The organism is Bradyrhizobium sp. 192, from assembly GCF_023100965.1.
Taxonomy (GTDB): domain Bacteria; phylum Pseudomonadota; class Alphaproteobacteria; order Rhizobiales; family Xanthobacteraceae; genus Bradyrhizobium; species Bradyrhizobium symbiodeficiens.
Map to the genome: position 1 here is coordinate 4,744,351 of NZ_CP064690.1, position 57,671 is coordinate 4,802,021.

Consider the following 57,671-nt stretch of genomic DNA (forward strand, 5'->3'; position numbering starts at 1 on the left):
TCAATGCGCGCGATGCGATGCCGCAGGGTGGCAAGCTGACGATCGAGACGGCCAACGTCGATCTCTCGGACGATTATGCCGCGCACAACTTGGAGGTTAATCCAGGGCAGTACGTCATGATGGCCTTGTCCGACACGGGCAGCGGCATCGCCCCGGAGATGCGTGACCGCATCTTCGAGCCGTTCTTCACGACCAAGCCGGTCGGCAAGGGGACGGGACTCGGACTCAGCATGGTCTACGGCTTCGTCAAGCAGACCGGCGGGCACATCCAGGTCTACAGCGAAGTCGGGCACGGCACGTGCATCAAGATCTATTTGCCGCGTGCCGAGGCCGGCTCGACGACCGCTGTCCCGTCTTCACAGGCTCCGGCACCCGCCGCGACCGGCGCTGAATCCATCCTTGTCGTCGAGGACGACCCTCATGTGCGGATGTTTGCCGTCCAGCAATTGCGCCGCCTGGGTTATCGGGTGACGGAGGCCGGCGACGGACCGTCCGCGCTCCTGGAAGTTTCGCGTTCCGGAGCGCCCGATCTGTTGTTCACGGACGTCGTGATGCCTGGCGGCATGACCGGACGTGAACTCGCGGAGCGGATCGGACAGAGCGTCCCAGGCATTCGAGTTCTGTTCACCTCGGGCTATACCGAGAACTCGATCGTCCATCATGGTCGGCTCGATGCCGGGGTGCATTTGCTGCAAAAACCCTACAGGAGCGACAAGCTGGCGCAGAAGGTGCGCGAGGTGCTGGACCTCTGATCCTGACCGCCGACGGCGCTTGGCCGCGCAGGAACCGGCCGGGGCGCGAAATCGGCGGTCCGGTTGACGTCTCCTCACACTACCCCTACCTGTGAGCTGAGGCCCCCGTCGACAGCCATCCAGCACCGTCGAAGGTCGGGACCGCGGACGGCCGACCTCTGGTTTGGAAAGCGACGCTCGATAATGCTTGTCGACAGCCACTGCCATTTGGATTTCCCCGACTTTGCGGAAGATCTCGACGGAATCGTGTCGCGAGCGCGCGCGGCCGGCATCGGCCGCATGGTCACGATCTCGACTCGGGTGCGAAAGCTCGATCAGATTCTGGCCATCGCTGAGCGCTACGACGACGTCTACTGCTCGGTCGGCACTCATCCGCACAATGCGGATGAGGAGGACGGCATTTCGCCGGACGAGCTGGTTGCGTTCACGGAGCACCCCAAGGTCGTCGCGCTCGGCGAAGCCGGGCTCGATTATTTCTACGACAACGGCTCGCCGGAGGCGCAGGCGAGGGGCTTTCGCGCCCACATTGCAGCCGCGCGCGCCACCGGCCTGCCGTTGGTGATCCACACCCGCGAAGCCGACGCGGACTGCGCGCGCATCCTGGAAGAGGAGGCGGCCAAGGGATCGTTTCGCGCCGTGCTGCATTGCTATACGGGCGGGCGCGAATTGGCGCTGAAGGCGGTGTCGCTGGGCCTCTACATCGGCTTCACGGGCATCCTGACCTTCAAGAAATCGGAGACCTTGCGGGCGCTGGCGGCCGAACTTCCATCCGATCGCATCCTGGTCGAAACGGACTCGCCTTATCTTGCGCCCGGCAAATTCCGGGGTAAACGCAACGAGCCCGCTTATGTGATCGAGGTGGCGAAAGTGCTGGCCGAGACGCGCGGCGTATCGTTTGACGAGATCTCGCGCCAGACCAGCGAAAACTTCTTCCGCCTGTTTTCCAAGGTGAAGGCATAGCACTGGGAGCCGCATGACGCTGACGCTGACGATCCTGGGCTGCGGCTCTTCCGCCGGCGTGCCGCGCCCGGCACTGGGCTGGGGTGCCTGCGATCCCAGCAATCCCAAGAACCGCCGTCGCCGCTGCTCGCTGCTGGTCGAACGGATCTCCGAGCACGGCACCACGCGCATCGTGATCGACACCTCGCCGGACCTGCGCGAGCAATTGCTCGCGACCAATGTCGATCACATCGACGCGGTGTTTCTGACCCATGAGCACGCCGACCAGACCCACGGCATGGATGATCTGCGTTCGGTCGTGATGCACATGCGCCGTCGTATCCCGACCTATTTCAACCAGTCGACGGCCAAGGACATCCTGTCGCGGTTCTCCTATTGCTTCATCTCGCCGGAGGGCAGCGACTATCCGCCGATCCTGACCCGGCATTCGATCGAGGCGGGGGAAAGCCAGACCGTTCTGGGGAAAGGCGGCGCCGTCACGATGACGGCGTTTCTGGTGCAACACGGCAACATCCCCGCGCTCGGCTACCGCATCGGGGATGCGGCCTACACACCCGATCTCAACGACATCCCGCGCGAGAGCTGGGGGGCGCTGGAAAACCTCGATCTCTGGATCGTCGACGGCCTGCGCTACACCAACCATGTCAGCCATTTCAGCATCAACGACGCGCTGTCCTGGATCGAGCGGTTCAAGCCGAAGCGCGCGGTCATCACCAACATGACGGCCGACGTCGATTACGAGGTCATCCGGCAATCGCTGCCCGCAGGCGTCGTGCCCGCTTTTGACGGGCTGCGGCTGGAGACGCACTGAACCTGCGGTAGAAATTCCGCCGCCGGCAGGCATAGTCCTTGCTTGCATCGGCTGCATCATGTTGATCTAACGTCTGAAAGACAGGCGTTGGGCAAGGGCGGTAGGCAGGATCGGTGACGAGCGATATTGATCGCCGGGTCGGCTGATCGCCTCGTATGAGGATGGGGATTGCGTGGCAGGGGACGACGTAACGACGGGGGGACCGCTGCGCCGCGCGCTGGATCTGCTTTATCTCGGGGCAGGCTACGCCGCCGGGGTCTTCATGGTTGCGATCTTTGCAATCATGATGGCGATGTCGGTCGGACGCCAATTTGCGATCAACATTCCCGCCGGCGACGATTTCGCGTCCTGGTGCATGGCCGCGATGGCTTTCCTCGGCCTTGCACACACCTTCAAGCGCGGAGAGATGATCCGCGTCGGCCTGCTGCTGGAGCGTCTGCACGGGCGAACCAAGCAGACTGCGGAGATCGTGGCGCTCGGTATTGCCACCGCCTTCATCCTCTATTTCACCCGCTACGCGGTGCAGATGACCTACGATTCCTGGCGCTTCAACGATGTGGCGCAGGGCGTCGTCCCGCTTCCGCTCTGGATCCCGCAGCTCGGCTTCGCGGGCGGTCTTGCGATCCTGTCGATCGCCCTCATCGATGAAATGGTCGGGGTCGTCTGCGGCAAGCGGCCGACCTACGAAAAGGGCTCGCCGGACGAGACCCCGGAAGAGTTCGTCGAGCGCATCTCGCAGGGCGGCGGAGGTTGACCATGGCCAATCTCGGCATGATCGAGCTGGCGTTCGTACTGCTCGGCGTCATGATCCTGCTGCTGGGAAGCGGCGTCTGGATCGCTGTCTCGCTCGGCCTCGTCGGTTTCGTGGCGATGGCGCTGACGACCAGCCTGCCGCTCGGCGCCGTGCTCGCGACGACGACCTGGAGCGCCAGTTCGTCATGGACGCTGGCTGCGCTGCCGCTGTTCATCTGGATGGGCGAGATCCTCTTCCGCACCAAATTGTCGGAGGAAATGTTCCGGGGCCTGTCGCCCTGGGTTCAGTGGCTGCCCGGGCGCCTGACCCATGTGAACGTGATCGGTTGCGGCATCTTCGCGGCGGTGTCGGGCTCTTCGGCCGCGACCTGTGCGACCATCGGCAAGATCGCGCTGCCCGAGCTCGACAAGCGCGGCTACGACAAGGGCTTGAGCCTCGGTTCGCTCGCCGGCTCCGGCACGCTCGGCCTTCTGATCCCGCCCTCGATCCCGATGGTGGTCTACGCCGTCACGGCGAACGTCTCCGTGCTCCAGGTGTTCCTCGGCGGCTTCCTGCCGGGCGTGCTCGTGATGGTGCTCTATTCGGGCTACATCATCATCTGGTCGCTGCTCAATCCCAAGAAGGTTCCGCCGCGCGATCCGCCGATGCCATTCCGACAGAAGCTGCAGGAGTCGGCGAAGCTCGCACCCTGTCTGCTGCTGATCATGGCAGTCTTCTTATCGCTGGTGCTGGGCTTCGCGACAGCCACGGAATGCGCGGCATGGGGTGTTACGGGCGCGCTGCTGCTGGCGTGGTGGAGCGGCACGCTCACGCGCAAGAACCTCCTCGAAAGCATCATGAGCGCGACGCGCCTGACCTGCATGATCATGCTGATCCTGGCAGGCGCGGCCTACACTACGGCTGCGATGGCCTATACGGGCATTCCGGCCGCGCTCGCCACCTGGGTCCAGGGGCAGCAGCTCACGCCGGGCATGCTCGCGCTGTATCTGAGCATCATGTACATCATCCTCGGCTGCCTGATCGACGGCATCTCGATGATCGTCCTGACCGCCGTCATCGTTCTGCCGATGGTCAGGCAGGCCGGTCTCGACCTGGTCTGGTTCGGCGTCTACCTCATCATCCATGTCGAGATGGCGCAGATCACGCCGCCGGTCGGATTCAATCTGTTCGTGCTGCAGAACATGAGTGGACGCGACACGTTCACGGTTGCGCGGGCGGCGTTTCCGTTCTTCGTCCTGCTGCTGGCTGCCGTGTTCATCATCACGGAGTATCCGCAGATCGTGATGTTCCTGCCCAAGCTCGCTTTCCCAGACTGAGCCTATTCAAATCGAAGTGAGGAGAAGTCCGATGATGTCTCGTTTATTCCGCGCGTCCTTGATCGCCGGCGTTATGGCGATTGCGACCCCCGCCTTGGCCCAAACCAAATGGAATCTGCCGGCGGCGTACCCGGCGGACAATCCGCACTCCGAAAACCTGGTCGCCTTCGCCAAGGATGTCGATGCAGCGACGTCCGGCAAGCTCCAGATCACGGTTCATCCCGGCGCCTCGCTGTTCAAGGCGCCGGACATCAAGCGCGCGGTGATGACCGGGCAGGCGCAGATGGGCGAGGTGCTGCTCTCGATCCACGAGAACGAGGATCCGCTGTTCGGCATCGACGTCGTCCCGTTCCTGGCGACTAGCTTCCCGGACGCGATGAAGCTGTATCAGGCCTCCAAGCCCGCGATCGCCAAGAAGCTCGATGCGCAGGGCCTCAAGCTGCTGTTCGTGGTGCCGTGGGCGCCGCAGGGGGTGTATGTCAACAAGCCGCTCGCCACGATCGAAGACATGAAGGGCCTGAAATGGCGGGCCTACAATGTCGGTACCGCGCGTATCGGCGAGCTGGTCGGCGCGCAGTCGGTCACGATCCAGGCCGCGGAATTGCCGCAGGCGCTCGCGACCGGTGTGGTGAATTCCTTCATGTCGTCGGGCGGCACGGGCTACGACGCGAAGGCGTGGGAGTCGCTGAAATATTTCTATGACGTGCAGGCCTGGATTCCCAAGGACTACACCTTCGTCAACAAGGCCGCGTTCGACGCGCTCGACAAGCCGACACAGGAGGCCATTCTCAAGGCGGCGGCAACGGCGGAAACCCGCGGCTGGAAGGCCTGGCAGGACAAGAGCACCTGGTACATCGATCAGCTCAAGGCCAAAGGCATGACCGTCGAGCCGCCGAGCCCGGCGTTGAAGGCGGGCTTCCAGAAGATCGGCGAGCAGCTCACGACCGACTGGCTCAAGAAGGCGGGGGCCGACGGTCAGGCCATCGTCGACGCCTACAAGAAGATGTGAGGACGGAGACATCCTCCGCCCGCCGCTCTCCAGCGTGCGGGCGGAGGAGTTTGCGGCATTCCCTCAAGCCGAGATCGCATTCGCCGATCCCACCGCATTACGCAGCAGGAATTTCTGGATCTTGCCCGTGGACGTTTTCGGGATGGGCCCGAACACGACAGCCTTCGGCGTCTTGAAGCCCGACATGTGGCTGCGGCAGAACGCGATGATGTCGGCTTCGCTGGCGGTCGCGCCGTCCTTCAGCTCGACGAAGGCGCAGGGGACTTCACCCCATTTCGGATCGGGCTTTGCCACCACGGCGGCGAACAGCACGGCCGGGTGCTTGTAGAGGATGTCCTCGACCTCGACGGAGGAAATGTTCTCGCCGCCGGAGATGATGATGTCCTTGGAGCGGTCCTTGATGATGACGTAGCCGTGCTCGTCGAGCACGCCGAGGTCGCCGGTGTGAAACCAGCCGCCTTCGAAAGCTTCCTTCGTCGCTTTCTCGTTCTTGAGATAGCCCTTCATCACGATGTTGCCGCGGAACATGACCTCGCCGATGGTCTCGCCGTCGCGCGGCACCTGCCGCATGGTCTGCGGATCGATGACGGTGACACCTTCCTCGAGCGGGTAGGGTACGCCCTGCCGGCGCTTCATGCGCGCGCGCTCGGCCGGCGGAAGCTCGTCCCAGCCGGGCTGCTCGGCGCAGACGGAGGCGGGGCCGTAGACCTCGGTCAGGCCGTACACGTGGGTCAGCTTGATGCCGATGCTCTCGGCGCCTTCCAGCACGGCGACCGGCGGCGCGGCGCCGGCGATCAGGCCGACGACGCGGCGCGCGGCGTTGCCCTTGGGCGCATCGGGGGCGTTGATCAGCACATTATACACGATCGGCGCGCCGCACATGTGGGTGACGCCGTGTTGCTTGATCAGTTCGAATATCCTGGTCGGCTCGACCTTGCGCAGGCAGACATTGATGCCGGCTGCGGCCGCGATGGTCCAGGGAAAGCACCAGCCGTTGCAATGGAACATCGGCAGCGTCCAGAGATAGACCGGATGCTGGCCGAGTTGGCCTGCGAGGATGTTGCTGACCGCGTTGAGATAGGCGCCGCGATGATGGGTAACGACGCCCTTGGGGTTTCCGGTCGTGCCCGAGGTGTAGCTCAGCGCGATCGCGTCCCATTCGTCGCTCGGCGTGATCGCCGCGAAATCGGGGTCGCCTTGCGCAACCGCCGCCTCATATTCGATCTCGCCGATGCGGCTGCCACCCTTGAACGATGCATCGTCAACATCGACCACCAAAGGCTTCGCGCCCGTCATCTGCGCCAGCGCATCGGTGATCACGCCCGAAAACTCGGGATCGACCAGGATGATCTTCGCGCCGCCATGATCGAGCTGAAACGCGATCGAGGCGGCATCGAGGCGGATGTTGAGCGCGTTGAGCACGGCGCCGGTCATGGGCACGGCAAAATGCGCCTCGTTCATCGCCGGGATGTTCGGCAGCATCGCCGCCACGGTATCGCCGACGCCGATGCCCTTGCGCGCGAGCCAGGACGCAAAGCGCTTGCAGCGCTCATGGGTCTGCGCCCAGGTAAAGCTGCGGCCCTCATAGACCGTGCTGACGTGATCGGGATAGACGGCCGCGCTGCGCGCGAGGAAGCTCAAGGGACTGAGCGGAACGTAATTGGCGGGCGTCTTGTCGAGACCGATATGGTACTGGTTCTGCCGCTCACTCATCGACATCCTCCGTCAAACGCCTCAAAGAAATCCGATCGAGATCCAGGGGAAGATCGCGACGATGATCAATCCCACCAGCAGCGCCAGCAGATAGCCCCAGATCGGGCGGATGCCCTCGGCCGGATCGACGCGTCCGATGGCGCAAGCCGCATAATAGCCGACGCCGAACGGCGGGGCGAATAGCCCGATACCCATGGCGAGAATGATCACCATGGCGTAGTGCACCTCGTGCACGCCGACGGCCCGGGCGATCGGAAACAGCAACGGCCCGAACAGCACGATCGCCGGGATGCCCTCCAGCACGCTGCCGAGGATGGTGAAGGCCAGGATCGACACCGCGATGAAGGTCGCTGCTCCCCCCGGCAATCCGGTCATGGCCGCGGCCAGCGAGCGCGAGAAGCCTGATTGGGTCAGGCCCCAGGCCATGCCGGTCGCCGTGCCGATGATCAGCAGGATGGCGCCGGACAGCGCGGCGGTCTCGACCAGCATCGGAAACAGCCGCGACCAGTCGAAGCGGCGGTAGACGAGGAGACCGACCAGGGCGCCATAGACGATGCCGATGGTGGAGACCTCGGTCGCCGTCGCGATGCCCTCGACCACGGCATAGCGGATCACGAAGGGCAGGGCGAGCGCGGGCAGGGCGATGACGAAGGTCTTGCCGATCTCGCCGCCCGTGGCGCGGCGGACGTGGCTCATGTCTTCGTGGCGGTAGCGCCACCACACCAGCATGCAGAGCGTAATCGCGAGCACGACGCCGGGCAGGAGGCCGCCGGTGAACAGGGCGGCGATCGAGACGCCGGTGACCGAGCCGATCGTGATCAGCACGAGGCTCGGCGGAATGGTCTCGGTCTGGGCTCCGGTCGCCGCCAGAAGCGCGACGAGATCGCCGGGCTTGGCGCCGCGCTGTTTCATCTCCGGAAACAGCACGGGCGCGACGGCCGCCATGTCGGCGGCCTTGGCGCCGGATATGCCCGAGACCAGGTACATGGCGCCGACCAGGACGTAATGCAGGCCGCCGCGGACATGGCCGAGCAGGCTCGCGAGAAACGCCACCATGGCCCGCGCCATGCCGGTCATCTCGATCAAGAGCCCCAGAAACACGAACAGCGGCACCGAGAGCAGGATGAGATGGCTCATGCCCTCGTCCATCCGACCGACCAGAACCATGACCGGCGTCCGTGTCGTCAGCGCGAGATAGCCGAAGATCGCAAGGCCGAAGCCGAACGCAATGGGAACGCCGGCGAAAACGCAGAAGCCGGCGACGCCGACGAAGAAGATGACGAGGTTGAGATTGCCGAGCGGCCGCAGCGACGGCTCCGCCAGCCAGAACAGACCGATAATGACGGCAACCGTGGCTATGGCCGCGGCGACCGTCCGCCAATCGGCCGTGCGCAGCAGCCGCAGCAAGGCGAACGCCGCCATCAGGCCGATGCCGACCGGCAGCGCGGCGGCGCGCCACATGTTCGAGATCTGCAGCGCCGGCGTGGTGATGTAGCTTTCTTCATAGGCGTAGTCGCAGGCCGGCCAGACGATCAGGACCAGGAATGCCAGCGCCGCAGAGGTCGCGACCAGATCCAGATAGGCCCGCATGGACGGCTTGGCGCTGGCCACGATCGCGGTCATGCGCATGTGCTCGGAGCGGCGGAACGCAACCGCCGCGCCCAGCATGGCGAGCCACAGGAACAGGATCGAGGCGAGCTCGTCCGACCAGATCAGCGGCCGGTGCAGGCCGTAGCGCGCGACCACGCCGGCAAACAGGATCACGATCTCGGCGACGACCAGGGTCGCCGCCGGGATCTCGACGACGAGACCAAGCACGCGCTCGAGCGAAGCCAGCACGGAAGGTCGGCGAGGGGACTGAAACGCCACCTCGCCCGCCACTGCGGTCACCTCGACCTCGACATGAGCCATGACGGCCCCAACGGGTTACGACAGCTTGCCGACTGCCTTTTCCAGCAGGTCCCAGGCCTGGTCGCCATACTTGCCCTTCCACTCGGCGTAGAAGCCGGCGGTCCGCAGCTTGTCACGGAACGGCGCCACCGTGGGCTGATTGAAGGTCAAGCCCTTGGTCGCGAGCTCCTGCTGCAGGTTGGCATTGAGCTTGGCGGTGTCCTCGCGTTCCTTGACCGCGGCGGCGTTGATGTTCTTGGCAACGATCGTGCGCACGTCCTGCGGCAGCTTTTCCCACGCGCGGCGGTTGGCCAGGAACCAGAAGCCGTCCCACATGTGGTTGGTCAGCGAGCAGTATTTCTGCACCTCGTAGAGCTTGGCGGTCGAAATGATCGCCAGCGGATTCTCCTGGCCCTCGACGATCTTGGTCTGCAGCGCCGAATAGACCTCGCTGAAATTGATCGAGGCGGGCGCCGCGTCGAACGCCTTGAACATCGAGGTCCACAGCGGCGACACCGGCACGCGGATCTTGAAGCCCTTGAGGTCGTCGGGGCCTGTGATCGGCTTGCTCGACGAGGTGGTCTGGCGGAAGCCGTTGTCCCAGATCTTGTCCATGACCTCGAGGCCGGCCTTCTTGATCTCGCCGCGGACATGGGCGCCGAGGTCGCCGTCCATCGCCTTCCACACCGTGTCGTAGTCCGGGAACGCGAAGCCGATGCCGTTGATGGAGGCCGCCGGCACCAGCGTCGACAGGATCAGGCCGGACAGCGTGAAGAACTCGACGCCGCCGGAGCGGATCTGGCTCAGCATGTCGGTGTCGGACCCGAGCTGGTTGTTCGGGAAGATCTGGAGGTCGAACTTGCCGTTGGTCTCGGTCTTGATCGCCGCCGCCATCTCCTTGGCGCGGATGTTCAGCGGATGGGTGTCCGGCAGGTTGTTGGCGTACTTATAGGTGAACTCGGCGCTCTGGGCGCGGGCCACATGGGGCGCACCGATGCCGCCCAGGACCGCGGTCGCGGCGGAGGCCTTGAGAAGCGTGCGGCGGGAAAAGCGCGTTGAAAAGACCATGGGTCTGCTTCCTCGGAAGTTTGTTGTTGTTCTGAGTCGCAAACCTATACGGACGGAAGCCCTGAAGGTCATCTGCGATCTCGCGAGGTCTCGCTTATTGCAGCCGGACAAGGTCACGGCAATATCGGCTTTCGGCGAGATGGATCCTGATGCAAAATCTGAAAAACAACCCCATGCACAGTAGCCGTCAAGCATCGGGGCGGCGTTTGAGGCCCGGACTGAAAATCACGCCTGGGCGAAGGTGCGGTGATAGGAGTTCGGTCTAAATAACTGATCGGATTGCACATAAAGATATTCCATAATATACCTTATGCGAATTACGGATATGGGCGTGCAGGTCAGCCAGCTGCAAAATCCAATTGAATCTGCGCGCCGTCCAACTGAATTTGCGCCTTCCCTAAGACGCTGTCGCACTGAGCGGATTGCCTTCTGGGTACTGGCGCGGCGAGCCACCGCTTGGCCCCGAGTAGGTTGACCCATATCTGCTCTTTCCCTGTTCGAATTGGAACCGCTGGCCTTCGTCATCGCAGATCTGAGGACGAAAACTATGGGAAGTTAAGTCCGCTGGATCGCACGGTCAGTTACCGTGCGATCGGAGCTTTGGACCCCTGCTCTGGGCCGCCCATCCCGCTCCACCGCCTAACGAGCAAGGTCCCGGCGGCGCGGCGGTGTGATGGGTGGATTTCTCATGGGCCTTCCGCTCGCGTCCTGGGGTCCGAGAGCTTCAGGTAGCGCTCGCCGACCGGATATCCCGAGGTCGTCCCGTACCGCCACCTGACCGTTCCTTGCGGCGGCGCGCGCGAGTTGAAATCATGCAGGGCCATCGCATCGACCATTTGCAAGGTCCCTGGCTTGGGATCAGGGGCTGACCAAGGGCGGCCGCATTTGAGCGGCTTTCGTCCAAGGGATGACCGCGAGCCAATGTCGCGGTTCCTGCGGAGCCTCAGCCGTTAGACCGCGGCGCCATGCGCGGCGAAGTTCCGACGCCGGAGGGACGCCCCTACAATCTCGGCAACACCTCCGCCGACATGGCTTCGCTCAATGCGACGTCGGAAATGCGGGCGTCGCCGCCGCACTCAGCATTCGGCACGTTGAACGCCATTGGACCGGTTTCAGCCGCTTCGCGCATCGAGCGCCCTACGTGTCCGCTACGTTGATCGTCCTGGTCGGCCTCTACACGGGCTGGTCGGGCCTGCACGAATTGATGATCTGAACCGGCGGCCGCGTCGATTTGCCGTGCCCTCATGCGCCACAGGGCATTGCCTGAACGGCCGGCGCGGACTATCCCCTCCCAGGGGATAGGATATCGGATCATGAGCAAGAATCACGTCCACGAAAGCCACCCGGAGATCGTCAAGCGGCTGAAGCGGGCCGACGGGCATCTCCAAAAGGTCATCACGATGCTCGCCGAAGGCCGACCGTGTCTCGACCTAGCGCAGCAATTGCACGCCGTCGAGAAGGCGATCTCCGAGGCGAAGAAGACCCTGATTCACGATCACGTCGACCACTGCCTAGACGCGGCCGCCAACGGCGGAGCGGGCAAGTCGCCCAAGAGCGTCCTCGCCGAATTCAAGGCGATCTCGCGCTACCTGTAGCGGAGCAAAAGATGGACCCGCGTTTTCGGACGGCATCCATCATCGCCGCGACGCTCGCGGCGATGGCGGGCACCATCGTGCCGGCAACCGCGCAGTCGAAGTCCGCGAAGCCGGCGGCCGTCGTCATGGACGACGATCGCATCAAGCTCGCAGGCATCGAACTCCGCCGGGCGGGACCTGCCCCGATCGCCAAGCGGCTGACCGTGCCGGGCACGATCGTTCCCGACGCAGGCCGGGTCGCGCACGTCTCCATCAAGGTTTCCGGAACGGTCGCAGATCTGCGGAAGAACATAGGCGACGACGTCGCGAAAGACGAAATTCTGGGCGTTCTGGAGAGCCGCGAGGTCGCCGACGCCAAGAGCGAGTACCTCTCCGCCAAACTCTCGAACGAACTGCAGCAGGACCTCACCGCGCGCGACAAGTCGCTATTGGAAGGCCGCGCGGTTCCCGAGCAGCAGTACATCAAGTCCCGCAACGCGGCGGCTCAGACCGAAATGCGGTTCGGCATCGCTCGCCAGAAGCTGATGGCGCTCGGCGTCAGCGAGGCGGAGATCTCCGGACTGCCGCAGGCTCCGGACGGGACGCTGCGCAGCCAGAACGTCCGCGCCCCCATCTCCGGCCGTATCGTAGAGCGAAAGGTGGAGCTCGGCACCGCGGTCGGAAGGGACAGCCTGGAGACCGAGCTCTTCGTCATCGTCGACCTCAGCCGCGTCTGGGTGGAACTGGCGGTCTCGTCGACCGACCTGCCCCTGGTCAGGGAGGGCCAAGATGTCGCCTTGGCCGTCCGTGGAATCGCCGAGACCGGCTCGGGCAAGATCACGTTCGTCAGCCCCCTGCTCGACAAGGACACGCGCACGGCCCGCGTCGTGGTCTCGCTCGACAACGCCGGCGGCCGATGGCGCCCCGGCTCCTTCGTCACGGCGAACATCGCGGTCGAAAAGCATGATGTGGCGGTCACGGTCCCCTTCGCCGCAGTCCAGACCGTCGATGGACGAAAAGCGGTCTTCGTAAGGACCAAGGACGGGTTCGAAGCGCGCAACGTCGTGCTCGGCGAACGGGACGGACCGGTCGTCGAGATCGTCTCCGGCCTCGCTGCCGGCGAGACCGTCGCCGCCTCGAACACGTTCCCGCTCAAAGCCGAGGTATCAAAGCCCGGCGACGAGGACTGATCGATGATCGAACGCATCGTAGAGTTCACAGTTCGCCGAAGATGGCTCGTCGTGCTGATCGCCCTAGCCGCGGCTGCATCCGGCGTCTGGTCGCTGACGAAGCTTCCCATCGACGCCGTGCCCGACGTCACGAACGTCCAGGTGCAGGTCAACGCCGTGGCGCCGGCCATGACGCCGGTCGAGATCGAAAAGCAGGTCACCGTGACGCTGGAGACGGCGCTTGCCGGCATACCCGGTCTGGAATCGACGCGCTCCTTCTCGCGCAACGGTTTCGCGCAGATCACCGCGGTATTCGGCGACCGGACCAACATCTATTTCGCGCGGCAACTCGTCGCCGAGCGTCTCAACGAAGCCACGTCCAGTATGCCCCCCGGCGTCGACATCCGGATGGGGCCGGTCTCGACGGGCCTTGGCGAGATCTATTGGTGGGCGGTGGAATACGAAAAACCCGGTGCCTCCGCACCGATCCGCGACGGGAAGCCCGGCTGGCAGACCGACGGGAGCTACCTCACTCCGGAAGGCGAGCGGCTCACCGACGACTTCCAGCGTACCGTCTACCTCCGGACGGTGCAGGATTGGATCGTGCGACCGCAGATGAAGACCGTGCCCGGTGTCGCCGGGGCGGACGCCATCGGCGGTTTCGTCAAGCAATACCAGGTGCAGCCCGATCCGGCGAAGCTCGTCGGCTACGGGTTGTCGTTGAAACAGGTGGTCGAGGCGATCGAGGCCAACAATGCCAGCCGCGGTGCGAACTATATCGAGCAGAACGGCGAAGGATACGTGGTACGCGCCGCCGGCCGCGTCGAGAACCTCGGAGACATCGAGAACATAGTCGTCGCGACGCGTGGCGGCGTGCCGGTCCGCATCAGGGACGTGGCCGACGTAGCGATCGGGAAGGAGCTCCGGACCGGCAGCGCGAGCGTCGACGGACGCGAGGTCGTGCTTGGAACCGCGCTGATGCTTATCGGTGGCAACAGCCGGACGGTGGCCGCCGCGGCGGACGCCAAGATCAAGGAGATCGGCAGAACGCTACCGCCGGGAATCTACGCCCACACGGTCCTCAACCGCACCCAACTGGTCGACGCCACCATCCAGACGGTCGCGAAGAATCTCGCCGAAGGCGCCCTTTTGGTGATCGCCGTGCTCTTCGTCCTGCTCGGAAATTTCCGCGCCGCCCTCGTCACCGCCCTCGTCATCCCGGTCACGATGCTCGTCACGGCGAGCGGGATGCTGCAGGGGCGGATCAGCGCGAACCTCATGAGCCTCGGTGCGCTGGACTTCGGCCTCATCGTCGATGGCGCCGTCATCATCGCGGAGAACAGTCTCCGGCACTTGGCGGAACGCCAGCGCGAGTTCGGCCGCGCTCTGTCGCTGCAGGAGCGTCTGGACACCGTGACGGCGTCCACCGTCGAGATGATCCGCCCCTCCGTGTTCGGCCAGATCATCATCATATTGGTCTACACCCCCCTGCTGGCCTTCTCCGGCGTCGAGGGTAAGACTTTCGAACCGATGGCGCTCACCGTGATGATCGCTCTTGCGGTCGCCTTCGTAGTGTCCCTGACGTTCGTCCCGGCGGCCATCGCCATCGCGATACGCGGGCGCGTCAGCGAGCGCGAGAACGTCATCGTCAGGACCCTGAAGCGCTGGTACGCCCCGCTCCTCGCTGGCTCGATCGCGAGACCCCTTCCCGTCGTCACCGCGGCCGGCCTTCTCTTCATCGGCGCAGCGCTCCTGTTCACGCGTCTGGGCCAGGAATTCACCCCGACCCTCGACGAGAAGAACATCGTCATGGAGGTGAAGCGCGTGCCGTCGACCGCGCTCGCGCAGTCGCAGCGGATGCAGCTTCTCATCGAAAAACAGATCAGCACCCTGGAGGAGGTCTCGTTCGTCTTCTCGCGCACCGGCACGCCCGATCTCGCCGCCGACCCGATGCCGCCGTCGGCGTCCGACACCTACATCATCGTCAAGCCGCAGGAGGAATGGCCCGATCCTTCGATGACGAAGGAGGATCTGATCAAGAAGATCGAGGGGGTGACCGCAAAGCTGCCTGGCAACAAGATCGGCTTCTCGCAGCCGATCGAGATGCGGTTCAACGAGCTGATCGCCGGCGTGCGCGAGGATCTCGCCGTCAAGGTCTTCGGCGACGACTTCGAGCGGATGCAGAAGACCGCCGGCCAGATCGCCGACGTCATCCGGAAGATCGACGGCGCCGAGAGCGTGAAGACGGAGGAGACGACCGGTCTCCCGTTCCTCGACATCAATATCGACAAGGGGGAGATTGCGCGGCGGGGCCTGAGCCTGGCCGCGGTGCAGGACTTGATCGCCACCGCCATCGGAGGCACCGACGCCGGCCTCGTCTTCGAGGGCGACCGTCGCTTCAAGATCGTGGTGCGGCTCCCCGACGAACTGCGGGATAGCATCCCGGCGCTCGAGGAGCTGCCGGTCCCGCTCCCGCATGCAAACGCGAACGCGCCGGCGGTGTCCATCCCGCTCCGCAACATCGCCTCATTCGAGCAGACCGTCGGCTACAACCAGATCAGTCGCGAGAACGGCAAGCGCCGGGTGGTGGCCACCGCCGAGATCCGAGGTCGGGACATCGGCTCCCTGGTGACAGAGGCGCAGGCGAAGGTCGCCGAACAGGTGAAGCTGCCGCCGGGCAGCTATCTCGCCTGGGGCGGACAGTTCGAGAACTTTGCGGTCGCCCGCCAGCGCCTCGTCTTCGTCGTGCCCGGCGTTTTTGTACTGATCTTCATGCTGCTTTTTGGTGCGCTAGGCTCTGCACGGGACGCGGCGCTCGTCTTCAGCGCGGTTCCGCTCGCGCTGACCGGCGGAATAGCTGCGCTCTGGCTTCGCGGTATGCCGTTCTCCATCTCCGCGGCCGTCGGCTTCATCGCCCTGTCCGGCGTGGCCGTGCTGAATGGTCTGGTCATGCTGACACAGATCAGGCGGCTGATAGTCGAGGGGGTGGATCCCAAAACCGCGATCCGGGATGGGGCGCTGACCCGCTTTCGACCCGTCGCCATGACCGCGCTCGTCGCCTCGCTCGGGTTCGTGCCGATGGCGCTGGCGACCGGTACGGGTGCCGAGGTCCAGAAGCCGTTGGCGACTGTCGTGATCGGCGGGCTCCTGACCGCGACCCTGCTCACGCTGGTCGTTCTACCCGCATTGTATGCCCGCTTCGCCGCGCCCGCTCCGACGCCGGGGCGCAGCGGCGTGGTCGCGCCACTCGTCCACGACCGAGCAGCGGAGTAGCGGCACATGTTGTCCGTCCTTGCCGACCGTACCTATCGCCATCTGTTCGCCGCCCAGGTCATCGCGTTGATCGGGACTGGACTGATGACCGTAGCGCTGGGATTGCTGGCGTTCCGCATCGCCGGCGCGAACGCCGGGGCGGTGCTGGGGACGGCACTCGCCATCAAGATGGTCGCCTATGTGCTCGTCGCGCCGGTCGTCGGCGGTCTCGCCGGCCGCTTGCCGCGGCGAACCTTCCTGGTGGCGATGGACCTGACCCGTGCCGCCGTCGCCATCGCCCTGCCCTTCATCGATCAGGTCTGGGAGGTCTACCTTCTCATTTTCGTGCTGCAGTCCGGGTCTGCCGCCTTCACTCCGACATTTCAGGCGACCATCCCGGACGTGCTTCCGGAGGAGCGCGACTACACGCGGGCGCTGTCTCTATCCCGCCTGGCGTATGACATGGAAAGTCTTCTGAGCCCAACGCTTGCGGCCGCGCTGCTGACCCTGGTCACCTTCAACTGGCTCTTCTTCGGAACCGTAATAGGCTTCTTCTGCTCGGCGGCGCTGGTGGTCTCGGTCACGATTCCGCAGCCGTCCGCGGTCCGTCCCCGTCGCGGCTTCTACGACGACACGACCCGCGGCCTGCGCATCTATCTGGCGACGCCTCGCTTGCGCGGCTTACTGGCTCTCAACCTCGCCGTGGCCGCAGCGGGATCGATGGTGTTCGTCAATACGGTCGTCCTGGTGAAGGGGGCGCTGGGCGGAACGGACGGCAACGTCGCGGTCGCACTCGCCTGCTTCGGCGGCGGCTCCATGGCGGCGGCCCTCCTGCTGCCTCGCCTGCTCGACCGGCTGCCCGACCGAAGGATCATGCTCTCGTCGGCGGAAATGCTGGCTGCAGTGCTGGCCGCCTTCGGCGCGATCATGATGATATATGGAAACGAGGTCGTCAGGTACGCGCTTCTGCCGACATGGGTGCTATTGGGGATCGGCTACTCCGGCGTGATGACTCCCGCCGGGCGCCTACTGCGCCGGTCGGCCGGCGCTGCGGACCGGCCCGCCGTATTCGCCGCTCAGTTCGCGTTGTCCCACCTCTGTTGGCTGCTGACGTACCCACTTGCTGGATGGCTTGGCTTGTCCGCCGGGATCGCGCCGACCGCTTTGGTACTCGCAACCCTGACGTTGAGCGGCGTCGTGCTGGCATTCTATTTTTGGCCGGTCGCCGAGGCAGACCTCATTCCTCACGACCATTCCGAACTACCGCCCGATCACCCTCATTTGCGCGGACAGCCATCGATGCATGTGCACGCCTATGTGCTCGACGACCTGCATCCTCGGTGGCCTTAGGACACGCGCAGCTGCCTCTAAATCTGCGATCGCAGCCCGGCTGCATGGACTACGCGGAGCGGATGCGCAGCCGGTACTTTCCCGCGCTATTCGCGGTGCCGGCCTCGACGCTGAGCGCCTAGACTTTACGTCGATTGACGGCGAATCCGAGGGCCAGTGCCACTATCATGACGATCTGAGCGGCGACGGTCTCTGTGGTCGGAAAGAAACCGACGAGCGAGAGGCGCGGTACCGCGTGCAGCGGCGAGATGCCGACGATGCCCGCTTCCTGTAGCGCGGAGATTCCCTTTCCGGCCAGCACGACGGTAAGGACCGCCATGAGCCAGGAGCTGTAGATGAAGAACTTACCGATGGGCAGTCGGCTGCTGTAGCGCAGCATCGCCCAGGCCATGATTGTCAGCGCGATACAGGCACTGAGCGCGCCGGCGAAAATCGCGCCGCCGTTTCCCTGATGCCAGAGCGCCGCGTAGAACAGGATGGTCTCGAACACTTCCCGATAGACGACGACGAACGCGAGAACGAACAGAAACCAGCCCGACCCGCCGGATAGCGCCTTCGACATCCTCTCGCGGATGTACCGCTGCCACTGATCCGCCTGCGCCTTGCCGTGCATCCAGATGCCGACCGACAGCAGCACCACCGCGGCAAAAATCGACCCGAACCCTTCGGTCAATTCGCGGCTGGCGCCGCTGATGCCGATCACCCAGGTCGCGACAACCCAGGTCAATAAGCCTGCGAGAAGCGCGCCGATCCAGCCTGCGTGGACGTAGAGCATGACCTCCATTCGTTCGGCCTTGCGAAGAAACGCGATCATCGCGACAACGATGAGCAGCGCTTCGAGACCCTCGCGCAGCAGGATCGTCGCCGCCCCCAGGAACGTCGAAAGGGCGCTCGTCGCATCCGGAGACAACGCAGCTTGCGCGTCGTCCAGGAGACCGTCCAGAACCTGAACCCGCTCCGAGAGCGCGTCGGCGGTCTCGACCTGCACGGCCGCGCGATATTCGCCCATCAGCCCTTCGATCCGTTCCATCAGCGTGCGGTCGCTCGCGGTCAGCGCCGGTTCGATTGGCTCGAAACCATCCAAATAGGCGGACAGCGCCAGTTCGCCGGCACGCTTGCGGTCGCCGGCCCGGACGGCGTCGACGCTCTCGGTCAAGCGTGCGCGGACCAGCGACAGCGATCCATCCTGCTGCGCGACGGCCTCCGGGTGGCGGCGCAGGTACGCCATAAGAGCATCAGCCTTGCCCTGCCCGATCTTAGCGGCGAGCGCGGCGGGCGTCGTTCCGATCAGCGTCTTCAGGTCGGGAAGAAGCCGGTGAAGCGAGGGGTCTTGCTTCCAAAGGCGTTCGCCTTCCGCTGCGGCGGCATCCGAAAAGGCAAACTGTCCAGCGTAGAACGCCAGCACCCAGCGCTCATCGGCCGGCAGCCCCTTGAAACTGGCCATCGTCGTTCCATCGAGCCCCTGCGTAATGACCTGGTAGAGTCCGAACACGCTGCGCTGACGGGCACGATCGACATCCGTGAAGGCTATGGGGGGCGTATCCAGCTTTGCCGCCTCCGGGCCGTGGCCGTCGCCGGCCTCTCCGTGGCAGGCAGCACAGTTCTGGCCGAAGGACGCCGCGCCGCGCGCGAGATCGGGAGCTTTTGCCGGCGCGAGCGAAACGGGATAGGCCGCAAGGAGAGCGGCCGCCAGGCGGTGCGCAATGTCCGCGACCTGTTCCGAATCGGCCTTGTCGGCGATCGCGCGCTTCAGCCTGTCGGCCTCCCCGAGGAGCGCCTGCTTCTCAGGCTTTGGCGGAAGCGCGTGCAGCTTTTCGGCGACAGTGGCGGCGAACTCGTTCTGTTCGGCGTATTCTGAAGGGTTCGACACCTCTCCGTGCGCCACCGCGCCCGCGTAGTCGACCGCGATGTAGTCGAGCAGGCGCCACGTGGTCTCGACATCGCCGGCTTCGGCTTTGGCCGGCCCCAGGAGCACGACGGCGAACACGACAAATAGTACGAAGCGCAGCGGTCTGGCTCTCACGGCGGTTCCTGCTGGAATGACGGCCTAAACTTCGTAACCCCCGGGTACGGTCCGCTCAATTGGAGCCGCTCTAATCTACGTGCCGATCACCTCTTGTTGAGAAATTCCGGTTCATCTCTCAGGCATTCGCTGCGGCGGCGACCTCCGCGAGCGTTGCCATGACGCCATCCGCCTCGCCCTATCCGGCGTTGCGCGCCTGCCGATACATAAATTCGGTCTCAACGCGATCGATGCGTGACGCGCACCCCCGACGCAACTCGGTAGCTGGGGTAGACAATCACCTCTTCGCCGGGAGCGATCCCGGAACTGATGCTGCGAGGCGGCCGGACCGGTATTGAGGCAACGCGAGGGCACGGGAGAAAGCCGGATCACGAAGCTATTCTAGTACGCCGATCGGAATCAGCTTCCTGATCGCTGGCCACACGTATACCAATGGCAGGTTGGTTGGCGTTCCGTCCGGATACCCCGAACGCGCCAATCCCGCTCCGATACGGGGGTGGTCTATGTCCGGTCCTTCGCTATCGGGAGCAACTGGCCAAGTCGATGTGGTCGAGCCGACGTCATCGTCGCGGCGTAGGGTGGACCGCTGTGCCTCAGGATCGTCAAGCACTACTCAAGATGACAAAAATGCCGGCACGTCGGCGGCCCTTCGGCAACAAGAAAGAAATGACCTCTCAAGACCCGCCAAAGCTGATCCGATCGCTGACGCTGCCGCATGCGATTCTCTATGGGCTCGGCGTGACGATCGGCGCTGGAATTTACGTACTGGTGGGGGTGGCAGCCGCGCGTAGCGGCATGCACGCACCTCTCGCGTTCCTCATCGCTGCGGTCGTGATGGGCATGACCGCTGGGACCTTTGCTGAATTAGGCACTCGACTGCCCGTTGCGGCGAGCGAGGCGGCCTATGTCCAGGCCGCTTTCCATCGGAAGTGGCTTAGCGGTGCCACGGGACTGCTTGTGGTCGCCGCAGCGACGATCTCGGGCGCCACTATCAGCGTCGGGAGCGCCAGTTACATCGGCGTATTCCTGCCGCTCCCTGCCGCGTGGATTATCGCCGGCGTCGTGCTCGCGATGGGTGCCATCGCCTGCCTGTCCGCGGTTCAGTCCATCAGCTTCGCCGGGGTGATGACGGTCGTGGAAATCGGAGGATTGATCCTGATTGTGGCGGCGGGCGCTTTCGAGGGTAGTTCGCTGGTCTCGCGGCTGCCGGAACTCTGGCCTTCGCCTGGCGATCTGGGCGCCTGGACGGGAGTTGCCCAGACTTCGCTGCTCGCGGTGTTTGCGTTCATCGGTTTCGAACATCTGGTCAACATCTCCGAGGAAATGAAGCACCCTCTTCGGACACTACCCTGGGCGCTCTTCATCACGCTCGGGGTGACGGCGCTTCTCTACGCGGCAGTCGTCTGGATAGCGGTCGTCGCCGTGCCGCCTGCCGAGCTCGCGCGCTCCCCCGCCCCGCTCGCTTTAGTATTCCAGCGATTGACGGGTCTTCCTCTGTCGATCTTGGGCGTGATCGCAATCGTCGCCACGGTCAACGGCATCATCGTCCACATGATTATGATCGGAAGAGTGCTGTACGGCCTGGCGCACCAAGGCAGCCTGCCGGCCCTTCTGGGAAAGGTGAACGCCGGAAGCGGCACTCCCATGGTGGCAACGCTCTTCGGCGTCGGGGCCATCCTGGTCCTTGCGTTAGCCGTTCCGCTGACTGGATTGGCCGAATGGACGTCACGCCTGACACTCGGAATTTTTGCCTTGGTCAATCTGGCTTTGCTTCGGATCAAGGCAAGAGAATTGAGCCCTCCTAGTAGCGTGTTCGTGGTGCCGATGTGGGTGCCAGTCGCAGGGCTACTCACAGCCTCCTCTTTGCTCCTAATCGATCTCTTCAGGTAGGCCTCAGCCGAGCTTGGGGCGCGAATGCAGAACCGTCTGGCATTGGACCATTGCAGTCGGCGCCTCCCTCAGTTCGTCATGGTCAGCCGACCTACCGCAGCGAACAAACCGACGCCGAAGCCGTTTCCCAACCTAAAGCCTTGGAGGACCGGCATGTCGAACACACTCAAACTTTTGGCCGTCGCGAGCGTCGTGCTTGCGAGCGCCGCTCCCGCCGCCGCAGCGGATCCCTTCAACGGCAACGACATCGCCAAGCGCTGGTGCGCAAGCTGTCATCTCATTGAAAGCGGCCAGACGAATGCCACCGACCAGGCGCCCCCATTTTCATATCTGGCGAAGACGCCCGACTTCGATCAGAACAAGCTCGCCTTTCTGCTGCTGATGCCACATCCGACATGCCGAAGCTGTCGCCGAACAGGGCGGAAGTGTCCGATTTAGCGGAGTACATCCGCTCGCTCAAGTGAAGCGCGGACCGATGTCCGTATGTGCCTGAGGCTCGGCCTTGGCCGCCGCGCGCTCCTACGCGGCCGGGGGCTTTAGCGGGCCGTCCGCCCACTTGCGGGCTATCGGGTCGTGCAACGGATCGTGGTCGCAAACCGTGCAGCCGCAGCGCAGGCGCCCCTCGGCAACATCGTCGGGCACCACCAGCATCGGCTTGCCACACGCCGGACAAGCCTTCCGGATCGGATAAAGCACTGCCATCGGATGTCTTCCCGCCACGGCCATCCTAGTGCCGCGGACCTTTTCCCCTCAAGGGTCTCAGAAAAGTTCGGCAGCGGCCCCGCGCCTTAACCGGCGGGCTTGAAACGGTCGGTGGTCTCGTCGGCGGAAACGGGACCTGCATTCAAATGTGGGGGGGTGGGCATGGTTCGGGCCGGCGGACTAGTCGCGGCCGGTGACCCGCGCGGATTCGACTGCCGTCGTCTTCGTTGAGCGTTGCCGCCTCTGTAGGAGGCTCAAGAGGCATTCGCCCTCGCGCGTTCGCGCGCCTCGCGACGACGTTCGCGGCGTTCGCGACGCCGCTTAGCACGGTCGGCGGGCTGAGGCAGCGGCGGAACCTGCGTTGGAGTGACGATCGCAGCTGTAGTCTCCTCGACCAATGGCGCCTTAATCGGTTGAGGCGCAGCGGTTCGGGCTTCCATGAAGTCGAGCACTTCCCGCCCTCTGGACGTGATCCTCCAGCCGCCGCTGGTTCGTTCGACTAGGCCATGTGAAAAGATGTCGAGATCCGGCACTCGGGCGGCGAGGCGCCTGGTCCGGTCCGCCCAGTCGCGGCCGCTGGTCGCCAGGATGGCCATATCGCGCTTGAGGTCCTCCATGACGGCAAAGCCGTCCGGATAGCTCACCAGGATCTTGAGGACCGTCACCTGGAAGTTCACGCTGGCCCCCCTCGCGCGATCAGCGCCACATCGTGGGTGCGCGCGATAGGGCATCGCGGCCAACCTGCCTGAGCCCCTCGGGGGAGACCTCGCCCCTGGTCGCAGCTTCCAGGATCTTCGGTGCGACGTGAGTACGTGCTCCAATCTCGCGGTGCGAGACGCTTACGCAGACTTCATCGAGCACTGCGCGCAAAAGCGCGGTTGTTGCCGTGTCAAACATGAGGTGCCCCCATAAAGGGAAAGCCCATCCTAGCTTGGTTATTTTGGCTTGGCAGGCACGCATGTTAATTTTTGCGGAGATTTATTGCCGGCACTGGCGCGGCGGCCGTACCTACCCCGTCCCTTTCCGGACTTCGTAACGCTGGTTCGTACGGTTTCAGATCAGTGCCGCTGCGACGGCGTTGATCGGAGGCCGAAATTGCCATGCGCCGGGCGCGGGTGGTCCACAAGCCTATGTCAGCGTCCAGATTCGTCCGTAGTGCGAGGGGACGTTCAGCCAGACCTGCTGCAGCGCAGGAACATTCTTCAGATCTAGAGCGCCGCCATGCAGTTCTTCGACGTAATCCCCGCCTATGGGGAACCAGAACGGGACGGTCCGATCAGTGCCTCCAAAATTCACGGCAATCAAGGTGTAGCGACCGCCGTCGTAACGGGCGAACAGAAGCACTCCGAACTGCTGATACCGGTCCCAGTCGTTGAAGAAGAAGTACGTGCCCTGACGAATGTGGTCGCGCTGCCGCCGTATCCGCAGCAGCTTGCGGACCAGGCTCACGATCGGCCGTCCGGAATCATCGTAGAAGAAATCCCAGCGCAACGGCCGCAGCAGTGAGACGCGCCCCATTCCGAAATCGGGCAGAAAATAGTTCTCGGCGAATTCCTCGCCTTGCCAGAGCATGGGAATCCCCTTGCTCATCAGCAGACCGATCAAATAGGGCTGCAGCATGTACCAGCGCGCCCGGTCGCCCTCGGCGAAAAGCGGATTGCCGGCTTCGTCGGGATTGGAGGTGCCGAAATTGCACAGGAAGCGTTCGTGATCGTGGTTCTCGATGTATTGAAGCGCGGTCTTGGGGATGTCGTCGCCGTTGACGGTCTCACGGTCGGAGTAGCCGAAGAGGCCAAGGTTCAGACCGAGGTCGGCGAGCCGGCCGTGGTCCCCCTGGGCAACCGCGCGCGCAGCGCCATAAGTGGCGTTCTGCCACGTGCAGTTGGAATAGGTCGAGCGCAGCACCTCCTCCGGAGCTTCGAGCTGCTCGGCCATTTGCACCAACGTCAGCGGCTTGCCCGTCCCTGCGTCGAAGCGGCTCCAGTACGGGCGACCTGCCGCGATGTTCGCCTTGGTCAGTTGGTGCGTCTCATAGACGAGGCTCGCATAGCCCACGCCCATCGGCCCGTCCCAGTAGTTCGGGACGCAGTCGTAGCGGAAGCCGTCGACGTGATAGACCTCGAGCCAATGGTGATTGGCCGTATGAAAGAAATCCCGGGTGATCTCGCGAGTGAAATCCGTGCTCTTGCCGAAATTGCTGAAGTAGTCCTTGGCAAACGGCCCCATGAACGGATTGTCGCGGTACCTCAACCGCGTGTAGGCGTCGTAGTACGGGAAATCCACCCCCGTGTGGCCATAGACGACGTCGACAATCACCGCGATCCCATGCTGGTGGCATATGTCGACCAACTGCTGGAAATCCGACCGCTTGCCGAAGCGCTCGTCGACACCAAAATAGCCGATCGGCAGATAGCCCCAGTCGACTGAATTGCCGACGTTGGACAGCGGCATGATCTCGATGGCGTTAATCCCGAGGTCGGCGAGGTAGGCCAAGAGCCCACGGGCGCGATCGAGGTCGTTGCCGAACTCGGCGATGTTCACCTCATAGAGGATCAGATCTGCCAGCGCAGGCGTCCGCCATCGCGCCTCGCCGGCGCTCCAGTCGTAGGGTTGATAGCCCAGGGTGAAGGCGGATTGCTTGCCGACACCGAACTCGCGCGCAAAGGGGTCGATGATCCAGTCGAGCACTCCGACGTTCGGGTTCGTGATGGTGTAGCGGTAGACATAGCGACCAGGACTGCCCCAGGCCGAGCCCGGCACCGTGGGCGGCGTGCCGGCGATGGGGACGGTGACCGACCAGAAGTCGCCATAGGGAGCACGATCGCTGTGCGCGAGCCGAAACTCCCGGGCCGGCATCTCCTGCAGGAACTGGTCCGCCTCATGGATGATCTTCACGGTGAAGACGTTGCCGTCGGCCGCCGACAACCAGGGCATCCAGAGTCCGAACGTCACCGTGCCGTTGGTTTCCACGGCGCCCAACGATCCGAGTGGCATCAGGTTCATGCCACAAGACCCTCCAACGCCTTCCACTGAATGTTGCGAAAGAGCACGCGGCCCGTGTGCGTCTGCAGGCCGATGAAGCGCGGGTCCTGCGCGGTGGACGGCAGCCCGCGGCGCGGGGACTGCGGATCGCCCGCGAAATGGAAAATGTTCACCGCCTGCCCGTTCAGCGCGACGGTGATGTCGGCACCGTCGACCGTCATCTCGTAGCTGTTCCATTCTCCGACCGGATGGACATTCAGCGGACCGTCGGTCGGCCCCTTGAAGGCGTAGACCGCACCCGTCCTGTGGATGGGCGCATTATCCGGCCGGGCCAGTTCGTCGATCTGAATCTCGAACCCGAAGTTTACGCCGACATAGGCCGTGTTGTCGTAGCCCTCGTTCCGAGGGTCCGGGAAGCCGATGAAGACGCCCGAATTGTCGTCCGGGGCCGTCATCATCCATTGCAGCCGCAAAACGTAACGAGGCGGCGTCGGGCGCTTCAGCCAGAGAAGCCCCAGGTCCGTCCCCGTTCGTGCCTCGAGAACGCCGCGCCGGACCCTAAACGAGCCAGGGTCGTCCCGACCGGGCTGGTTGCTGATCGTCGACATTGTCCAGTCACCGAGAGAGGCGCCATCGAACAGCGTCTCGAAACCCGCGTCGGCGGCGACGGCCGGCGGCGTCATGATAAGGTCGCCGGTGCGGCGCGAGAGCGCTATCCCGGTCAGCATCGGGTTGGGCGAACCGATGCTCGGGAACAGCGCCGGGCCTGCCGCATACAGATTTTCGGTATGATGGAAGCGTCCGTTGCCGTCCGTAACGCTCGCGTTCGGATCGGTGCCCATCCAAAGCGTCCCGGCTTCATGATGGGTCGTCCCGAGTCCGTCCTGGTTGCTCTGGAGCACCTGCACGGGCTGACCGTTGGCGAAGACGACGGCGACCTTCTGCATCGCCGCATCCATGGCTGCCCAGAGATCCTGATCGCGCTGCGTCGGTGTCAGCGCAACCGAGGCGCGACGAACGCCGTATTCGTCGGTCCGCGGGCTCAGATCGACGCGGCTTGGATGAGCGGCGGGATTGGCCGGATCGGCGGGCTCCATCTCGCCGAGTCCTCTGATTGCAATTGCGACATGCGTATCGGTCGAGGTCTTCAGCTGGTCGAAGAAGTCGACATCGGGCACCTTGCGGTAGAGCTCGTCCTCGGCGCCGATGGTGTTGCCGCCGCCGCTCGCGGATATCTGAAGGTGGAAGTGGCCGATCAGATCACCATTCGGGCGCGTGGCCCGTCCCTTCAAAAACAGGGCCGCGGTCTGCAGCTCGTTCACCGCGGGCGAAAGCCCGGAAATCGCCGACCGCGGCACGCGGATGACAAGGTTCGAGCGAAGGTGCGCAATCAGGTTCTTGCCGATGAGCGGCAGGGTCGGAAGTCCGGTGGTATCGAAAGATGCGAGAGCCAGCCGCGCGTTCTCGATCGTACCGAGCGCCATGACGACGGCACCACCCGGTGCCAGATCTATCGGACCTCGGCTGGTGTCGATGCCCGAGATGCGCCAGGTCCCTGCCGCGGTAGGGACGCTGCGCAGCATCAGCACATGCGTGTCGGGCAGCACCATGAATTCCTTGACGGAATCATTGCCGTTGGAGTCGCTCGCCGCGGTCCGAGCCGCCTTCATCAGCAGCGGAAGGACGCTGAACTTGTTCAGCGGGAAGAACCCCACGTGTGGCGGGCGCGCCTGCACAGCGAGCGGCGCTTCCAGCTTCAGCAGGTTTAGCAGGTCGTTTTGCGAAAGCCCGCCGCTTGACGTCAGACCGAGCAACTGTGCGGGGTCGGCACCCGGCTTCAGCAGCGGAGACGGCGGGAGCGCGTCGAGCGCGAACGCTCCGGGCACGCTGGACAAACTGTCGAAGAGCTGGCGACGCAGCGCGTTTTGCAATTCGCCGAAAATGAAGTCGTTCGCCTCGTCGACACCGATCTGCCGAGAACTCTCATCGAAATAGCGGCTGTTTAAATCGGCTACGGTATTCGCGGGCCAACCCGACATCTCCTCGTCCAGCAGACGAGGCGACCAACCGCCCCAATAGAGCGATCTGCCTCCGAGCGTATACGCCAGTCCCTTGAAGGGAATGGTCGACTTCCATGGAATGCCCCAGACCTCGTTGCGTGGCGGCTCCGGTTGCGGCAGGTTTTCGTTCAGAAAGAACGGATTGGCCGGATCAGCAAACCCTTGGATGCCGGTGTTCTGAACGTGCTCAGGAACGGTAAACAGCCCGGCATCGACGACCAGCGTCCGCAATCCGCCGCCCGTCTGTTTCTGCCGGAACCATAAATGCTCTGCGATCGCCGAACCGAACGTCCCGCCTCCTACGATGATGAAATCGAATGGACGCCCGCCTGCTGATTTCCAGACGTCTACCTCCGCGAGATTGTTGCAGAGATAGCGGCCTTGAATGTCTTTGGTGAACGAGGTCGTTTCCGTAGTGATCGGCATTGCCCGTCTCCTGGTTCAATCCTCAGACTTGCCTGCGTGTTAAGCCACGATCTCCTTCAACCTGAAATGAGCTAGTTCACAGATTGCTCTTCTTTCAGAACCGGACCGAGAAGGCCCGCTGCGGCGACCGGTTCTTAGACCGTCGAGTTCCAATCCTCGCACAAGAGCCCGAAACCTGTTCGGGTCGGAAATCCAGCCTGTCACGGATGGCATCGATACCGGCCCTTGCACATGCCTCGTCAGCGTCGCCACCCGGAGCTCCGGAGACACTTACCGCTGCGACCAGCGAACCGTTGGCTTCGACCACCAGACCTCCCCCTATGATGACCACTCCAGGAAGGTCGCGAATTCCCGACTGCATCATGCCGGGTTGACTGATCGCATTGAGCTCTGTCGTGCTGGTCCTGAACGACGCAGCCGTCCAAGCCTTGCCTGTCGCCGTTGGCGGCGTGTGCGGACCTGCAAAGCGATCACGCAGCATCACTTGCGTCACGCCGAAGCGATCGACTACAGCGACTGCGACTTGGAATGCCAGGGAGCGGCAACTGTTCAACGCCGCGCGCGCGAGATCGAATGCCAACCCCGGAGTTAGTGATTTGTAGGCGCCCAAGTTTTCTTCCGCCCTCAGCGGGCAGATGGACGCGATCACCAAGGCCGTCGCGACCGTCAGGCGCCGAGAGTTCATGGTTGTCTCCGGCAAGGGAGGGCAGAGACCTATTTGACCTCACCATATATCAGATCATCAAACAGGGTCACGCTATCCGCCTTGGTCCACAGGCCGATCATACCCGATTGAGCAATCGTGGCGTCCTCAACGTCGAACAACTGGCGTCCGTCATACGTCACCCTGAACCGCGTTCCTGCGAAATCGCAGCGCAGAACGTGCCACTGCCCGGACGCCACGGGCGCATTGACGCCATATCCGCCCTTGCGACCCACGATATCCAGAGACGTTCGAACGCCCTTGACCGTCTTGTAGAGCACGACATTGTCCTCCAAAGCGTTTGCCCGGACGACGTAGTAGTTGTCGGCATCCTTCGCGCGCCAGATGACCCCTGCAGCGCGATCCTCAGAGCCGGTGACCGCCTTGAATTTTACCTCGACGAAGCCGTCGCGGATGTCGGTATCCCTTTTGATGGCCACTGGAAAAGTCGCCCTACCGGATTGCTTGAGGACATTCGGCTTACTCGGTGCAGTGGGGTCTGGCTCAACGGTCCATTTCGGCTCTCCCCTACCTGTCATTGAAAGAATCCAGCCTAGGGGCGACGCTCCCGCAGGAGCGTCATCGAAATTCAAGGTTTCAGCCATGGCGTATCCTCCCATCAACAAAACGAACATGGACGCTAGGGCGAGCACCCTCGGTTCGACAGGCCGCGAAGTGAAGGCTGAAGCGGTGCACATCATTCGTTCCTCCACGGACGGTGTTCAGGTGATCGTCTCTCGTGGATCGGCGAACCCAGTTCCGGTGTGTCGCTGATCGACTTCGGATCGAACGGCAACTCCTTCGCTCGATGTTTGGCTCAACTCTTAGTGGTGGCAGTCTTGTCGAGGGCCGCGCGCAGACCCTCGGCAAGCTTCACGGCGTCGTCGTTCGCCCAGAAGTGCATGAAGAACAACCTCGGCTGCTCATCGAGCATGTGGCTGTGCAGCGCGGTCACCTCGATACCGTGCGCCCGCAGCGCCAAAATGACCGGGTTGACCTCGTCGCCGGTCAGCACGAAGTCGCCCGTAATGGCGGCCTTCCCGCCGCCGGTCGGCTGGAAATTGATGCCGATCGCCACACCCATAGGACCGACGGGGGTCAATGACATGCCCTCTTGCGTGATCGGGTCGCGCCGCTTCACGTTGAACTGGTAGACGCCACCGTTGGCCTGGCCTTTGACGCCGATGATCTGGTCGAGCTTCGCCGTGTCGAGATCGACGGCCGGCGGCGGGCTCGCCGGCGCCCCGACGGTCAACGGCGTCTTGCTCTCGGCCAACGCATCGTGGATCGCCGAGGCCAGCTTGACGGGGTCGCCATGGCCGGCGACGTGCATGTAGAACGTCGCCGGACTCGCCCGCAGCAGATGGTTGTGCACGGCGGTGATCTCAAGGCCGTTCGCGATCATCTTCGCCATCACGGGATTGATCTCGGTCTCGAGCAGCACAAGGTCGCCCATGACCATCGCGCCGCCGTGTCCGGGCTTGAACGCGACCCAGCCGCCCAGCGCCAGCGACGGCTTGATCGTCACGCCGTCCAAGGTCACCGATAGGTCGCTGCGCGGGAAGCCGTAGCGATGGACGTCGTCGGAGACCGCGGCCTTCCTGCCAAGGGTCTCGTCGACCTTTTGCCAATCGATCGCTTGCGCGCGTGCCATGCAGACGAAAGGCAGGTAGGCGAGAGCTAGGCCGATCACGATCACGTGCCAGACTGTGCGTTTCATCGTGCTCCCTCCACCTCAGTTTCGTTCTTTGATCTGGCCACTGCTGTCGACGACTAGCGTCACCGGCTTGCCGTCCTTCACCGCCTTGGCGGTGGTGCCCTCGGCCGTCGACTTGACGTCTTTCACCTGCGAGTAGCCGGCCGCCTGGATCTTGGCGACCAGCTCTTCCTGGGTCAGTGCGTGAGCGGGGGAGAGACCTGCCGCAAGCGCCACCAAGAGCGCTGCCCGATAGATCGTCGATGTTCGCATATCTGATCTCCTGGTTATCCCTGCCCCAGAAGTCGTTCCTGCCTCCGCCTCACCTGACCTTGTTGGTCGGCCAGTTGTGCGTCTCCTTGGTCCGTCGCGGCACCATCGGTAGAACGCTTCGTAGAGCAGGAAACCGGCGTTCAACTGATCGAGTTCGTCGTCTAACATGCGCGACAGGCCGAGCGATGCTGCGAGCAGGGCGCGGGTCGGCCGAAAAGTCCTCGTCGATGCGCACATCGATGAGCGTCGGGGCAGCCGCCGTGCCTATCAATCGAGACAGTTTGTCGGGTGAAATAAAGGTGTACGATGCTGACATGCTGCGCCCTTGGTGATCAGGACGCGATTCTTGGGCATGACGCCTCGCGGGGAGATCGCACATCCCCGTGGCGCGAATAAAAAACCCGGATGGCGAGGCTGTCAACCCGCGAATGCTGAAGGATTCCAGGAAATCATCAGACGGATGTCACGGAGATTTTATCCGGAGCTGAGAACTAAGCTACGGCTCGCATTTCTAATAGCGGTCGCGAATTAGCGTCACGTAGGGCTTAGTGAGGCCGTCGACCGAGCTCCTCGATGATTTCCCTGAGATCGGCCGCATTACACTTCGATGATCCGTACTGCCTCCTCCAGACGCGAGGGCTTGGCCTCCGGAACTTCCCTGCCTCACTCTGGTCGGTCCGTATCTTTCATGGTCCCAGCATTCGCGAGGTTCACCAACCGAACGCGCTCGCATCCGAGTGGGCCGGGTCGGTCCAAGACCTCCGCGTGTGCGCTGAAGGCGCCAAGTGTGAGCGAGAGGGCTCCGGACCCACCGTCTTGAAACGTCCGACCGAGCTCACGTATAGTGATCGCACGGGGACAAGCAGACTCCCCGCGAGACTTCGGTCCAAGCTCTGCGCAGCACGCAACACGTGGAGCTTGCGCATGGACACCGAAGATCACCCCTCTCCCCGACGTACCGTAGCCATCCTCTCGCGGGGAGACGCCGTCGCGCGTCGAGATGCGACCCCGAAAAGCGGGCGCTTCGTCGACGTCTTCGAAGCACTTGCCGCCGTCGGCGTCGAAGGGCACCCCGTCATCTACGACGAGAGTTTTGCGGACGCCGCCCGCGAACAACTGCTCGCAGCGGATGGAGTGCTTGTCTGGGTCAACCCTATTCAAGACGGTCGAAACCGCGTCAGTCTGGACGCCATGCTGCGCGACGTCGCCAACCGGGGCATGTGGGTGAGCGCTCATCCGGACGTCATCCTCAAGATGGGCACCAAGGAGGTGCTCTATCGCACCCGCTCGAAGGGCTGGGGAAGCGACACGGCGCTCTATCAGACCGCCGCAGCCATGCGCGCCGAGTTGCCGACGCGGCTCGCCGCCGGTCCGCGCGTGATCAAGCGCAACCGCGGTAACGGTGGCCAGGGCGTCTGGAAGGTCGAAAGGTTGTCGACTTCCCGGATGATCTGGGTGCTGGACGCGACCAAGGACACCCCCGAGGAACTGACGCTGGATGATTTTCTCCGTCGCTGTGCGGAGTATTTCGAGAATGGCAGCGTGATTGACCAGGCGTTCCAGCCTCGCCTGAGCGAGGGCGTGGTGCGTTGCTATATGGCAGGCGACCGCTGCGCCGGCTTCGGCCACCACAAGGTCAAGGCCCTGGTCGATTCGCCGGCCGCGCGCGCCGAGGCCGGACCGCGGCTCTACTCGTCCAACGCAGACCCGCGCTTCCAGCGGCTGCGCCGCCTGATGGAAGACGAGTGGACGCCGCAGTTGACCTCGTTGCTGGATATCGCGCGAGGCGACCTGCCCGCGATCTGGGACGCCGACTTCATGCTGGGACCCGTCCAGGCGGACGGGAGCGATAGCTACGTGCTCGGCGAGATCAACGTCAGCTCTGTGCATCCGTACCCGGCCGAGGCGCCGGCGGAGATTGCCCGATGGGTTGCCGATCGGCTGCAGCTCAAGCGTTGACGCATGCTGACGGTCAACGGGCTCAAGCGCTTGCACCTCACCGTGTCATTCGACTTGCACGACGGCGAATGCGTCGCCCTGCAGGGACCGTCCGGCGTCGGGAAGACCTTGCTGCTTCGCTCCATCGCGGACCTCGACCCCAGCGAAGGAACGGTCAAGCTTGACGGAACACTGAGGGAGGCGATGCCGGCCCCCGCGTGGCGAAAACGGGTGACCTATCTCGCCGCCGAGCCCGGCTGGTGGTCCGACATCGTGCAAGAGCACTTCACGACCTGGGATGATGCCCTACCACTCGTCGAGCGCCTGGGGCTTCCGGCCGACTGCGGACCTTGGCCGATTCAGAGACTTTCCACGGGCGAGAGACAACGATTGGGGCTTGTGCGGGCGCTCATGCTGCAGTCGCGCGTCCTGCTGCTGGACGAACCAACATCGGCGCTCGACTCGGCATCCGCCGCCGCCGTCGAATCCCTGATCGCCGAGCGCATTGCGAATGGAACGAGCGTCATCTGGAGTACCCACGATAACGCTCAAGCCCGCCGTGTCGGATCGAGGATATTCCTGATGGGCCCCCATGGTGGCATCGAGGAAAAGCGGCCGTGACCTACATCCAGCTTTCGTACGGTGATCTTGCCCTACCCGCGCTCCTTGTCGTCATGGATGGCCTTCTATCGCTTGTTCTCCGCCTCAAGCTCGAAAGGCAACTGGCCATCGCGACTGTGCGCATGGTGGTTCAGCTTGTCCTCGTTGGATACGTGCTGACGTTCCTGTTTGCCGCGGTATCGCCGCTTTGGACCGCGCTCGCCGCCTTCATCATGGTTCTCTTCGCCTCGCGAGAAATCGTCGCGCGGCAGAAGCGGCGCTTGACGGGTATTTGGCGGTACGGCCTAGGGGCAGCATGCACGCTCCTCGCCGCCGGAACGATCACGATGTTCGCGCTCCTGACGGAGCTACGCCCCGATCCTTGGTATCACCCGCGCTATGCGCTGCCTTTGCTAGGCATGATCCTGGGCAACACCATGACCGGGATAGGCCTGGGCCTGGACGTGTTGACAAACAGCGTGGTGCGCGAACGAGCCGCCGTGGAAGCTTGTCTTGCGCTCGGCGGCACCCGGCACGAAGCGCTGCTGCCAATCATCCGGGACGCCTTGAGAAGCGGCTTCATGCCGATCATGAACAGCATGGCGGCGATCGGCCTCGTTTCGCTGCCCGGGATGATGACAGGCCAGATCCTTGCAGGCGTCGAGCCGGTCGATGCAGTAAAATATCAGCTGCTGATCATGTTCCTGATCGCAGGCGGGACCGGGCTCGGTACCTTGGCCGCCGTGCTGGGCGGCGCACGCCTCCTGACCGATCATCGGCACCGACTACGCCTCGATCGGATTTCCAGCTGAAAAGTTCCCCGTCATCATGGCTCCGCTCTGGCTTAGAGCCAATTTGATCCATGATGATCGGCGGCAACCGTCGGAGGGGGCCGATCGGGACGTACACAAGCGTCCGAGCAGGCTGCAGACTAACGGGACTAATAAGGTATGGCATACAGCTCGGAGCTGACGATGCACCCGAGCGAGCCCGCAAAGACCTCTGAGACCCCCGTTTTCTCCGACGAGAGAGGCCTTGGCCAAGGGACGCGGCACTCCCCCTTCAACCATCAGATCGGCCTTTCCACGAACGGCCTAGGTCCGGCAGAATTAGGGCAGTGCACGATCAAGGGTGGACGATTCACGTACCGTCCGACGGCCAACCAGCAGAAGATGGGAGGTTGAGTGCTGCCCTCAGCGCCCTTTCCGCTGCGCGATTCTGGTATCGTCGCCGATCCGGTCGCTGGGGTGCAGCACGACCTGATCTCCCGCAGCGAGACCGGAGAGAACCTCGGCCATACGGTTGTTTCGGTGCCCGATGCTCACCGGGACGGTCTTGGCGCGGCCGTTCTCGTCGGCAAAAACGGCCCATTGGTCGCCCTTCCGGAACAAGGCACTCACAGGGCACGGCCAGCGCGTCCGGAGCGCTCCATGTGGTCACGTGGACGACGACCCGGTAGTCGTGTCCAAGCGAGGTCCAGTTATCGGGGGAATCCGCGAAATCGATCGTCACGCGGACCCGCTGCTCCTCGATCCCCAACGCCGATACCTTCAGGAAGCCGGCGGGGTCTACCCGGACCACCTTTCCCTTGATGGGCTGTCCGCCCCAGCCGTCGATCCGGGCGGGCGCGCCCACCTTGATCTGGACGGCATCGGTCGAGAGCAGGTCCGCGACGACCTCCAGATCGAGCGGGTTGCCGATGTCGACCAGCGGCGTCCCGGGCAGCACCGGCGCCTCGCTGTCCTGGATGATCTTCAGCACACGTCCGCTCGCCGGTGCGAGCACCCGCACGCAGCAGGCGGGCTCCGCCGGCGACGCGGCGTTGGCCGGGTCCATCAATCGGGCCGCCAGGCTGGCCCGCACCGCTCGGCGCATGTCGACCTGAGCCCTGGCGCTCGCGAGGGCGGCCTCGCTGGTGGCCACCTCGAACTTCGCCTTGTCGAAGGCCTGGGCGGAGGTCGACTGCGTACGCAAAAGCGTCTGCGCCCGCTGAAATTCGGTGCGGGCGAAGTCCAGCGCGGCTTCGATCCGCTGCACCTCGGCCTCCTGCTGCTGGATGGCGGCGTCCGCAGCCAGAACTTCGGCCTCGAGCTGGTCGCGCGAGCGCACGTCGATGAAGCCCGGCAGCGTCGGCTGCATCAGCGCGATTACGGTCTGGTTGGCGGTGACCTCGTCCCCGACGTGAAGCGAAGGCCCCTGCTCGCCGAGCGGATGCGAAATCCTCAGGACCTTTCCCGCTATCGGCGCCGAGACCGTGTAGACGTGGCGGACGCGCGTCTTGCCGTCATCGTCGGCCGTGACTTCGATCGGGCCTTTCGCGACGGTCGCGAGATCCACCAGAACCGGCCGGGGCCAGGCGAACCACGCCAGTCCTGCCGCGATCGCGGCCAGAGCCGCGGCACCGATGATCCGTTTGGTCCACTTTGCCGGCATGGCTAGTCTCGCGTCTTGAGGACCGCGACGAGGTCCAGTTTGTCGATACGTTCGCGGATCACCGCTGCGGAGGCAACCGCAGCCAGCACCACCACGGACGTGGCGATGACGTAGGTCGAATGCTCCACCACCAGCCGGACGCGCATCAGTTCTCCGGCCAGGTTCGTCTTCATGACCCAAGCGAGGCCGTAGCCCATCAGCCACCCCGGCGGCTGGGCGATCAGCGTGAGGATCGCGAGCTCGAGCAGGAGGATGCGCAGAACCTCGCCGCGCGTGAAGCCGAGCACCCGCAGACTCGCCAGCTCGCGGGCGCGTTCGGAGAGCGAAATCCGGGCGTTGTTGTAGACCACGCCGAACGCGATCACGGCGGCGAGCCCGGTGTAGATGCTCGCCATCGTGGTGATGAGCAGCGCGACGGTCTTGCGGAAGTTGGCAAGGGACACGCGCTGTAGCGCCACTCCGGCGACCGTCGGCATGGACTTCACCGCCGCGTAGAAGTCCTCCTTCCGGTTCTCGTCGAGGCTGAGGTTCACACTGTTCACGACGGGCGCCTCGCGCATCAGCTTCCGCAGCGCCTCGATGTCCATCATTCCCCTAATGCCGAAGTAGTCCTCGACGGTGGCCACGATCGGCATCGTCACGGTGCGACGGGCGCCCTCCAGCAAATCGAGCTCTACGGTGTCGCCGGCCCCCACTCCCAGGATGTGACCGAGCATGCTGGAGATCGCGAGGCCCGTCTCCGGAAGCGCGACGGGCCGGAGGTCGGCGTCGATGATGCGCCTGAGATCGGCATCGGCGGGCCGGCCGCTGATCGTGATCCGGCGTTCGACGTTGCCATGGCGGATCCGGACGGGCACCTCGCGGAACGGCTCGGCGGCGAGAACGCCCGGAAGCCGGCTCACCTGCTCCACCACGTTCGCGATCCGCTTCTCGGAAAAGCCGATGGTCGCGTCCTGCCGGTCGGCGAGGAAGTAGGTTACGTCGATCAGTTGCTCCATCGTGTCCCGCGTGAACAGCGAGACGACGAGGATTGCGGTGGCAAGCGCCATCCCAAGCGCCGTGAACGCGGCCCGGACGGGGTGACGCGCGATGTTTCGGATCATCATGAGCGTCGGCTGCGACACGATCTGGTCGAGCTGGATGCTCGCCGGCAGCAGCCTGCGATAGACCGGCGGTGCCGGCGGTTGCATGGCGACGGCCGGCGGCAGCTTCACCACTTCGCGCAGCGCCCGCAGCGCGCCGATCGCGGCGGCGGCTGCGCTGAGCGCGCCTGCGGTGACGTACAGGTCCGGCGCCTTCGCGAACACCAGGAACGGGAAGTGGAAGAAGTCGCCGAACAGCGCGGTGACGCGCAATCCGAGCCAGGTGCCGGCAACGCCGCCCAGCGTGATTCCGATCACGACGATCAGGGCAACGAATTTGAAGTAGTGCAGCACGATGCTGCCATCGGAATAGCCTAGCGCCTTCAGTAGGCCGATCTGCTCGCGCTCGAGCGCGACCAGCCGGGTCAGAGTGAGATTGACGAGGAAGGCGGCCACCAGCAGGAAGATCGGCGGCAGCGTGCGGCTCATGTTGTTGAGCATGTCGAGTTCATGATCGAGCCAGGCGTGCGAGGTCTGATCCTTCCGGCCGTGAGCCGCCTGCCCGCCGTACGGGTCCAGCAAAGCGTCGAGCCGCGCGATCACCTTTCGCTCGGATGCGCCGGGCTGCAGCTTGACCGACACCGCCGAGAAGGCGCCGTCGAGATCGTAGACGCCGGCGAGTGCCTTCTCCGACATCCATACGATGGCGTAGCGGCGGTCATCGGGCATCAGGTCGCCCGGCCCGACGGTGTAGACGAACTCGGGGGACAGCGCCGTACCGACGATGACGAGTTCGCGCTTCTTGCCGTTCAGGATGGCCGAGAACCGCGCCCCTTCCGAGAAGCCGTGGGCCCGGGCGAAGGGTTCGTTGACCACGACTTCTTCGGTCCGTCCCGGCTCCGGAAGGCGCCCGGAGCGGATGTAGAGCCGGTTGAGGTGCGGCTCGCCGCTGTCGGGCAGCGAAACGAACTGCGCGCTGGCGGGCTCCGAGAACCCGGGAATGTCCAGCAACGCGAGCTTGGCGATCCGGGTGTCGACGGCGGCGACGCCGGGTATCTCGCCGATCCTGCCGGCGAGCGCCTTGGGGGCGCGCTTGGCCTGAGCAAATACGTCGCCGAAGCCGTAGCGTTCGTAGTACGCGATCCGGGTCTCCTCCAACGATCGATGGGAGCCGACCGCGAGCACCAGCGTCGCCACGCCCCCTCCGACGACCAGCGCGACGGCGAGCACCTGGGCCCAGAGCCGCCTGACGTCCCGGAACAGCTTGATGTCGAGCGCCGTCATGCCGTCACCACGTGAGCTCGGCCGCTTCCCGCCGGGTCTCGTTCTTCTGGATCCTGGAGATCCGGCCGTCGGCGAAGAACAGCACCCGGTCGGCGACCTCCTGGATGCTGGCGTTGTGCGTGATGATGACGGTCGTGGTGCCGAGCTGCCGATTCACCCCGAGCAGCGCCTCGATGACGCGAATGCCGGTTTTCGAGTCCAGCGCCCCGGTCGGCTCGTCGCAGAGCAGCACTGCGGGGCGTTTCGCGATCGCGCGGGCTATCGCCACGCGCTGCTGCTCGCCGCCGGATAGCTGGGCCGGAAAGTGGTGCATCCGCTCTTCCAGGCCCACCAGAGCCAAGGCATCCGCGGGACGCATCGGTTGGTTGGAAACCTCCGTCACCAGCGCCACGTTTTCGTAGGCGGTGAGGCTCGGCACCAGATTGTAGAACTGGAACACGAATCCGACGTGGTCGCGGCGATACTTCGTAAGCTCGCGGTCCTCTAGATCCGTTAGGTCAAGGTCTCGGAAGAACAGCCTGCCGCTGGTCGGCCGGTCGAGCCCGCCCATGATGTTGAGCAAGGTCGTCTTGCCGCTGCCGGATGGACCGAGCAGCACCACGACTTCCCTCTCGGCGATCTCGAGATCGACATTGTTGAGGGCATGGACCGCCACCTCGCCGGAGACGTAGGTTTTGGTCAGAGCCGTGGCTGTGAAGACGGATTGGGTCATTGCGTCTCAAACAGTGTGAGCAGTCACTCTCCGCCCTTGAGGCGCCCCTGGATTGATTTAGATCAGGCAGCTCGCTGAATTCGCTCGGCTTTCTCAAAACAGACGCTCAGTAGACATGAGTTACTCCGGCGACGAGCTCGCCGACCAGTTCCGGGATCCGGCCAAGGTGATCCGATACAATCTCCGCACCTCGCTCTCTTAGCTCCTCCGGGGGAACGCCGTCCTTCGTCGCCAGCCTGAGATGAACGAGATCCGGCACGGACACCGGCGCGCCGATCTGGCTGACGATGAGGCACTGCGCTGCGGAGACCTCCGGAATGGCGGTGACCAATGTCTCAGCTATTCGCTTTGCCAAGATGTTGTAGATCTTGCCGACGTGGCTAACGGGGTTCTTGCCGGCGGCAGCCTCCAAGCTCATCGGCCGCCAAGGTGTGATCAGGCCATTGACGCGATTTCCCCGACCGACCTGCCCGTCGTCGCCAGCCTCCGCTGAGGTGCCGGTCACGGTCAGATAGATGCTACCGGACGCCGCATCGTCAGCAGCGTTGACGGCCACCTCGCAATCCCTAAATCCCTCTTCGCTTGCTCGTTCACGGACGTACTCGGCGAGCGCCGCCTTTTGTTGCAGATAGCTGTCCATGTCGTTAAGAAACCGCCCGATCATGGCGCAGGCGATTGTCAGCTTGACGCGCTCTCCGCTTCGGACAGCCATGACTTTGATGTCTTCACCCCAAGCCGGATGGTCACGCGCGCGATCGCGGCCGTGAAGCCCCTGTTCGATTGCGAGCACGAGGCGTTCGAGCGCACTGAGCGGTGCGTGACCAACTCCGAAGGACGTATCGTTGGCAAGCGGAATTTGCCGTGCGCTCCCCCGAGAGAACAGCGATTGCAGGTCCTGCGAGCCCTGATGAACCAGGGCCTCGATACGGACGTGACGATCGGCATCCAGCGCATGGAGATTGGCCTTCAGCCAGGCCCTTGAGCCCTCGATGGCAATGTCCTCGACTGGTATCGCTTCGTTTCCGACGTTGGTAACGGCCCGTCCTGCCAGGAGGATTCTGATCGGATCGGTCACCTTTCCGCCGCGGAAGGTAGGCATTGCCCGGCCGCCGCACAGTAGCGCCTTGTCGACATTGTAGTGCAGCACATGGCCGAATCTGCGCAGGTACTCGCGACAGAGATTGCGGGACAGCGTCTCGGCGAGGGCATCGCAGATCGTGTCCGGGTGACCGGCTCCCTTGCGCTCGACGACCTCGACGTCATCGCGATTGTCAAGCTGCGAAAGGACAAGATCAAACATCGGTGTAGCCAATCGAAACAGAGGCGGTTAGCCCTTTTCCGCACCACAAGGGTCGGTCTACCCGCGATGGTCGTACTTGAATTGCAGGGCAGCCGGACTTGCGCCGGTGCGCTCGACAGTGAGCTTCACGGTGTAGAGATCAAATCCGGTAAGGTCGAAGAAGCCGCCATAGGTCGTGGTGCCCGAGATCTGCATTGGCTCAAGCTTCTTCTTGGCGCCGGACAAGCCCAATCCTGATACTTCCGCAGTCACGACGGCATCAGAAATACGCGCGCCGCTTGCTGCATCAAAGACGGCGGCAACGACGTGATATTCATGCGGCCCCTTTGGGGTGCGCCCGTGCATCGGTCGTTCGGTGGTGGAGCCCGACGGGAGGCCCTTCACGATCTCGGCCGGCACGATGCCCAGGTAGACCGTCACTCCTCCTGCCGTTTTTGAGAGGTCGGTGTCCGCAGCGGACGCTACGCCGATCAAGCAACCGGCCAGCCAGAGGCCTCCGAGCAGAGCGCCGACCGCCCGCCGGCTAACCATGCCGATATCCACCACTGGACTCGGTGCCAAAGACCCGGCTCAACTTCGGAATAAATCCCGGCACATCGGCCGCATATCTGACATAGACGTCTCCGAATTTTGCTCGGGCATCCCGCTCCTCGCCGCGCGCCAGCTTCACGTACATGACGGTCAGCACCGGAAACATCGCCAGCGTGAGGATCGTCGGCCACTGCAGCAGGAAGCCGAACATGACGAGGATGAAGCCGACGTACTGCGGATGCCGGACGTAGCTGTAGGGGCCCGTGGTCGCGAGGCCGCGGGTCTGCTGCGCATCTTAAAGCACTCTCCACGCGGCGGAGATCAGCACGAAGCCCGCGCCGATGAAGATGAAGCTCAGGATGTGGAACGGTCCGGCGTGCGGATTTGTCTTCCAGCCGAACATCATCTCGAGCAGGTGGCCGGCGTCGTGCGAGAACCAGTCGATGTTCGGGTAGTGCGACTGCAGCCAGCCCGACAGGAAGTAGATGGTGAGCGGAAAGCCGTACATCTCCACGAACAGCGCCACCAGGAAGGCGCTGAAGGCGCTGAACGAGCGCCAATCGCGCGAGGTCTGCGGCTTGAAGAAGCTGTAGGCGAACAGGATGAAGACCGCCGAGTTGACGATAACCAGGCCCCAGAGGCCGTAGGCTGGCGCTGTGTCGTGCATCACTCCCCCCGTTTGTCTGACGGCGGGGGCTCTGCGTGATGGTGGCCGTGGCCGCCGTGATGCATGAACATGTGCATCAGCACGCAACCGAGCAGCGGTAGCCAGACCAAAACTCCGAGCACGTGAGCCCTGTGCTCGGTGAACAGTAGCCCCCCGGCGATGATCAGGAATCCGATCAGAACCAAGCCGGCCTTTGATTTCGTGGACATGCCCTGCTGAGGGCGCTCTCGATACGCGGGATGGTCCTGCACCGACATCGCTCGCTCCTATCGATCATTGGAGCTTAGCGGCGCCGTTGCCATCATTGTTGCGCTAGATCAACAGCGGCAGGCCCGTAAGACTCACTGGCCTTGTTCGTGGACGCCACACCGAGCCAACGGGGACCGCCGGAGGAACTCCCGCCCCCAAGGTCACTGCATCGGCTTGCCGGGCTGCATTCCCATGCCCATCGTCGCTCCGCCCCGCATCGCGGACATCATCGGCATCATGCCCATCTGCGGCGCGAGCAGTTCGTCGGCGGCCTTCTTCTGCTCGTCGGAAAACGTCGAGACCAGGTTCGTGAGCGCCGATTTCATCGCGCGGGTGCCTTCGAGCCGCGCCGCGAGCCATTTCTCCTGGAACGCGAGCTTTTCGACCAGGCCGGCACCGGCGCCCTGCTGCGACATCATCGAGCCGCGCATCTCTCCCAACGTTTTGGCGTTGGCCCGCAACGCGTCGGCGAACGCGTTCCAGGCGGGCTGCTGCGCCTCGGTGATCTTGAGCTCGGTGCGGAGGAACGCGACCCGGCCCTCGATGTGATCGATCGTGTCCATGCCCATTCCGTCGCCGGACTGCCGCATCATCTCCATCATCTTCGCCATGTCCATCATGGGCATCTTCCCGCCCATCATTCCGCCGCCGTTCATGCCCTGAGAGCCGGCAGGCGCCCGCTGGTCTGCCTTTGGCGTGGCCTGCTCCTGCTTCTGGTCGGGGTGATGCCCTTCGTGTTCCGCGGCCGATTGGGCCCAAGCGGCGTGCCCGAGCGTCGTGGCGAGTAGTGCGGCGGCAAAGGTCATGGCGCGCATGGCAAGCTCCTGATCGTGGGTGGCCGAAGTTCAGGATGACCCGTTCCTGCCGCTGGCCGCTTGATGCACGTCAATCCGGCAAGCGATGGAGGTCGGGCTCGGCGCGGCTGCGATCACTCATTGCGCTGTATCAATACTCCCTCCGCGGTTCTCTGCTTCGATGTACGATGCATTCACCGGGAGAACGGACATGATCACCAGAACGCTGATTGCCATCGTAGCCGCCGCCGCGCTTGCTGTGCCCGCAATGGCGCAGAGCACCGACACGGAAAAGAACGGTCACCACTATAGCGGCGGCCCGAAGACCGAGGTCCCTCATCACATGGGCAAGAAGGACATGGGCACGGTCGGCTCCTCCAAGGAGACGGTCGGCTCCGCCAAGGACGGCGCGTCCGGAGGCCATCACTACACGGGCGGCCCTGCCACTTCGTCGCCCCACCACATGGGTGACAAGAAGTAACGACGCTCCGCCCCGTTCGCGTAGGCGTGAGCCGTCGCGGACGGAGCGCCGCACCTTCAGTTGGTCGTCATCGGCACGCCAGCCGTGACGTCAGCCGACCGCTCGGTGTCCAACGAACCGCATGAATGGCCTCTGTCCGTCGGCCCCGAACAGCATCACCGAATACGGCGCGGGCCGTCCGCCTTCCATGCCGGGCGATCCGGTCGGCATGCCGGGGACGGCAACGCCTTTGGCATTCGGACGTTCGGCGAGCAGGCGACGTATAGCCGCCGCAGGCACGTGCCCCTCGACGACGTAGCCGGCGACCTCCGCGGTGTGACATGCCGCCAGTTCCGCAGGAACGCCCAGACGGGTCCGGATCGATTCCAGATCGGAGGTCTCGTCCACCTGTACGGCAAATCCGGCGTCGCGTAGGTGCTGCACCCAACCCGAGCAGCAACCGCAGGTCGGATCCTTGTGCACGGTAATGGTGACCTCATCGGCAAATGCAGAAGCAGCAGGCGCCGCCATCATCGCGGCAGCGACAAGCCCTAGGACCGATCGGCGGGTGGGCGGATAGGCTTCATGCTTCATCTCGAGCTCCCGTTTACTTGACCGCCACATGCCCGGTCATGCCGTGCTCCCGATGGTTCGGTATCAGGCACGAAAATTCGAACGTCCCTGGCTTCGTGAACTTCCATAGCACCTCCGCCGTCTTCTTCGGCGCGACGCGGACGCCGTTCGGCTCGTCGTGCTCCATGTGCGGATGCTTCTTCATGACGGCCGCGTGCTTCAGGTTCTCCTTCGTGGTCGCCAGCAGGAATTCGTGATCCTCGGTTCCGACGTTGCGCAGCACGAACCGGATCTGCTCGCCCCGCTTCACCTCGATGTGGCTCGGTTCGTAGTCCATCTCGCTCATCGCGATCTCGATGGTGCGCGCCGGCTGCGACGGATCTCCGGGTTCTCCGGCCGAGTAAGATGCGTGATTGCCCTGTTCGTGGGCCCGTGCGGCCGTGGCGGTCGCCAGAGACGCAGCGAAGGCCAGCATTCCGATGCGAGAGGTCCTATTCAAGCACTTGTCTCCTAGTCGTTGTGGCGATGATGCTGCTGCACCGGCCGCGCTGGTCCAGAGTGCCGGTGCAGCACGGCGTATTTGCCCAAGTCTGTGAATGGGCCAAATTTAGATTACTCGGCCGCTTGCGGAACGTGCGGCCGTCTCACGGTTTCGTCAGGATGTTCCTCGAGAGCGACGTCACCTCCGCGCCCGGGCGGAAGGCTCCTGCCCTTCACCAGGCCGAAGATCGCCGGAATGACGATCAGCGTCAGGAGCGTCGACGAGATCATGCCGCCGATCATCGGCACGGCGATGCGCTGCATGATTTCGGAGCCGGTCCCGGTGCTCCACATGATCGGCAGGAGGCCCGCCATGATGGCGACCACGGTCATCATCTTGGGGCGGACTCGCTCGACGGCGCCCTCCATGATCGCGGCATGGAGATCCTGTCGGGTGAGAGCACGGCCCTCTGCAGCTCGCATCGCCCTCACCTCGGCCAGGGCGTGATCGAGGTAGATGAGCATGATGACACCCGTTTCGGCGGCGACGCCCGCCAACGCGATGAATCCGACGGCCACGGCAACCGAAAGATTGAAGCCTAGCCACCACATCATCCAGATGCCGCCGACCAGCGCGAACGGCAGCGACAGCATCACGATCAGGGTCTCGGTCATGGCCCTGAAATTCAGGTACAGGAGCAGGAAGATGATGGTCAGCGTCACCGGAACCACGATCTTCAGGCGCGCTGCAGCCCGCTGCAGGTATTCGTACTGCCCGCTCCAGACCACGTAGTAGCCGGCCGGAAACTGGACGCTGTCGTTGACCGCGCGCTGCGCGTCGGCCACGTAGCTGCCGATGTCCCGATCGCGGATGTCGACGTAGATGTAGGTCGCGAGCTGCCCGTTCTCCGTCCGGATCGACGTAGGTCCGCGGGCAGGCTCGACCTTCGCCACTTCTCCCAAAGGTACGGCCCCGCCAGCCGGCATCGGCACCAGGATGTCGCTGGCAATGGCTTTGGGATTGTCTCGGAGGTCGCGCGGATAGCGCATGTTCACGGTGAATCGCTGCCGACCTTCGACCGTCGTCGTGACCGTCTGGCCACCGAGCGCGGCGGCGATGGTGTCCTGGACGTCCTGTATCAGGATCCCGTAGCGGGCCAGCGCCTCGCGGTCGGGGACGATCTCGAGATAGTAGCCGCCGATGCCCCGTTCGGCATAGGCGGAGGAAGTCCCGGGCACCGCCTTGATGACGCGCTCGATCTGCTTGGCGAGCCTGTCGATCTCGACGAGGTCCGTGCCCATCACCTTCACGCCGATCGGCGTGCGGATGCCCGTCGACAGCATGTCGATGCGCGCCTTGATCGGCATGGTCCAGGCGTTCGAGACACCGGGAAACTGCAGCGCCTTGTCCATCTCGGCGATCAGGCCGTCGACCGTCACGCCTGGCCGCCACTGCTCCTTCGGCTTCAGGTTGACCACGGTCTCGAACATCTCGGTCGGAGCCGGATCGGTCGCGGTCGCCGCCCGTCCCGCCTTGCCGTAGACCGAGGCGACCTCCGGGAAGGACTTGATGATCCGGTCCTGCGTCTGCATCAGCTCGGCCGCCTTGGTGACCGAGATGCCCGGCAGCGTCGTCGGCATGTAGAGCAGCGTGCCCTCGTTCAGCGACGGCATGAACTCGGTGCCGAGCTGACGGGCCGGCCAGATCGAGACGGCCAGGACGGCTATGGACGCGAGGATCACCAGCGTCTTTGCCCGCAGCACGCCCCTGATGACGGGCCGGTAGATCCAGATCAGGAAGCGGTTGATGAAATTCCTGCTTTCCGGAACGATCCTGCCGCGGACGAAGATCACCATCAACGCCGGCACCAGCGTCACCGACAACAGCGCCGCTGCGGCCATCGAGAACGTCTTGGTGAAGGCGAGCGGGCTGAACAGCCGCCCTTCCTGGGATTCCAGGGTGAAGATCGGCATGAACGACACGGTGATGATCAGCAGGCTGAAGAACAGCGCAGGGCCGACTTCGGACGCCGCATCGATCAGGATCTGGACGCGGGACTCGCCGGGCTTGGCCCGCTCGAGGTGTTTGTGGGCGTTCTCGATCATGACGATGGCCGCGTCCACCATGGCCCCGATCGCGATCGCGATCCCGCCGAGGCTCATGATGTTCGAACCCAGTCCGAGTAGCTTCATGGCGCCGAACGCCATCAGGACGCCGACCGGCAGCATCAGGATGGCGACGAGCGCGCTGCGGACGTGCAGCAGGAAGACAACGCAGACGAGAGCCACGACGATGCTCTCTTCGAGAAGCGTGTGCTTGAGGGTCTCGATGGCGGCGTAGATCAGGTTGGAGCGGTCGTAGACCGGGACGATCTCGACGGATTTAGGCAGGCTGCTCGCGATCTCTTTGAACCGCTTCTTGACGTTCTCGATCACGTCGAGCGCGTTGACCCCGAAGCGCTGCAGCACGATGCCGCTGGCGACCTCGCCCTCGCCGTTCAGTTCCGCAATGCCGCGTCGCTCGTCCGGACCAAGTTCGACGGTGGCCACATCGCGCAGCAGCACCGGCGTGCCGTTGCTCGTCTTCAGCACGATGTTGCCGAGATCGTTGATGCTCTTGATGTAGCCCTTGCCGCGGATGACGTACTCGAACTCGGACAGCTCCACGGTCCGACCGCCGACGTCCGCGTTCGACGCGCGAATAGCCTCACGGACCTTCTGCATGCTGATGCCGCGGTCGCGCATCCGCTGCGGGTCGAGGACCACGTTGTACTGCTTGACGAAGCCGCCGATGCTGGCGACCTCGGCGACGCCCCCGGCCTTCGCCAGCGCGAACTTCAGATTCCAGTCCTGTATCGTGCGGGTGTCCGCGAGGTTCAGTTCCTTCGAGATGACGGCGTACTGGTAGACCCAGCCGACACCTGTCGCGTCGGGCCCGATCGTGGGGGTCACTCCGGCCGGAAGCCGTGAGGCCGCGCTGTTCAGGAATTCCATCACGCGCGAACGCGCCCAGTAGATGTCCGTCCCATCCTCGAAGATCACGTAGACGAACGACACCCCGAAGAACGAGAAGCCGCGCACCACCTTCGATTTCGGCACCGTCAGCATGGCCGTCGTCAGGGGATACGTAACCTGATCCTCGATTACCTGCGGCGCCTGGCCTGGGTATTCGGTGTAGACGATCACCTGCGTGTCGGAGAGGTCCGGAATGGCATCGAGCGGAAGGTGGACCAGCGCATAGAGGCCGGCGGCGGCCGCGAAGCCGGTTCCGAACAGCACCAGCAGCAGGTTGCGCGCCGACCAGGCGATGATGCGCGAGATCATTTGTGTTCTCCCATGCCGCTGTGCGCCGGATTTTCGGACTGAGATGCGCTGGCGTCGCCGAATCCCTTCAGCGCCGCCTTGAGATTGCTCTCCGCATCGATCAGGAAATTGGCGGAGGTGACCACGGCCTCGCCCGCGGCAAGACCGTCCCGCACCTCGATGTAGCCGCCGCCTCGGCGTCCGACCTTCACTTCACGTGGTTCGAAGCGGCCCTCTCCCTTGTCCACGAGGACCGCCTGACGGCTGCCGGTGTCGAGAAGCGAACTTTCCGGCACCGCCAGCACCGGTGTCGGGTCGGCAGTATCGATCTGCGCATCGACGTACATGTCCGGCAACAACGCGAAGTCCGGGTTGGCGAGTTCGATCCGGACGCGCGCGGTCCGCGTTTCGCGATTGACCTGGGGGTAGATGACGGCGACGTTTCCGGAAAACGTCCGGCCGGGAAAGCTGCGGGTGCGGATCGCGACGGGCTGGCCGACGGCGATGCTCCCGAGGTCACGCTCGGCGACGTCGACCAGCGCCCACACCACCGAGGTGTCCGCGATCCGAAACAGCACGTCGCCGGGGTTGGCCCGCATGCCTTCGATCGCGTTGCGCTCGAGCACGATGCCGTCGCGCGGTGCCGTCCACTGCACCGTGACCGGAGCGACCTTCGACTTCTCCATCGCGGTGATGACCGGCTCAGGAACGTCGAGGTTCGTCAGGCGCTGACGCGAGCCGCGGCCGTAGACCTCCACGCCGCCCACCACCTTCGAATTGAGGGTGGCGAGATATTCCGCCGCGGCGGAAGCGATCGCGGAACTGTAGACCTCCATCAACGGCTGGCCCGCCTTCACCCGGGTGCCCGTGGTGACGTCGGCGATCTTCTGCACGAAGCTTTCGGCCCGCATCGCGATCACCGAGATGCGACGCTCGTCGAGCTGGATCGTGCCGGGCGCCTTCACGGCCACGCTGATGCTGCGCCGCTCGGCGGGCTCGGACTTGACGCCGGTGCGCTGGATCTTGCCCGGAGAAAGCTTCACCGTGCCGTCGTCGGTCTCGTCGCCTTCGTACGCGGGGACGTAGTCCATCCCCATCGGATCCTTCTTTGGCACCGGGGAGGTGTCCGGCAGTCCCATCGGATTCCGGTAGTACAGGATCTTTCGGGAGGCGTTCGCCTGCTGCGGCTTCACCTTCGGCGGCTCGGTCGAGGGCCCGTCTTCGTCGTAGACCGGCACATAATCGCGGCCTTGCGCATCCTTCTTCGGCGCCGCCGACCAGGCCGGCGCCCCACCAGGATCCCGGTAGTAGAGCGGATTTCGCTCGGCGGCGGCCGCCGACGTGGTCACGTCGGCGTGGGCGGGCCAGCGCTCGCTGCTCCAGTGCCAATAGCTAACCAGAGCCAGGCCGCCGCCCAGCGCTAGGGTCGTCGTCAGTAGACGCAGCGTCTTCATGGCGTGTTCCGCGCGCGATCAGGCGCGTCCGTGTGATCGAGAAAGGGGACATCGGGCGCCGCCGGGCGGCGCTCGAACGCTCACTTGGTCGCTTTGACCACGACCTTGCCGGTGACCGTCTCCGGCTCGCCCTGCACCTTCGCCGACAGCGTCATCTGATAGCGGCCGGCCATCGGCAGGTCCGTCTTGAAGGCATAGACGCCCGGCTCCTTCGACGGCAGCGGAGAAACGGGCGACTCCATCTCGGCCATCCCGTCGGGCGCCATGTCGACGCGGGTCTTGAAGATGACCGCATCCGGTACCGGCTTGCCGGTCTGCTTGTTCGTCAAGCGAACGGCGACCGTGACGTCGTCGCCCTTCTTGATCTCCGGATTGACGGGCTCGAAGGCGAAGTCGCCGGCGCCCGCCAAGGCGGCGGAAGCGACGAGCGAAAGGGTGGCGGCGAGAGCCGCGGTCCTGAACTTGAAAAGCATTGTCCTGTCCTCATGGATTGATCTCGGCGCCGTGGGCGCACACGTCAGTGTTCGTCGCGAGCAAGCGTGCTGCGCGCGGCGGGTTCTGCGAGATCAGATTCGAGGAGGTCGGAAGGGAGGACTGGCGTCGCGAAAATCGACAACCTGATCCGAGGGGATGGCGATCTTGCTCGCCGATACTGCGAAAAAGCCGAATGCGCTGGGTCTAACGTCACCAAGCGCGAGAGCTCCGCCGATGCAGCAGACACCCATCCTACACTTGTAGCCGTCCGTGTGAGAGGTCTTTCCGTCCATGCCGTCCGGACAGCATTCGTCCATCGACATGTCGGCGTGGTCCGCCATCTGCATGCCGACCTTCATGTCGTCCGACGACATCGCCTGCCCGGCGGCCGACGCGCCAAGCGGCAGCATCGCCAGCGAGACGGCAATCGCGAATGCCAGGATGGTACGGACGAGCCGCATCGAGATCATTTACCTTTCGGGCCGCAGCGCGGCTTGAGTAGCATATTCCGGCTTCGGACGCAGTCCTTGATCCGGGTCAAGCATCCGTGACCGCCGCCGGGTTACCTGTCCACCCGACCGACGACGTCCATCAGTTCCGCGATCTTGCGGCGCTGGTCGGCCTTGTCACCGCTGTTGATCGCGTGTTCCACGCAATGGGCCACGTGATCCTTGAGAATCTCTTCTTCCACTCGGCGAAGCGCGGAACGGACGGCCGAGATCTGGGTGACGATATCGATGCAGTACCGGTCCTCGTCGACCATCTTCGCGAGCCCGCGAACTTGGCCTTCGATCCGGTTCAGGCGTTTCTGACAGGAAGCCTTGATGTCGTTCCTCATGCTCCGTATATACCCCCCTAGGGTACTTTCCGCAAGGCATGGAGCCAACAATGGTTAAGCACGACGCCGCTAGTTCCGGAGCGAACCCTGGAAGTTGTTGTGCACACTCGCATTCCTCTGCTGATGCGGCCCCGAGCGACCATGTCCACCATCACCACGATCACGCCGTCGGTACGGTCGTAGACCCCGTTTGCGGGATGAAGGTCGATCCGGCTACCGCTCGCCACAAGATCGACCGTGGCGGGAAGACCTTCTTCTTCTGCTCGGAGCGCTGCCGGACGAAATTCGAAGGTGATCCCGCGAAGTACGTCGATGGGAAGGTGCAGCAGGTGCCGCCCGCCGGCGTGCCGGAAGGCACGATCTACACCTGTCCGATGCATCCCCAGATCCGCCAGGTCGGACCGGGCAATTGCCCCATCTGCGGCATGGCACTCGAACCCGAACTCGCCACCGCCGACGCCGGCCCGAACCCCGAGCTGATCGACATGACCCGCCGTTTCTGGGCGGGCCTCGCGCTTTCCGTTCCTGTCGTGGTCCTCGAAATGGGCGGGCACCTCGTCGGCGCCCATGGGTGGATCGACCAGACGCTGTCCAACTGGATCCAATTGGTCCTTGCCACACCGGTTGTGATCTGGGCGGGCTGGCCGTTCTTCGTCCGCGGCTGGCAGTCGGTTCTGACCCGCAATCTCAACATGTTCACGCTGATCGCCATGGGTACCGGCGTCGCCTGGGTCTACAGCGTGGTGGCGACCGTCGTGCCGGGCGCCTTCCCCTCCACCTTCAGGGCGCATGAAGGAGCCGTCGCGGTCTATTTCGAGGCCGCGGCCGTGATCACGGTGCTCGTCCTCCTCGGCCAGGTACTCGAACTGCGGGCACGCGAGGCCACTTCGGGCGCGATCAAAGCGCTCCTCGACCTCGCGCCGAAAACGGCTCGACGAATCCGCGCCGACGGCTCCGACGAAGAAGTTCAGATCTCGGTGCTGGAGGTCGGCGACCGGCTGCGTGTCCGCCCCGGCGAGAAGGTACCCGTCGACGGCGAAATCACCGAAGGGCGGTCGTCTCTCGACGAGTCCATGGTCACCGGCGAATCCATGCCCGTCAGCAAGGAGGTCGGCGGCAAGGTGATCGCCGGTACGCTGAACCGTTCCGGCGGCTTCGTCATGCGGGCCGAAAAGGTCGGCAGCGACACCATGCTGTCCCAGATCGTGCAGATGGTGGCTGAGGCGCAGCGCTCCCGCGCGCCGATCCAGCGCCTCGCCGATCAGGTCGCTGGCTGGTTCGTGCCGGCAGTCATCGCGGTGGCGATCGCGGCATTCGTCGCCTGGGCGGTCTATGGTCCCGAACCGCGCTTTGCCTTCGGCTTGGTAGCCGCGGTCAGTGTGTTGATCATCGCGTGCCCCTGCGCGCTCGGGCTCGCGACGCCGATGTCGATCATGGTCGGCGTCGGGCGCGGCGCCCACATGGGCGTGCTCATTAAAAACGCCGAGGCACTCGAGCGCATGGAGCGGATCGATACCCTGGTCGTGGACAAGACGGGCACCCTCACCGAGGGCAAGCCGAAGGTCGTCGCCGTGAAGGCCGCACAGGACTACTCCGAGGCCGAGGTGCTGCGGCTGGCCGCCAGCGTCGAACGCGCCAGCGAACATCCTCTCGCCGATGCCATCGTGAAAGAGGCCAAGGATCGGGGCATCCAGACGGCCGACGTCCAAGACTTCGATTCGCCCGTCGGCAAGGGCGCGCTCGGAACGGTCGACGGCAAGAAAGTGCTGCTCGGCAACGCAGCCTTCATGCACTCGCAAGGGGTGGACGTCTCCTCGATGGAATCCGAGGCGGAGCGCCAGCGCGGTGAAGGCGCGACCGTCATCAACATGGCGGTCGACGGAAAGCTCGCCGGCATCATGGCGATCGCCGACCCCGTCAAGGGCTCCACGCCCGAGGCGCTGCGGGACCTCGCGGCCGAGGGCGTGAAGGTCATCATGCTGACCGGCGACAACCGGACCACCGCCCAGGCCGTGGCTCGCCGGCTGGGGATCGCCGACGTGGAGGCCGAGGTTCTGCCGGATCAGAAGAGCGCCGTGGTCGCCAAGCTGCAGAAGGCGGGCCGGATCGTGGCGATGGCCGGCGACGGCGTGAACGACGCGCCCGCGCTGGCCGCCGCCGAGGTCGGCATCGCGATGGGCACCGGGACGGACGTCGCCATGGAAAGCGCCGGCATCACCCTGCTCAAGGGCGACCTCACCGGCATCGTCCGCGCCCGGCGGCTGTCGCGGGCGACCATGAGCAACATCCGGCAGAACCTGTTCTTCGCCTTCGCCTACAACGCGGCCGGGATTCCGATCGCGGCCGGCGTGCTCTACCCGACGTTCGGCCTTCTGTTGTCGCCGATCGTCGCGGCAGCGGCGATGGCGCTGTCTTCGGTCAGTGTGGTGGGCAACGCGCTGCGACTGCGGACAACGAAGGTCTGATCTGGCGATTCCCGACAGGCCTCTGCCGCCTTGCATCTAGGAGCCGGCAAGTGGCGTTCCCTGCCTGACGGATTCAGGGGGAACTCCATGCTCCCGAAGCGAGACGCCGTCCATGCGACTAAGGATCTCGACATTCGCATCGTTTATGGCCCCGGAAGTATTCTGAACCGCCCTCACCGCTTCCGCCTGATCGGCAAGCGCCCTTGGATCCAGCTACTCGCCCCGTGAGATCTTCGCCGTCCCCTGACGAATTTCGTCCTGATGGCTCTTCAGCCATTCCTTGATCGCCTCTTCCGCGAGTTCGTATGCCGGCTGCCCCTTCGCGAGAGCCGCGAGCTTGAGTTGGCGGATCACGCTCGGGAGCATGTAGATCAAGAGTTGGCTTCTCTTGTCCGTTCTCGCCCGCGCCTTGGACGCCTTCTTCTTCGGCTCGCGCACAACATGCCCCCATCAGTCAGATAGCTGACCATCTAGGGCCTTTCTAGCATCGCGCCGATATTCGCGGAAGTGCTGATTTTCGGAAAACCCCAAGATATCCACATCCTAGAAGGACTGCGCGGCCGAAAACCCAAAAATCAATTTAGCTCTTAGATAGCTGACTATCTTGACTCAACGGAGACTCCCTGCTCTCCTTTGGATCAGGACCGGGATGAGGCCTGGCGATCGACCTCTTCCGGTGAAGTCGGAGACAATCCGTGTCGCAGGCAAAAGCGGGTTCGCGTCGCTATCTATCGATCGATCTACTTTCGGCCAGCGGCCGAGCGCTGCTCGGTTGCGGAAATGAATCGAACTGTCAGAGGCTTGCGGTCCAGTTGACGTTGGATCCGGCGGTCCGCTCGCTCAGATTTGTCGCCACCCTGCCCGTCGCTGGCGAGCAAATCGACGTCGGCATGCTGGTGGCTGAGCACGACGACGGCTTAATTGCATACGACATCGTGGACGAGCGCACTCATCGGGATATCGATACTGAGGGGATGCTCCTGATTGCGCTCGACCAGCACAACATCTCGCTCCGTGCGGTAGACACCGCTTCGATCTGCGCCCAGCCGCTCGCCTATCACTGCGAGCGCATTTGGGAGCATCGCGCGATTGACATCGACCGTCGCCTGCGCGCGAGGATTGAACGGGCCCTTGAGAGAGACCGTCTCAGCGTTCGGGAATTGGGTCACGCCGTTGGAGAACGGAACATTACCCCGATCGTCTGCAATCTGATCTGCAAACGTGTTCTTTGCACCGACCTCGCGACCTTTCCCGATCGCGACGCCTGGGTGGCCCGTCGCTCCGATCTCTTGGTCGAAAGCTCATCGCTGAACCGCAAGACGGCGAAATCGACAAGATTGAAATTGGGAGCCCGGAAATGACCTGGCAAGAGAAACTTATTCGAAGGCATCCAACTCTTTTCGTGCGGTCTTTCCGTGGGGTGGCGTTTGCGCCGGGATATCCGCGCTGCGCCGCAGGTTGGCAGCACGTCGTAACACGCCTCGTCGAACGAGTGGCCGCTGCAGCGAACGATGGCTCTGTCTACTTCACCTACATGGTCTGCGAGAGCGGCGTGTTGCGCACCCATTGGAGTAGCAGGTCCGAGATTCCGCAACTAACGGCTCTCAAAATCGAGGAAGCGATCGGTCTCGCCGAGGCTCGCTCCGCGAGCGCGTGCGTCGATTGCGGTGCCGAAGGGCGATTGTTCGCTACCGACTTCGTACTCGCACCACTCTGCAAGCTCCACCAGCGCGGCACGCCCGTTCCGATCGCAGCGGGTCGCGATGTCTACCTTCGGCGGGGCGTCGTGAGGGAGCGCCCAGTTCTCGTCCGATCCCGATACGACTGGGACACAGATGCCTTCCTCGATCTTCCGACCTCGGTAGATCCAAAGACGAAAGCGCCTCATGGATGATCGTGCATGAGCCGACGGCAGAGTGCAAAGAAAGGGCAAAAGATGGGTATCAGGAGAAGCGAACGACTGTGCCGGGTGGGCCAGTTCGTATCGGTGAAATGCGGAGGATCAGTCGTCCCGCTGCGGCATCCCCTCATGAGGGACGCCCTGGTGCAAGCTGCGCTCGACCCGGCGATCCGATCGATCGAGTATCTGCCGACCGTTCCTACCGTGCCTTCTACATGGGATGTCGATGTTATCGTCATCGAACGCAACGACGGACGATATCATTTGGACATTGTCGAAGCTAGGCAGCGACGTTCAATAGCTCAGCATCTTATGGTTGCGCAGGCTCTTGTCGACCTGGGTTTTCGTGCATTGGTTCGGACGGAATCCGACGTCCTGCGCGAGCCTCGCTGTACCAATGCCAGGACGGTTTTCGAGTACGCCGGACGTCCTGTCGACGCCGAGCTGCGCTTGCAGATCCTCGGCGCGCTCACCGACGATGGTGTGCTGCCTCTCGCCGAGCTCCTGAGCCGCCTGCGGAGCCACCGCGATCCGGTGACTGCTGTGATGGCATTGGCTTGTGACGACCTCATCGAACTGGACCTCATATCGGCGCCGCTCGGGCCGCGCACCGCGGCGAGATTGCGCGAGTGAGCTTTCGGGACTTGCGCCCTATCGACGAAGTTGAAATTCCGGAGAATCTCGAAATGCCTGCCCGCGACAAGCGGTCTCCAACCGATACGATCGTCCAGGTGGCCTTCGAGCAAGCCATGAAGCCGGCGCTGCGCCGCTCGCTTTCCGGCAAAGCGGGGTTGGCGGTCATCGTGATCGTTCCCACCGCCGCATGGATCGCCCCTTGCGAGCGCTTCTGGAAGCGCACCTTCGGTGATCGCTGGAACGTGGTAGCCAGAGACGGCGCAAATCGGTCTGAACACAAGAGCACGGTGGGGAACTCCAACGTGTCCGGAGTGCTCGCGGACGGACGCTCGGTAGTCGGCATCGCCACATCGACCGACGTTCTTCCCTCCACGCTGCGCGCGAGCGCGGATTATACGATGACGTTGTCTGCGCCGATAGGCAATACGCTGCGGCAGGTCCTCGAAACGCACTTCGGCCGCGCCATCGCCATTCAGGCTCCGGCACTGATCGGTTCCGGATTGGACATCCACGATCTGGCCGCCGCCTTTCGTCCTCGATCGACGTCGCGCCAAATCCTCTCCCGTCTCGAGCGAGCCACGAAGCGGAGGATCGGCTCCGAAGGCGACGATCGATTGCCGTCACTCCAGACAGCCATCGAGTACGGCGCGGCTCGCCGATTTTTTTTAGACCTCGCTACCGATCTGAAAGACCGTGTTCCTTTCAGCCAATTGAGCCGTTCAGTGGTGCTGTTCGGCGAGACCGGAACCGGCAAGACGACCCTGGCAAAACTGGTGGCGAATCATATGAATCGCCCCCTCCTCGCTTATTCGGTCGCAGATCTTTTCGCTCGGTCGGATGGAGCGCTCGGCGGGGTCGTACAGGCGACCAATGCTATGTTCGAAATGGTATCTATCCAAAGTTGTGTTTTTCTACTGGATGAACTTGACGCGCTACCGGACCGCGCCACAATCTCAAGTAGAGGCCGTGACTGGTGGTTACCCGTTTTGACCAACTTCATGCTCAGGTTAGACGCTGCTTTTTCGCGCGGCGGCAGCGGTCGTGGCGAGGAGACAATCTTTATCGCCTGCACAAATTATCTCGATCGCATCGACTCGGCGCTCTTGCGCCCGGGCCGCTACGAAAAGGCCATCGAGGTCCGGCGTCCTGATCTTGTCGGCACGATCAACATTCTCTCCCACTATCTGCCGGAGATCGAAAGCGGCGAGCGTTCCGAGCTCGGACGGCTGCTAGAGGGATCGACCGGCGCCGAACTTATGATGTTGACGCGCGATGCAAGACGGATCGCCCGGCGCGAGGACGGGTCGCTCCGCGCGGATGACGTTCGTGCGGTCGCCCTGCCCGACGAGGCCATTCCACCGGCGCGCTTGCGCAGAATCTGCGTGCACGAGGCCGGGCACGCGGTAGGCATCCTGGTCCTGCGTTGCGCCATCCTGCGCGGCATCGTCGTCCGGACGCGGGATGGTGCTGCGGGACAGACGACCTCGGTCCAGGATGACTGTGATCTTCCGACAAGACGCGACTTCGAGGCCCGTGTCGTGGCAACCTTGTGCGGTCGGGCGGCTGAGCGTTTGCTGGTGGGAGAAGTATCGGTTGGCAGTGGTCTCGATGAACAGAGCGATCTTGCGATCGCGACGCGGATGATCGCATCGCTTCACGCATCTACGGGCTTGGGAGACGAACTCACTTTCACATCGGATCACCATCACCTGCTGAAGGCCGTTTCGCGCGACAAGTCGCTGCGCCGGCGCGTCGAGGCTGACCTGGTCCGTCTGGAGAAGGAGGCCGAACGACTCGTCAAGCGCAATCGGCGTGCGATCGTGGCGATTGCAGAGACGCTCGCCGAGAAGCGCCACCTTACCGGCGAGGCAGTTCGGATGCTGTTCGATGATCACAACTGGTCGGGAAAATTTCAATCATGACCGAGAGGCAACAAGCGAGTCTCGCGCGAAAATCCCGGGGCGATGAACCGCTCAAAACGTACGCTTCTTGGCGGCGACTCGGCCGACGCCGCGTCATCGGCAAGCTGCACGGGTGCCGCCCAATGTTTCCCGGAGAAACCACATGAGGCCAATGAATCGACAGATACCCTTCCCGCCTGCTGGTGCCGATTGGCTCGAGTCCTTGCGAAACGTCGGCAAAACGGAAGGAACGTTGGATTGCTACGCGCGCGACCTTCGCGACGTGGCCGAAGCATCGGGTGCGTCCGAGGCGGAGCAACTGCCGTCGGTCGGGCAGACAGCCGTAGATCTCATCGCAGTGGCCTGGCGTAGCGCCGGCGTCGGAGAGGCTACGATAGTTCGTCGCTTTTCGGCGTTGCGCGGCTTTGCCGTCTATCTAGTGCGCGAGCGCGGAATGGATTTGAGCAGCCTATTGTCCGCCGACTTTCCCACCGCGCCAAAACGCCGACGGCAGTCGGTGGGCGCGGACGAGATCGGGCGGTTGCTTGGGGACGATCCGGAAGGCTGGCGGCATGTTCGCGACAGCGCTCTGTTCGCCGTGCAGTCGGACGCCGGCTTGACCTCGGCCGAGACCGTCGGCCTCGACTTGGAAAACGTGGACCTGAAAAATTGCTTGATCCGCGTCGTGAACACTCACCTTGAGCCGCGGATCGCCGGCATCTCGGAGCGGGCGCAAAGTCTCCTGCAGGAGTATATTCGCGCGCTTCCCTTCGACCTGGCGAAGGCGGACCCGCTGTTCGTTACCTCGAAGCGGAAGCGGCTAGATGTCCGCAGCGCGCAAGTCTCCTTTCGTCGCCGCCGCATGCGTCTCGGGGTATCGCCCAGAGCGACGCTAATGGGCCTGCGTCATGCGAACGCCGCGCGGCTGGTGGCTCAGGGAAACGCGCCTGCCGTGGTGGCGAACGCTCTCGGCGTGCTCGCAACGACCGTTGGACGATACTTCGACGGCGAAGGTTAGGCGGCCGGCCTCATGAGCATTCTGTCCAGCGAGTTGACACTGTCATACCCCATCATCGCCGCGATCACCTCTGCGGGTACTTGTCCCGCCGCCATGTGGGAGGCGAACGCTCGCCTCAGATCGGTGGTGACGAGCGGCCGGCGAATGCCGAGAATCGCCGATCTACGTTTCAACTCCGCCGCGACGGAAGGTCCGTCGAGTTGCCG

47 protein-coding genes and 6 pseudogenes (2 of these 53 only partly in view) are annotated in these 57,671 nt (G+C 63.9%); 23 read left to right on the forward strand and 30 right to left on the reverse strand.

Annotated features, from left to right (window positions below; genetic code table 11):
• From IVB24_RS21700 to IVB24_RS21725, 6 genes are all read left to right on the forward strand, one after another.
• Positions 1-752: the 3' portion of a PAS domain-containing sensor histidine kinase gene (locus IVB24_RS21700; RefSeq protein WP_247768591.1), read on the forward strand. It extends 1,105 nt beyond the left edge of the window; 752 of the gene's 1,857 nt are visible here — the last part of the coding sequence; its start codon lies off the left edge, out of view; the stop codon is at positions 750-752.
• A 183-nt stretch (positions 753-935) separates the two neighbouring features.
• Complete coding sequence (locus IVB24_RS21705; RefSeq protein ID WP_247768592.1) at positions 936-1,712, forward strand: TatD family hydrolase; 777 nt, start codon at positions 936-938, stop codon at positions 1,710-1,712.
• Between the two features lie 13 nt (positions 1,713-1,725).
• Complete coding sequence (locus IVB24_RS21710) at positions 1,726-2,523, forward strand: MBL fold metallo-hydrolase (protein ID WP_094973901.1); 798 nt, start codon at positions 1,726-1,728, stop codon at positions 2,521-2,523.
• A gap of 172 nt (positions 2,524-2,695) precedes the next feature.
• The gene (locus tag IVB24_RS21715; RefSeq protein ID WP_247768594.1) at positions 2,696-3,277 is read left to right on the forward strand and encodes a TRAP transporter small permease; all 582 of its coding nucleotides are present in this window, start codon (positions 2,696-2,698) and stop codon (positions 3,275-3,277) included.
• 2 nt (positions 3,278-3,279) lie between these two features.
• The gene (locus tag IVB24_RS21720; RefSeq protein ID WP_094973899.1) at positions 3,280-4,593 is read left to right on the forward strand and encodes a TRAP transporter large permease subunit; all 1,314 of its coding nucleotides are present in this window, start codon (positions 3,280-3,282) and stop codon (positions 4,591-4,593) included.
• A gap of 31 nt (positions 4,594-4,624) precedes the next feature.
• Complete coding sequence (locus IVB24_RS21725) at positions 4,625-5,602, forward strand: TRAP transporter substrate-binding protein (protein ID WP_247768596.1); 978 nt, start codon at positions 4,625-4,627, stop codon at positions 5,600-5,602.
• Positions 5,603-5,665: 63 nt separating this feature from the next.
• Here the strand turns inward: IVB24_RS21725 and IVB24_RS21730 are convergent, their stop codons facing one another.
• From IVB24_RS21730 to IVB24_RS21740, 3 genes are read right to left on the reverse strand one after another with little or no spacing between them, the layout of a single operon-like run.
• Entirely contained in the window at positions 5,666-7,315 is a 1,650-nt protein-coding gene (locus IVB24_RS21730) for an acyl-CoA synthetase (RefSeq protein ID WP_247768598.1), read from the reverse strand.
• Positions 7,316-7,336: 21 nt separating this feature from the next.
• Positions 7,337-9,226: a TRAP transporter large permease subunit gene (locus IVB24_RS21735; protein ID WP_094973896.1), complete on the reverse strand. Its 1,890-nt coding sequence runs from the start codon at positions 9,224-9,226 to the stop codon at positions 7,337-7,339.
• A 15-nt stretch (positions 9,227-9,241) separates the two neighbouring features.
• A complete protein-coding gene (locus IVB24_RS21740; protein ID WP_247768600.1) occupies positions 9,242-10,273 on the reverse strand; it encodes a TRAP transporter substrate-binding protein in 1,032 nt (343 codons plus the stop codon).
• A 956-nt stretch (positions 10,274-11,229) separates the two neighbouring features.
• Here IVB24_RS21740 and IVB24_RS21745 point away from each other — a divergent pair.
• The 6 genes and pseudogenes from IVB24_RS21745 to IVB24_RS21770 form a co-directional block, all read left to right on the forward strand.
• Positions 11,230-11,340, forward strand: a pseudogene (locus IVB24_RS21745) (septal ring lytic transglycosylase RlpA family lipoprotein); the annotation flags it as partial.
• Positions 11,328-11,486, forward strand: a pseudogene (locus tag IVB24_RS21750) (nickel/cobalt efflux protein RcnA); the annotation flags it as partial. The pseudogenes IVB24_RS21745 and IVB24_RS21750, both read left to right, overlap by 13 nt.
• Positions 11,487-11,586: 100 nt before the next feature.
• The gene (locus IVB24_RS21755) at positions 11,587-11,868 is read left to right on the forward strand and encodes a metal-sensing transcriptional repressor (RefSeq protein ID WP_247768602.1); all 282 of its coding nucleotides are present in this window, start codon (positions 11,587-11,589) and stop codon (positions 11,866-11,868) included.
• Between the two features lie 11 nt (positions 11,869-11,879).
• A complete protein-coding gene (locus IVB24_RS21760; protein ID WP_247768604.1) occupies positions 11,880-13,037 on the forward strand; it encodes an efflux RND transporter periplasmic adaptor subunit in 1,158 nt (385 codons plus the stop codon).
• A gap of 3 nt (positions 13,038-13,040) precedes the next feature.
• Entirely contained in the window at positions 13,041-16,289 is a 3,249-nt protein-coding gene (locus IVB24_RS21765; RefSeq protein WP_247768606.1) for a CusA/CzcA family heavy metal efflux RND transporter, read from the forward strand.
• A gap of 6 nt (positions 16,290-16,295) precedes the next feature.
• A complete protein-coding gene (locus IVB24_RS21770) occupies positions 16,296-17,618 on the forward strand; it encodes an MFS transporter (RefSeq protein WP_247768608.1) in 1,323 nt (440 codons plus the stop codon).
• Between the two features lie 118 nt (positions 17,619-17,736).
• On the opposite strand, the gene IVB24_RS21775 is transcribed toward IVB24_RS21770, so the two are convergent.
• The gene (locus IVB24_RS21775) at positions 17,737-19,641 is read right to left on the reverse strand and encodes an FTR1 family protein (RefSeq protein WP_247768610.1); all 1,905 of its coding nucleotides are present in this window, start codon (positions 19,639-19,641) and stop codon (positions 17,737-17,739) included.
• Positions 19,642-20,259: 618 nt separating this feature from the next.
• On the opposite strand from IVB24_RS21775, the gene IVB24_RS21780 reads away from it, so the two are divergent.
• Positions 20,260-21,531: an APC family permease gene (locus tag IVB24_RS21780; protein ID WP_247768612.1), complete on the forward strand. Its 1,272-nt coding sequence runs from the start codon at positions 20,260-20,262 to the stop codon at positions 21,529-21,531.
• A 24-nt stretch (positions 21,532-21,555) separates the two neighbouring features.
• Positions 21,556-21,969: a hypothetical protein gene (locus tag IVB24_RS21785; RefSeq protein ID WP_247768614.1), complete on the forward strand. Its 414-nt coding sequence runs from the start codon at positions 21,556-21,558 to the stop codon at positions 21,967-21,969.
• A 518-nt stretch (positions 21,970-22,487) separates the two neighbouring features.
• Here IVB24_RS21785 and IVB24_RS21790 read toward each other — a convergent pair.
• From IVB24_RS21790 to IVB24_RS21830, 9 genes and pseudogenes are all read right to left on the reverse strand, one after another.
• Positions 22,488-22,910 carry a hypothetical protein gene (locus tag IVB24_RS21790; protein WP_247768616.1) on the reverse strand — a complete coding sequence of 141 codons (423 nt, stop codon included), beginning with the start codon at positions 22,908-22,910 and terminating at the stop codon, positions 22,488-22,490.
• 19 nt (positions 22,911-22,929) lie between these two features.
• A complete protein-coding gene (locus IVB24_RS21795; RefSeq protein ID WP_247768618.1) occupies positions 22,930-23,130 on the reverse strand; it encodes a hypothetical protein in 201 nt (66 codons plus the stop codon).
• A gap of 231 nt (positions 23,131-23,361) precedes the next feature.
• Entirely contained in the window at positions 23,362-25,236 is a 1,875-nt protein-coding gene (locus IVB24_RS21800) for an alpha-amylase family glycosyl hydrolase (protein WP_247768620.1), read from the reverse strand.
• Positions 25,233-27,701 (reverse strand): family 16 glycoside hydrolase, encoded by a 2,469-nt coding sequence (locus IVB24_RS21805; protein ID WP_247768621.1) that lies wholly within the window; start codon positions 27,699-27,701, stop codon positions 25,233-25,235. The genes IVB24_RS21800 and IVB24_RS21805 overlap by 4 nt, the downstream gene beginning before the upstream one ends.
• 187 nt (positions 27,702-27,888) lie before the next feature.
• A pseudogene (locus IVB24_RS21810) lies at positions 27,889-28,386 on the reverse strand (heme-binding protein); the annotation flags it as partial.
• Positions 28,387-28,415: 29 nt separating this feature from the next.
• Positions 28,416-29,009 carry a hypothetical protein gene (locus IVB24_RS21815; protein ID WP_247768623.1) on the reverse strand — a complete coding sequence of 198 codons (594 nt, stop codon included), beginning with the start codon at positions 29,007-29,009 and terminating at the stop codon, positions 28,416-28,418.
• 212 nt (positions 29,010-29,221) lie between these two features.
• The gene (locus IVB24_RS21820; protein WP_247768625.1) at positions 29,222-30,124 is read right to left on the reverse strand and encodes a DUF1259 domain-containing protein; all 903 of its coding nucleotides are present in this window, start codon (positions 30,122-30,124) and stop codon (positions 29,222-29,224) included.
• Positions 30,125-30,139: 15 nt separating this feature from the next.
• Entirely contained in the window at positions 30,140-30,373 is a 234-nt protein-coding gene (locus IVB24_RS21825) for a PepSY domain-containing protein (RefSeq protein ID WP_247768627.1), read from the reverse strand.
• Positions 30,374-30,422: 49 nt separating this feature from the next.
• Positions 30,423-30,571: pseudogene (locus IVB24_RS21830) on the reverse strand (sulfurtransferase); the annotation flags it as partial.
• A 726-nt stretch (positions 30,572-31,297) separates the two neighbouring features.
• Here IVB24_RS21830 and IVB24_RS21835 point away from each other — a divergent pair.
• The 3 genes from IVB24_RS21835 to fetB are packed head-to-tail and all read left to right on the forward strand — an operon-like array spanning position 31,298 to position 33,723.
• Positions 31,298-32,332 carry a Cj0069 family protein gene (locus tag IVB24_RS21835; RefSeq protein ID WP_247768629.1) on the forward strand — a complete coding sequence of 345 codons (1,035 nt, stop codon included), beginning with the start codon at positions 31,298-31,300 and terminating at the stop codon, positions 32,330-32,332.
• Between the two features lie 3 nt (positions 32,333-32,335).
• Positions 32,336-32,932 carry an ATP-binding cassette domain-containing protein gene (locus IVB24_RS21840; RefSeq protein WP_247768631.1) on the forward strand — a complete coding sequence of 199 codons (597 nt, stop codon included), beginning with the start codon at positions 32,336-32,338 and terminating at the stop codon, positions 32,930-32,932.
• Complete coding sequence (fetB, locus tag IVB24_RS21845; RefSeq protein WP_247768633.1) at positions 32,929-33,723, forward strand: iron export ABC transporter permease subunit FetB; 795 nt, start codon at positions 32,929-32,931, stop codon at positions 33,721-33,723. Before IVB24_RS21840 ends, fetB begins: the two co-directional genes overlap by 4 nt.
• Positions 33,724-34,104: 381 nt before the next feature.
• Here fetB and IVB24_RS21850 read toward each other — a convergent pair.
• The 8 genes and pseudogenes from IVB24_RS21850 to IVB24_RS21885 all read right to left on the reverse strand — a co-directional run bounded on the left by IVB24_RS21850 (position 34,105) and on the right by IVB24_RS21885 (position 41,984).
• Positions 34,105-35,344: pseudogene (locus IVB24_RS21850) on the reverse strand (HlyD family efflux transporter periplasmic adaptor subunit).
• A gap of 2 nt (positions 35,345-35,346) precedes the next feature.
• Positions 35,347-37,710 carry an ABC transporter permease gene (locus IVB24_RS21855; RefSeq protein ID WP_247768634.1) on the reverse strand — a complete coding sequence of 788 codons (2,364 nt, stop codon included), beginning with the start codon at positions 37,708-37,710 and terminating at the stop codon, positions 35,347-35,349.
• A gap of 4 nt (positions 37,711-37,714) precedes the next feature.
• Positions 37,715-38,422, reverse strand: coding sequence for an ABC transporter ATP-binding protein (locus IVB24_RS21860; protein ID WP_247768636.1), 708 nt, complete (start codon positions 38,420-38,422; stop codon positions 37,715-37,717).
• A gap of 106 nt (positions 38,423-38,528) precedes the next feature.
• On the reverse strand, positions 38,529-39,722 hold the full coding sequence (locus IVB24_RS21865; RefSeq protein ID WP_247768637.1) for a methionine adenosyltransferase: 1,194 nt from the start codon (positions 39,720-39,722) through the stop codon (positions 38,529-38,531).
• 57 nt (positions 39,723-39,779) lie between these two features.
• The gene (locus IVB24_RS21870; protein ID WP_247768639.1) at positions 39,780-40,265 is read right to left on the reverse strand and encodes a hypothetical protein; all 486 of its coding nucleotides are present in this window, start codon (positions 40,263-40,265) and stop codon (positions 39,780-39,782) included.
• Positions 40,246-40,920, reverse strand: a pseudogene (locus IVB24_RS21875) (isoprenylcysteine carboxylmethyltransferase family protein). Before IVB24_RS21875 ends, IVB24_RS21870 begins: the two are co-directional and overlap by 20 nt.
• A complete protein-coding gene (locus IVB24_RS21880) occupies positions 40,920-41,177 on the reverse strand; it encodes a DUF2933 domain-containing protein (protein WP_247768641.1) in 258 nt (85 codons plus the stop codon). Before IVB24_RS21880 ends, IVB24_RS21875 begins: the two are co-directional and overlap by 1 nt.
• A gap of 153 nt (positions 41,178-41,330) precedes the next feature.
• Entirely contained in the window at positions 41,331-41,984 is a 654-nt protein-coding gene (locus tag IVB24_RS21885) for a Spy/CpxP family protein refolding chaperone (protein WP_247768643.1), read from the reverse strand.
• Between the two features lie 190 nt (positions 41,985-42,174).
• On the opposite strand from IVB24_RS21885, the gene IVB24_RS21890 reads away from it, so the two are divergent.
• A complete protein-coding gene (locus IVB24_RS21890; RefSeq protein ID WP_247768645.1) occupies positions 42,175-42,444 on the forward strand; it encodes a hypothetical protein in 270 nt (89 codons plus the stop codon).
• 90 nt (positions 42,445-42,534) lie between these two features.
• Here IVB24_RS21890 and IVB24_RS21895 read toward each other — a convergent pair whose 3' ends face one another.
• The 7 genes from IVB24_RS21895 to IVB24_RS21925 all read right to left on the reverse strand — a co-directional run bounded on the left by IVB24_RS21895 (position 42,535) and on the right by IVB24_RS21925 (position 49,545).
• Complete coding sequence (locus tag IVB24_RS21895) at positions 42,535-43,017, reverse strand: DUF411 domain-containing protein (protein WP_247768647.1); 483 nt, start codon at positions 43,015-43,017, stop codon at positions 42,535-42,537.
• A gap of 13 nt (positions 43,018-43,030) precedes the next feature.
• Positions 43,031-43,495 carry a cupredoxin family protein gene (locus IVB24_RS21900; protein ID WP_247768649.1) on the reverse strand — a complete coding sequence of 155 codons (465 nt, stop codon included), beginning with the start codon at positions 43,493-43,495 and terminating at the stop codon, positions 43,031-43,033.
• Positions 43,496-43,608: 113 nt separating this feature from the next.
• Positions 43,609-46,800 (reverse strand): efflux RND transporter permease subunit, encoded by a 3,192-nt coding sequence (locus IVB24_RS21905; RefSeq protein WP_247768650.1) that lies wholly within the window; start codon positions 46,798-46,800, stop codon positions 43,609-43,611.
• Positions 46,797-48,233, reverse strand: coding sequence for an efflux RND transporter periplasmic adaptor subunit (locus IVB24_RS21910; protein WP_247768652.1), 1,437 nt, complete (start codon positions 48,231-48,233; stop codon positions 46,797-46,799). The genes IVB24_RS21905 and IVB24_RS21910 overlap by 4 nt, the downstream gene beginning before the upstream one ends.
• A gap of 80 nt (positions 48,234-48,313) precedes the next feature.
• On the reverse strand, positions 48,314-48,706 hold the full coding sequence (locus IVB24_RS21915) for a FixH family protein (RefSeq protein ID WP_247768653.1): 393 nt from the start codon (positions 48,704-48,706) through the stop codon (positions 48,314-48,316).
• A 93-nt stretch (positions 48,707-48,799) separates the two neighbouring features.
• On the reverse strand, positions 48,800-49,168 hold the full coding sequence (locus tag IVB24_RS21920) for a hypothetical protein (protein ID WP_247774149.1): 369 nt from the start codon (positions 49,166-49,168) through the stop codon (positions 48,800-48,802).
• A 101-nt stretch (positions 49,169-49,269) separates the two neighbouring features.
• Positions 49,270-49,545: a metal-sensitive transcriptional regulator gene (locus IVB24_RS21925; protein WP_247768655.1), complete on the reverse strand. Its 276-nt coding sequence runs from the start codon at positions 49,543-49,545 to the stop codon at positions 49,270-49,272.
• A gap of 50 nt (positions 49,546-49,595) precedes the next feature.
• On the opposite strand from IVB24_RS21925, the gene IVB24_RS21930 reads away from it, so the two are divergent.
• Positions 49,596-52,010 carry a heavy metal translocating P-type ATPase gene (locus IVB24_RS21930; RefSeq protein WP_247768657.1) on the forward strand — a complete coding sequence of 805 codons (2,415 nt, stop codon included), beginning with the start codon at positions 49,596-49,598 and terminating at the stop codon, positions 52,008-52,010.
• A 213-nt stretch (positions 52,011-52,223) separates the two neighbouring features.
• On the opposite strand, the gene IVB24_RS21935 is transcribed toward IVB24_RS21930, so the two are convergent.
• Positions 52,224-52,385: a hypothetical protein gene (locus IVB24_RS21935; protein WP_247768658.1), complete on the reverse strand. Its 162-nt coding sequence runs from the start codon at positions 52,383-52,385 to the stop codon at positions 52,224-52,226.
• Between the two features lie 320 nt (positions 52,386-52,705).
• Between IVB24_RS21935 and IVB24_RS21940 the strand changes: the two genes are divergently transcribed.
• The 4 genes from IVB24_RS21940 to IVB24_RS21955 all read left to right on the forward strand — a co-directional run bounded on the left by IVB24_RS21940 (position 52,706) and on the right by IVB24_RS21955 (position 57,465).
• Complete coding sequence (locus IVB24_RS21940; protein WP_247768660.1) at positions 52,706-53,371, forward strand: hypothetical protein; 666 nt, start codon at positions 52,706-52,708, stop codon at positions 53,369-53,371.
• A gap of 683 nt (positions 53,372-54,054) precedes the next feature.
• Complete coding sequence (locus tag IVB24_RS21945; RefSeq protein ID WP_247768662.1) at positions 54,055-54,543, forward strand: hypothetical protein; 489 nt, start codon at positions 54,055-54,057, stop codon at positions 54,541-54,543.
• The gene (locus IVB24_RS21950) at positions 54,540-56,468 is read left to right on the forward strand and encodes an AAA family ATPase (protein WP_247768664.1); all 1,929 of its coding nucleotides are present in this window, start codon (positions 54,540-54,542) and stop codon (positions 56,466-56,468) included. The genes IVB24_RS21945 and IVB24_RS21950 overlap by 4 nt, the downstream gene beginning before the upstream one ends.
• 151 nt (positions 56,469-56,619) lie before the next feature.
• Entirely contained in the window at positions 56,620-57,465 is an 846-nt protein-coding gene (locus tag IVB24_RS21955; RefSeq protein ID WP_247768666.1) for a tyrosine-type recombinase/integrase, read from the forward strand.
• Here IVB24_RS21955 and IVB24_RS21960 read toward each other — a convergent pair.
• On the reverse strand, positions 57,462-57,671 hold the 3' end of the coding sequence (locus tag IVB24_RS21960) for a tyrosine-type recombinase/integrase (protein WP_247768668.1). It continues 300 nt past the right edge of the window; 210 of the gene's 510 nt are visible here — the last part of the coding sequence; its start codon lies beyond the right edge, outside the window; the stop codon is at positions 57,462-57,464. The genes IVB24_RS21955 and IVB24_RS21960 overlap by 4 nt on opposite strands.

Bases quoted from the DNA above. Each gene is read 5' to 3' on its own strand.
- IVB24_RS21930 (WP_247768657.1), top strand. From the start codon at position 49,596: ATGGTTAAGCACGACGCCGCTAGTTCCGGAGCGAACCCTGGAAGTTGT.
- IVB24_RS21815 (WP_247768623.1), bottom strand. From the start codon at position 29,009: ATGGCTGAAACCTTGAATTTCGATGACGCTCCTGCGGGAGCGTCGCCC.
- IVB24_RS21910 (WP_247768652.1), bottom strand. From the start codon at position 48,233: ATGAAGACGCTGCGTCTACTGACGACGACCCTAGCGCTGGGCGGCGGC.
- IVB24_RS21760 (WP_247768604.1), top strand. From the start codon at position 11,880: ATGGACCCGCGTTTTCGGACGGCATCCATCATCGCCGCGACGCTCGCG.
- IVB24_RS21740 (WP_247768600.1), bottom strand. From the start codon at position 10,273: ATGGTCTTTTCAACGCGCTTTTCCCGCCGCACGCTTCTCAAGGCCTCC.
- IVB24_RS21755 (WP_247768602.1), top strand. From the start codon at position 11,587: ATGAGCAAGAATCACGTCCACGAAAGCCACCCGGAGATCGTCAAGCGG.
- IVB24_RS21865 (WP_247768637.1), bottom strand. From the start codon at position 39,722: ATGTTTGATCTTGTCCTTTCGCAGCTTGACAATCGCGATGACGTCGAG.
- IVB24_RS21730 (WP_247768598.1), bottom strand. From the start codon at position 7,315: ATGAGTGAGCGGCAGAACCAGTACCATATCGGTCTCGACAAGACGCCC.
- IVB24_RS21725 (WP_247768596.1), top strand. From the start codon at position 4,625: ATGATGTCTCGTTTATTCCGCGCGTCCTTGATCGCCGGCGTTATGGCG.
- IVB24_RS21855 (WP_247768634.1), bottom strand. From the start codon at position 37,710: ATGACGGCGCTCGACATCAAGCTGTTCCGGGACGTCAGGCGGCTCTGG.
- IVB24_RS21955 (WP_247768666.1), top strand. From the start codon at position 56,620: ATGAATCGACAGATACCCTTCCCGCCTGCTGGTGCCGATTGGCTCGAG.
- IVB24_RS21720 (WP_094973899.1), top strand. From the start codon at position 3,280: ATGGCCAATCTCGGCATGATCGAGCTGGCGTTCGTACTGCTCGGCGTC.
- IVB24_RS21785 (WP_247768614.1), top strand. From the start codon at position 21,556: ATGCAGAACCGTCTGGCATTGGACCATTGCAGTCGGCGCCTCCCTCAG.
- IVB24_RS21825 (WP_247768627.1), bottom strand. From the start codon at position 30,373: ATGCGAACATCGACGATCTATCGGGCAGCGCTCTTGGTGGCGCTTGCG.
- IVB24_RS21860 (WP_247768636.1), bottom strand. From the start codon at position 38,422: ATGACCCAATCCGTCTTCACAGCCACGGCTCTGACCAAAACCTACGTC.
- IVB24_RS21880 (WP_247768641.1), bottom strand. From the start codon at position 41,177: ATGTCGGTGCAGGACCATCCCGCGTATCGAGAGCGCCCTCAGCAGGGC.
- IVB24_RS21765 (WP_247768606.1), top strand. From the start codon at position 13,041: ATGATCGAACGCATCGTAGAGTTCACAGTTCGCCGAAGATGGCTCGTC.
- IVB24_RS21805 (WP_247768621.1), bottom strand. From the start codon at position 27,701: ATGCCGATCACTACGGAAACGACCTCGTTCACCAAAGACATTCAAGGC.
- IVB24_RS21800 (WP_247768620.1), bottom strand. From the start codon at position 25,236: ATGAACCTGATGCCACTCGGATCGTTGGGCGCCGTGGAAACCAACGGC.
- IVB24_RS21890 (WP_247768645.1), top strand. From the start codon at position 42,175: ATGATCACCAGAACGCTGATTGCCATCGTAGCCGCCGCCGCGCTTGCT.
- IVB24_RS21925 (WP_247768655.1), bottom strand. From the start codon at position 49,545: ATGAGGAACGACATCAAGGCTTCCTGTCAGAAACGCCTGAACCGGATC.
- IVB24_RS21905 (WP_247768650.1), bottom strand. From the start codon at position 46,800: ATGATCTCGCGCATCATCGCCTGGTCGGCGCGCAACCTGCTGCTGGTG.
- IVB24_RS21915 (WP_247768653.1), bottom strand. From the start codon at position 48,706: ATGCTTTTCAAGTTCAGGACCGCGGCTCTCGCCGCCACCCTTTCGCTC.
- IVB24_RS21835 (WP_247768629.1), top strand. From the start codon at position 31,298: ATGGACACCGAAGATCACCCCTCTCCCCGACGTACCGTAGCCATCCTC.
- IVB24_RS21885 (WP_247768643.1), bottom strand. From the start codon at position 41,984: ATGCGCGCCATGACCTTTGCCGCCGCACTACTCGCCACGACGCTCGGG.
- IVB24_RS21920 (WP_247774149.1), bottom strand. From the start codon at position 49,168: ATGCGGCTCGTCCGTACCATCCTGGCATTCGCGATTGCCGTCTCGCTG.
- IVB24_RS21795 (WP_247768618.1), bottom strand. From the start codon at position 23,130: ATGTTTGACACGGCAACAACCGCGCTTTTGCGCGCAGTGCTCGATGAA.
- IVB24_RS21780 (WP_247768612.1), top strand. From the start codon at position 20,260: ATGACAAAAATGCCGGCACGTCGGCGGCCCTTCGGCAACAAGAAAGAA.
- IVB24_RS21735 (WP_094973896.1), bottom strand. From the start codon at position 9,226: ATGGCTCATGTCGAGGTCGAGGTGACCGCAGTGGCGGGCGAGGTGGCG.
- IVB24_RS21705 (WP_247768592.1), top strand. From the start codon at position 936: ATGCTTGTCGACAGCCACTGCCATTTGGATTTCCCCGACTTTGCGGAA.
- IVB24_RS21770 (WP_247768608.1), top strand. From the start codon at position 16,296: ATGTTGTCCGTCCTTGCCGACCGTACCTATCGCCATCTGTTCGCCGCC.
- IVB24_RS21710 (WP_094973901.1), top strand. From the start codon at position 1,726: ATGACGCTGACGCTGACGATCCTGGGCTGCGGCTCTTCCGCCGGCGTG.
- IVB24_RS21895 (WP_247768647.1), bottom strand. From the start codon at position 43,017: ATGAAGCATGAAGCCTATCCGCCCACCCGCCGATCGGTCCTAGGGCTT.
- IVB24_RS21840 (WP_247768631.1), top strand. From the start codon at position 32,336: ATGCTGACGGTCAACGGGCTCAAGCGCTTGCACCTCACCGTGTCATTC.
- IVB24_RS21820 (WP_247768625.1), bottom strand. From the start codon at position 30,124: ATGAAACGCACAGTCTGGCACGTGATCGTGATCGGCCTAGCTCTCGCC.